The sequence below is a fragment of the Paenibacillus sp. 1001270B_150601_E10 genome, from assembly GCF_015558675.1.
In the GTDB taxonomy this organism is placed as follows: domain Bacteria; phylum Bacillota; class Bacilli; order Paenibacillales; family Paenibacillaceae; genus Paenibacillus_B.
Genome location: NZ_JADMOL010000019.1, coordinates 1 through 57,671 on the forward strand (window position 1 = coordinate 1; position 57,671 = coordinate 57,671).

A 57,671-nucleotide genomic window follows, 5' to 3' on the forward strand; every position below is an offset into this window, starting at 1 on the left:
AAGTAGTAAGTAGTAAGTAGTAAGTAGTAAGTAGTAAGTAGCATCTGAATGATTCCTCATTTCACGTATCATCCGTTGAAAATGAACTTGTATAGGAGAGGATTGTTATGATAGATTTGCCCCTTACACACAGCTTTGCACTGGTAGCACTTAACGCTCAAAGAAGTCTGGAGCTGACAACAGCGAAGAAGGTAGCCCTTCGCTGTATAGCCGCAGCGGCTGTTCTCGAGGTTTATTTAGATAATGGCTTTACTCCAAGCGGACATGAACTCACGTTGAATAAGGAAGCGCTGATCCAAGCTCAACCCTTGCGTTATCGTGACTTTGTCCTTCAAGCCTTGGATCACAAGGGTGGCGGATCTATCGGGGATCTGAAGACATGGCTTAGAAAAGCGTCTATGCTTCCAACTCGAAAGCTAAAGCAGCTTGAAGATGCAATCTTCGATTCTCTTAAGGAAATGGGCCTGCTGGAGGAAATTCCGCACCTGCTTGCATGTGACTTGTATTTCCATACCTCAGGCGTTAAGATCAAAGAATATCGGAGCGAGCTGGAGTCGTATTCACGGATTACTGAGCATCTCCGTGCAGATATCTTGGAGGATGGCCAGGTAACGGATGAGACGATCAGCATGCTTTGGCTGCTTCGTGAGAGCGGCAGTATGCATGATTTGTTTTCACGTAATGAGCTTGAGAAGGTAAGTGCTAGAATGTATGCTCTGTACCAACAGGACCCGCTGGCGCAGTCTTTGTATACGATTCGCATACATCGTGGAACGGAGCTTGCGATAAAGCAATTTTTACGAATGAAAAAAGCGGCCATTAAGACACCTGTAGGCTCGGGATTGAACTTTATTTTTCCGGTGCTTGAACGCTCGCAGGCCATATTTATCGATACGGAAAAGATGTTCCCTAATGCAGAGGCAAGACTTCGTGATGTAGTTGTGCGATTGGAGTCCAATGGTCATAAGGTTATAGTAGTAAGGGATGGCGATGTTCCTGCTCTAAAAATTGATAATAGAGTTTACAATGCGATTCCGCATGCCGAATATGGGAGAGTGCCGATTCATGGTGTCCGACTCATCCCGAGACTGCCATTTTAAAGGAGTCGGGTTATCATGTCCAGACAGCGTTCGATGGAGGCTATTCTTGCCTCTGAGTTCGTATCCATTGGAGAGTTGGTCCGTCTGACCGATTCTCGCTATAGTACGCTTAAATATTACACAGAAGAAGGCATGCTTCCATTTGAGCAGGAAGAGGAGAATCTGACGCGCAGGTATCGGCGTGTAGAGACAGTCGCGCGCATTCAACATATTAAGGAGCTGAAAGCATCGGGGCTATCTATCCCTCAGATCAAGGAAGCCCTTAACCTTTATAAGTCAGCTGAATCATAGAAACGAGCTTGCTTTGCATCACTATTCCCAGACATGACGACATAACACCGGGGGCTTCCTCGGTGTTTTGGCTTTTTAGGGAGAAACGACGAACTTGCTTAAGCAATATGCATAATGAGCGGAGACAGCAAATAAGAAACGCAGAATGCTACTTGAATAATGTTGATGCGATTCATGATAGACTTGAATAACGCGTCATCGTAAAGAGGTTCAGCTATCAAACCTCTTGGTTAAACTTAAGTTCATTGAAGACACCCTAGTTATCAAAAAGTGCTTCAATAGCATCACTTGCTGTCGGTAGCGCCATTCCTTTCTTCCAAACCAAGACACGATCTTCTGGTGTTCCATAGTAAATTTCTTGAATACCCACTTCATTTGTGTGGTTTAAGCTTAATTGTTTAAGATCAATGACATCATAAGTATTGGCAAGTCCTATATCAGCGAATTTTTTGGATTTGATGATAGGACGGAGAGGCGTCATGTAGAAGCTTCCATCATTCTCAAGTTTAAAATGTACTTGATTAACATTGTAACCATCCGTCATTTTGACATGATAAGAAATTCTACCATCTCTAAGCAAACTTACGTCCGATATCTGGATAACACTAGCGGATACCTTCGTGATATTCCATTGGAATAAGCCCAAGTACCCTCCGTATAATACAGCACATATACAAAAAGCGATAATCATCCCTTTGCAAAATGCCTTTATTTTTGAACTTTTCCAAGCTTTATAGATACTTTGTAGGCCGTTGCCCTCGGCTTTATTTCGTTCTATAGTTTCAATCGGCAAATCAATGTCTGCTTTATATTGATCGAGAATTCGTTTACAGTCTGGGCAAGTTATCATGTGTTCATGAATGGTGTCTTTCGTTTCTAAGCTGCATACGTCGTCATAATAAAGCGGAAGTAAATCTTTAACCACATGGCATGAAATGTTGTTCATAGTCCATCCTCCACTAATTTTTCTTGTATTTTTTGTTTAGCTCTAAAAAAGGTAACTCTTGCCCAGCCTTCTGTTTTCTCAAAAATTTGACTGATTTGTTTAAAGGATAATTCTCCAAATACTCTTAAGGTAAATACTTCTTTGTAAGGTTCATCCAAGTGATGTAGCAACTTATGTATCCGCAGTGATTCTGTTTGGTCTACAAACTTCTTTTCCATATTCATTTCGCTCGCTATTTCTTGATGGCGATCTTGTTCATATCGATTATGCTTGTTCCTATAAGTGAAATACGTATTTTTTGCGATTTGGCATAACCAAACATTCATCTTACAATGACCTTTAAAGTGATCAATATTTTTCAATGCTTTAAAAAAGGTCTCCTGTGTGATCTCCTCAGCAATTTGCTCATTTCGGCTTAGTGATAAAGCAAAATAATAAACATCGTGAAAATACTGATTATAAATGGTCTTAATATCGGGCACTTATTCACCTCCTGATAGGAATAAGACTGCGTTAAGGATAATTCGTTACAACGTATGATCAAAATTATTAATACTAATATCATACGGTTCACCGTTCCATCTATGGAAGACTAGATGATAAAAGTTGGAGGGAAAACGTATGAGACCATTAGAGATGATTATCTTGTCCAACTAAAGTTTATCAAGGATGCTCAATCCTTTCGCAGCGAATCTTGAGATAGCGGATGAACAAGCATTACCTGGGATGGTCACTTGTAGATTGCGAAGCGGAAAGGTACAATAAAGGTACATTCACAAGATTAACCTTGTGTCACAACATGAGAACGTATGAACCCACCTTAAGGTTGATTGCCGCAGGTGGGTTTCTTGTTATCTACTGTTTTTCGGATCATCCCAGATCAAGCCAAGTACGATAGTGAATCAACTCAAGCAGGCAAGGTAAACCGAGGGAGGCTAATGAAGATGACTCAGAGATTTCAAAAGATTACACCGAATTTGTGGTTCAACAACCAAGCGGAGGAAGCGGTAGCGCATTATACGTCTATTTTTGAGCATTCCAAGATCGAAGCCATCACCCGATATGGAAAATCACACGATCAGCTTGGGTTTCAAGAAGGCTCCGTCATGACTGTGGAATTCCAACTTGAGGGTCAATCGTTCGTCGCTCTAAACGGCGGTCCTCAATTCCCATTTACCGAAGCCATATCCTTTATTCTTAACTGTGAGTCACAAGATGAGATCGACTACTATTGGGAAAAGCTTGCTGAAGGCGGCGATGAGAAGGCTCAAGTATGCGGATGGCTGAAAGACAAGTTTGGCGTGTCATGGCAGATCGTCCCTATTGCCCTTAACGAGATGCTAAAGGAAGCGGATCCCGAACGATTTGAAAGAGTCATGCAAGCGATGTTCCAGATGAAGAAGCTCGACATTGGTGCACTAAAGGAAGCTTACGAGTCGTAAATGATGACATGTTAACACTTGTTAGGGGGAGAGGTAAGATGAGCATTGATTTTCATGATCAGCGCAATCAAACGACATATGCTTCGCGTACGGCAGAAGAAAAGTGGATGCAGACCATTCAGCAGTTTGTGGACATACAAGGGAAGCAAGTCCTGGACCTTGGATGCGGCGGAGGCATCTACAGCAAAGTATTTGCGATGTCTGGAGCTGCTCATGTGACGGCGATGGATTTTTCCCTAGAGATGCTAAAGGGTGCCCAAGCCAATTGCAAAGAGCTAAGCAACATCGACTATGTGCAAGGAAATGCATGGGATACAGGATTAGTAGACGAGCAAATGGATGTGCTCTTGGAGCGAGCCTTGATTCATCATATTGATGATCTTGACGCTTGCTTTCAAGAAGCCAATCGAATCTTGAAGTCCGAAGGAAGATTCATCATTCAGGACCGCACGCCAGAGGACTGTTCCCTGCCTGGCAGTGAGACGCACATACGGGGCTACTTTTTTGAAAAATATCCACGATTGTTGGACAAAGAAATCAACCGTCGTCATTCCAGTGAGCAAGTTCAGCACGTATTGCAAGACAACGGCTTTGAGCTGATTGCGGAAGTTTCCTTCTGGGAGACGAGGAGAGTGTATGCGGCTGTTAATGAACTTGAGGAGGATCTGCTGAAGCGAACAGGACGCTCCATTCTGCACGACTTGTCTGACGAGGAGCTAGTAGAGTTAGTCTCATATATTAAGAACAAGCTAGGCGATTCACCTTCGATTAAAGAGGAAGACAGATGGACGATCTGGATTGCAAAAAAGAAATGATTCCAAGAGGTTGTACATGGAGGATCCGATTATCACTACTGTTCGTGATGATTGTAATCATTTTATTAGCAGGTTGTACCCTTGATTTACGAAGAGGCTCTGATTGGGGTCTGGGAAGGTGACCAAGCCACTAAATTGGTGGGAACGGAAGATCCTCTGGATCAGTATAATTACCTTGAAATAACCAACACCGAGTTTATCTTAGGTTCGTATAGTATATCAATCCAGCGCGATGGTACGGAAGCAAAGCAAATCATCTCGGAAGGACAGGAGCATATGAACTACAAATGGCTGTCTGCAACACAAATTTTAATAGACAACCATGTGTATGATATTGAACTTAGTCGTAAGGAAATGACATTGAAAAACCAAAGGATCGAACTGCACTTCAACAAGCATCGGAATAAGGAGCAAGCAAAAAATCGTTAAAGGATGGCTGCTGCATGATACTTGAAGTCGCTGTATTGCGGGTGATTCCCGGACAAGCCATAGCATTTGAAGGAGCCTTTAGAAAGGCGTCGGCTATCATTTCTTCGATGCCAGGATACATGGGCCACGAGCTTCAAAAGTGTATCGAGGAGCCGAACCAATACCTATTGCTAGTCAATTGGGAAACACTTGAGGACCATACGTTAGGTTTTAGAGGTTCAGCTCAGTATGGGCGGTGGAAGGAACTTCTGCATCACTTTTATGATCCATTTCCAACTGTTGAGCATTACGAGAAGGTTGAACTGTAAGTAAGGTAAAGGCAAAGAAATGAACCGAGTGCTGTGATGGAGACTCAAATCATTCAAAAAGAAGTCTTATTAATAGTAGGATTGTCGCTAAGCTCATGAACGTAGAGAAGAGGAACAGATATCATGAACATCAACTGGTTATCAGCAGAGGACATTATTACGAAGAGATTACTTTTGCAGTTCTGTTAACGACATACAACAATCGCTATGTGATGATAAAAAATCGGGATCGCGGAGGCTGGGAGATCCCAGGGGGAAGAAGGGAAGCAGGCGAATCCATTGTACAGACTGCTTGTCGGGAATTATATGAAGAGACGGGGGCTGTTCACTTTAAGGCAGCCCCATTCGGTGTATTTCCGTTCAACGATACATACGGTATGGCATTTGCAGTTGAGGTGATCGACATACAAGACACATTGCCCGCAAACGAGATAGAGGATATTCAATATGTTAAAGATCTGCCTGACTTGATTAATTTCCATGATCTCGTCCATAGCATGCTGGATAGATGGAATCAGATGAAGGAAATAACTGAGCCGCATTTCGTTGAATATCGCATCAAGATAAGCTGAGTATGAGAAAAATTTTTATGCGGCCAGAGGGAGAGAAGGTGTGAACATGAATGAACGAGTTCGGTTCGTACAAGAGCATGACTTGCATAGTGTTTTGAATCTATATAAGCATCTCCAGCCCTATGACCCAGAGCTTAACGTAGATCAGCGGCTTACCGATTTATGGAGTGACATCTTACAGGATCCGAATATGCTTATTATCGTATGTGAGAAGGACGGACAGCTTATTTCCACCTGTGTCGTCGCTATCATCAAGAACTTGACTCGAGGGGCAAGGCCGTATGCCGTCATTGAGAACGTAGTCACGCATGAAGAGTATCGACATCAAGGCTACGGTCGGCGCGTGTTGCTGCGTGCACTTGATGTGGCACAAGAGCGAGATTGCTATAAAGTGATGCTTATGACGAGCAGATCCAGCGAAGAGACTCTGCAATTTTATGAAAGAACGGGATTCGAACGAGGAAAGAAAATAGGATTCGTGAAATACTTCTAAATGAATATCGTTGTATTGGAAAATGAGAGGCCTGCATGATCATTCATAACTTAATGGATAAGCAGGCTTTTTTACATAGTCAGGGATACGCGCAGTAAGGATATGTGAGGAGGAGTGCAGGACGTGAAAAACATCTATCTGATACGGCATTGCAAGGCTGAAGGGCAGGAGCCGAATGCAAAGCTGACCCCTTTAGGGCAAGAACAGGCGATTCAGCTCGCGAATGCACTTGGAGCCATTCCACTGGAGGTCGTGGTTTCTAGCCCATTCACTAGAACCATTCAGACCATTCAACCACTTTGTGACCGTCTGGGTCTAGCATTTGTCACAGATCATCGTTTGGAGGAACGAGTGCTAAGTGCACATCAGTTGGACAATTGGATGGAACTGCTTAAGCAGACGTATGAGGATATGGACATGGTGCTTGATGGAGGTGAGTCGTCGAGGGAAGCAATGAGTCGAGGAGTTGCGGTTATTCAGGAGCTGATCGAAGGGCCGCATCACCATGCCGCTGTTGTTACGCATGGCGCATTGCTATCGCTTATCCTCAGGCACTTTGACCCATCTGTAGGGTTCGAAGAGTGGCGTGCTCTAACGAACCCTGATGTCTATGTTCTACGATATCGGCCAGGTGACGTGAAACTTATTCGTTTATGGCAAGAGCAGTCATAGCTGACCTCATAGAAGGACTTGGAATGCGATAGTGGTCTTATTCATAGACTGTTTGATTTACTTATATTGACAACGTGATATGCTTCTACTAATCTATTGTGAAACCAAAAAAAGAGATCGGGGGAATTCAAAGTGGTAGATGATCAGCATATGGCTATCCCAGCAATGGCGACTCGCATTCAAGCGTTGGCAGTAGAACTAGGCTTCACCATGTCTTGCGACAATCTAACAGGAGCCTTGCTTCGTGTCTTGGTCGCTTCAAAACCGCAATCCCGCATTCTTGAGCTCGGAACAGGGGCCGGGTATTCGACGGCATGGATCTTGGAAGGAATGGATGAGAGCTCGACGCTGACGACGGTAGAGTATGACTCGGCACTCGCAGAGATAGCTAGAACCGTGATCCAGGATCTGAGAGTTGAGTTTCACGTATGTGATGGTGCGGAATTTATATCGAGCCATCATCATGAGCAGTACGACATCATTTTTGCAGATACATGGCCAGGAAAGTTTCATTTGCTAGACGAAGTTCTTTCCATGGTAAAGCCGAGCGGGTTGTACATTATCGATGATCTGAACCCGCAACCGAATTGGCCGGAGGGACATCAGTCAAAAGTAGATGAGCTGATCCAGATGCTGGATCAACGCAAGGATTATCATTACGTTAAGCTAAATTGGTCGACGGGATTAATGATTCTGACCAAGAAATAAACAACGGAGGTTGGGTCAGGTGCATACAGCTTCGAAGTCAAATACATTAATCCTCCTTATTCATGAAAAATATGGGATCAACGACCATATGCTGAGCGTTGGTGATCGAATAAAGCAGAATGGAATGAATGTCCTTATCCCCAATCTGCTGCAAAGAGAAGGCTTTGTTTATGAGCAGGAAGCACAGGCTTATCGTTACTTTATGGATTCGGTCGGGTTTGAACGTGGAAAGCAAAGGATTGCGTCTATCGTTACAGAACAGCGAGAACGGTATGAGCGCATTCTTCTCATGGGGTACAGCGTGGGTGCTACCCTTGCATGGATGTGCAGCACCCTGCCGGTTGACGGCATCATCGGGTACTATGGCTCGCGGATTCGAGACGCCCTAGATATCGAGCCAGCTTGCCCAGCGCTGCTCTTTTTCGCTTCAGAGGAGAAATCTTTTCATGTGCCAACTTTACTGGCAGCCCTCAAGGATAAGCCCCATACAATAGTAGAGATTGTCAATGCCAAGCATGGATTTATGAATCCGTTTGACGCCTCATACGATGAGGGCAAGAGTCGCCAGTGTCTAGCGACAAGCTTGGCGTTCATACATAGGATTATTGCACTCTAACCTGCTATACGGCGGAAGAAGTGGATTTATTTTCGAGTGAAGTGAACATGAAGGCTTGAAACCACATGATTTGAGTGGCAGCAGCATGACGTGCATGACTTGCATGAGACAACATGACGTAAATCAGAAGGTGTTTGAACCATCATGATGATGACCCTGCTTATTGCAATCCTATTGACGTTCTCCTATAAAATAACGGAATATCTCGTACATATAAGCCCTCTGAACAAATACAAAGCCTATAGCGTATATCTTTGGGGGCTTGTTGTTGTTCTACTCTTTATCTTTATGAAAAATAGTTTGGTATATACGCTACCTAACCATCTGCTAGAGATCGCCCCAGCTTTTTTCATTATCGGGGGTTTGAACTTTGTGATCGCTCGTTACTCGGGCTATCATCCGATAGGCCGCTACCATACATTAAACTTTATGTTTACATATCCCATCCTTGAAGAGCTGTTGTTCAGAGGCATGATCCTGCCGCTATTGAATCAAGCTTTCCCATCCGCTTCATCCATGACCGTACTTTGGCTGCCGATGACAACTAGTGTTATGATAACGGCAGCATTATTTGCGATCTGCCATCTACAATACTACAAGCTGTCGAAGCAAAGTGCGGGCTACATGCTGTTTGCTTTCGCGGGCGGCATGATCTTTGGCGGGATGACCGAGGCTGCGGGCTCTATCTGGCCTGCCGTGCTGCTGCATATTCAATTCAATGCGATGTGTGTCTACTATAGTCGTAAGAATCATAGGAAGATGAAGGTATAGAGAGAGGTAGTGACGATGGGCAATCCGATAATGATTAGGCGTGCTGCAACAGAAGATGCCGCCGAATTGGCACGCTTGAATGAAGAGTTTAATGGAGTTCAATTAACAAAAGCAGAGGTAATAGAGGGTCTCTCGCAATCGCAAGAGATCGTACTTATTGCCTTCTATATGGGAAGGGCCGTAGGATTCATATGCGGGCAACACTATCGCTCCTTCTGTTACCTGAAGCGTCAGGCTGAGATTACGGAGATGTACGTCATGGAAGAAGCAAGAAGGCAAGGCATTGCAACGCTGCTTATTAAGCAACTGGAAGAAGAGCTGATGAGGCATGATGTGGATGCGATCAAGGTCCTTACAGGTGAGCATAATCAGGCTGGAAGAAAGACATATGAGCATTCCCAATACGAATGGCAAGACGAAATCGTGCTAGAAAAGACATTCAGCCAATGATTCTGTGAGACGATTTATGTGAGCCATAGAGGTGGATATCCTTATGAAAAAGTATGATTTTGATATTCAGGACGGGATGTCAGGCACCATAGGGATGCTTCATGGAATGATTATCTATCATTTCAAGCATTTAAAGCGATTGGTTATAGACTTAGCAATTCAATTCGATATAGCTGTAGTCACATAACAACAACATTGGAGGAAAAGAACATGACCATGCCTACTCATATTGTTGCGGTTGGTGGAGTGGTGGAGAACAAGCAAGGAGAGATTCTGCTCGTAAAAACGGTACATGGTGGCTGGGTGTTTCCAGGCGGACAAGTTGAGGCAGGGGAGAATCTCATCGATGCGTGCTGCCGCGAGATTATGGAGGAGAGCGGCATTGAAGTGACCGTCGATCAACTTATTGGCGTATACTCCAACACGAGTCAATACATATGGCATGACGGGGTAACAGAGATCCCGACCAAGGTTATGCTGGACTATGTGTGCACCTATGTTAGCGGCGAATGCACCACTTCCAACGAGACCACGGAGGTAGAATGGGTAAGGAAGGATGAGGTACTGGATCGAATCACAAGTCAGGCCATTCGTACTCGTTACCAAGCGTATTTGGACTTTCAAGGCTCGGTTCAATATATGGAATACAAGACGAAGCCGGAGTTCCAACTCAAGCTTAGCCGGACGATCTAAGCCCGTATCTTTTACGCAAGCAAGTCTGCTCTATGAAGCCGAACTTGCTTTTTCACATTCTCCAAGCCGATTCTCTCCTATAGAATCGATAGCTCCTCATAAACATCTAAAAAATTCAAACCTCAAACCTATAAATCACACCTTTTAGTGACATCCAAATTCCTCCATAATGAGATTATTCCAAGTGAGGGGGATGAATCAGGTGGTCAAATGGTCCAAAGTGTGGAGTCTGATGCTGGCGCTTGTGCTCGTATTCAGCCTTGCCGCGTGCGGTGCTAGCAATAACAGCACCAATGATAAGCCATCTAATGAAAGCGCCGGCAAGGAAGGGGAGACAAAGAAGCCGGAGGAATCGAAAGAGAAGCAGATTACGATTACCTTTCAAAATATTTACCCCGACCCTACCGATCCCAAAAATATGATCCTGAACAAGCTGGTTAAGCAGTATCAGGATGAGCATCCCCATATCAAGATTGAGCTCGATTCCTTGAATACCGACCAGCAGAAGCTGAAGCTGAAGACGCAAGCTGCCTCGAAGGAAGTGCCGGATATTACGGTTGTGAATCCTGCCGCACAGATGCAGCCGTTCGTCGAAGCGGGCTTGTTCGCTCCACTTAACGATATGCTGGATCAGAACGGATTGAAGGATACCTTCCAAGATGGACTGCTGGAATGGTACAGCTTCAATGACCAGATCTATGCGCTGCCGGATGGCAATAATATTGCAGTTGTGTATTACAACAAGGAAATCTTCGAGCAGGCAGGAGCAAAGGTGCCGGAGACCTTTGAAGAGTTGCTTGCGCTAGTCAGGGACTTGAAGGCGAAAGGCATTCAGCCTTTTGCGATTGGTGAAAAGGATACGTGGACCGGCTCGTTCCTGTTCATGAATATGCTGCTCCGTACCAATGGCGGTCCAGGATTCCTGCAGGATGTGCTGGATAAGAAGAAAACCTTCGAGGACCCTGCCTTTATCGAAGCGGTAGACGCGTTCCAGAATCTTGTGCAGGCGGGCGCATTCCAAGAGGGGGCGACTTCCTTTGACTATAACGCTGGTGAGAACTTGTTCAAGACAGGAAAGTCAGCGATGTACTTTATGGGCTCTTGGGCAACTGGCGGCATCGAGACATCATCGGTGAATGGCAAGGTTGGCGTATTCAAGTTCCCGACCATCAACGGCAAGGGCAATTCGAATGAATTCATGCTCGCTCCGGGAAGTGCATTTGCCATCTCAGCGGACAGCAAGCATTTAGAAGAGACGAAGGCATTCTTGAACTGGTTCATGCTGAACTTCCCTAAAGAAACATTTGCAGCCAAGGGAGCAGTCGGCATCGGCCAAAAGGTGGACGGCGACTTCAAAGCGGCAGGCTACTCGGATATGGCCATGGAGGTGCTAGGCCTGTTCAAGGAAGTGAAGGGGGGCGACCTGGCCTTTGACAACACGATGAACCCAGGAACGGCGCAGGTGCATCTTACGAGCATTCAGAATCTGTTCGTTCAGAAAAAGGATGCGGCAGAAGTCGCGAAGGAGCATCAAGCTGCCTACGAGGCCAACAACAAATAGCATGAGGCTGCGACATCATAGGGGAACTTTGTAGTTCCCCTTCTTTGTTGATGAAAGGTAAGGGCTTATCAACAGGAATAGCAGTTTATGAGAAAGGGGTGTTGTGATGAATGTGCTCAAGGTATCTCGGCTTACCATTGCCGTCTTTGTCCTGCCCTGCGTGCTGCTGTACGTCAGCATCGTCTTCGTCCCGATTCTAGTATCCATCTATAGCGGATTGCTGGATTGGAATGGGATCGGGCAAGCGACATTTATCGGCTTAGGCAACTTTAAGACCTTGTTCTTCGACGATCCGATATTTTGGCCGTCCGTACGAAGAACCTTTATGTTTGCTCTCTTTTCAATGGCGGAGATTCCGCTTGCATTGCTCGTGGCGATCCTGCTGCGCCGATATTTTCGCAAGCCGAATCTGTTCCTATCCATCTATTTCATGCCGGTCATTCTATCTGTCGTCATCATCGGTCAGCTCTGGAAGACGATCTATAACCCAGCCTCCTTAGGCGGGATGCTAAACCAAGTTCTAATGCTTGTCGGCTTGGAATCTTGGACGAGGCCATGGCTGACCGATCCTTCTATCGCGATGTATGCCCTCTATATGGTGGCTCTATGGCAGTATCTCGGGTATCACACGTTGATTCAATTTACCGGCATAAGCAATATCCCGACTGAGATCTATGAGGCTGCTCGGATGGATGGCGCAGAGGGATTCAAGTCCGATATTTACATCACGTTTCCAATGATCATTCCGATCTTCAAAATATCGATTGTGCTCGCCTTTATCGGCTCGTTGCAAGCCTTCGACATGATCATGGTCATGACGGCAGGAGGCCCCGCTCATGCAACAGATGTGATCTCCACCCACATGTACAACATGTCGTTCCTATCCATGAAGTATGGATACGGAAGTGCGATTGCTGCGATTCTCGTCCTGATGTGTCTCATTGTAACGGTGTTGATTAACGCCGTCTTTAATAAGCTTGAGAAGCGTTATTCATAAAAGGAGGGCTGATGCGATGGACTCCCCGCAGCTGCTTCAAGCATCCAAATCCCGTCCGGCGCCTGAGACGAAGCGCTTGACTGTGGCTAAGGTGCTGGTGATTTTATTTTTGTCCCTATTGGTCGTTACGCAGTTATATCCCCTGCTGTGGCTCTTTCTCTATTCGTTAAAAACGAATGAAGAGATCCTAAGCGGAAGCTTCTTTTCCCTGCCTGAAACCCTGCAGTGGAGCAACTATGAGGTGGCCTTCGAGAGCGGCAACTATGTGCGCTACCTAGGAAACAGCTTGTTGGTTACCTCCGTAACGATGTTTGGCGTTATTCTCTTAAGCTCAATGACGGCGTATGCCATAAGCCGATTCCGCTGGCGGTGTGCTTCTGCTGTTATGCTGCTGTTCCTCATCGGGATGATGATTCCCCTTCAGTCAACGCTGCTGCCGCTAATGCTCATTTTCAAGCAAGTCAAGCTTCTGAATACGCATGGCTCGCTGATTCTGCCTTATATGGCCTTTTCGATGCCTATTGCGATCTTTATTCTGAGCGGGTTCATGAAGACCATTCCTCTGGAGCTGGAGGAATCTGCCCTCATGGATGGAGCGGGTGTTTTTCGCATCTTCCGCAGCATGTTGCTGCCCATCTCGGTCCCGCCGATGATGACAGTGTGCATTTTAACTTTTATTACGATATGGAATGAATATATATTGGCGGCGACCTTTATCTCTTCTGAAAGGCTAAAAACGCTGCCCTTTGGCGTCAACAGCTTTGTCAGCCAATACTCGGTCAATTATGGGGCGATTGGAGCCTTTTTGGTGCTTGGGGCATTGCCTGTCATCTTGATGTACTTTCTGTTGGCAGATAAGATCACGCAGGGGATGCTGGCTGGTGCGGTAAAAGGATAGTGATGGGTAGACGGTGATTGTGATACTATGGAAGAAAATGCCGATGTGCCAGGGGAGGGACAGCTTTGACACGGGGATTTCGATCCATTCACAGCCGTCTTTTTTTATTGTTTCTTGGAGGGATGATAGGCATTCTGATCCTCGTCAGCATTCTCCACTATACACGCACATTGGATATTGTCCATTCGAAGGTAAGCGAGCTTGCGGAGAAAAATATTCGCCAGACGTCAGGCCTCTTCAACCTTTTGCTCGAAGGTTATGACAGCGTTACCAAATCGCTCAACAGCAATTATGAGCTGATCCGATTGCTTCAAGAGAAGGCTAGCAATCCGGCGGTGGAGGTACAGAATGAGCGTTCCATCACGAACATCATTGGAGCTGCTTATTTTTCGAGAAAGGAGATCGTGGGCATTCATATCATTACCCATCAAGGAAAGGTATACAGCTACGAAAAGCAGTTTGGTGGCGTCGTGGATGTGAATTACAAGCAGGCGGATTGGTATCAAGCGCTGCAGTCCTCCTCTGGCAATATGGTATGGCTCGGCTTGTATGACCGCTCACCTGTCAATACGATGCAGAACGGAACGGTGTTTGTATTCGGCAGGCAGCTGTTTGATCTGACGAATCACAAATCAATTGGGATTATGGTCATTGAGACGGACCCGGCTCCGATTCAGAAGGCGCTATCGAATGTCAGCCTTAGCCCGCGAAGCAGGGCGTACATTATCGGTCAGGCTCAGCGTGTTATTGCAGCTACGCATCCAGAGGACACCATGCAGCTGGATGTAGATGCACTGCCGAAGCCGACCTCGTCGCAAGAGGTGGTCGTCGAGGATCACCGCGATCAACTGATCGTGGCATCCGGAACCTCTATGGCGGATTGGACCATTTATGGGATGACGCCAGTGAGCGACATCAGTGCGGAGCTGAAGCAGACGAGACAAGAGCTGTTCACGGTGGTGCCGCTACTGATTCTGTTATCGGCCATGCTGGCTTCCCTTGTATCCCGAACATTTGCATCTCCCTTTAAGCTGCTTATTCGCCAGATGAAGCAGGTTGAACAGGGGAACTTTAACGGACGCGTTCAGGTCAATTCCTTCGAGGAAGTCAATCAGCTCGTCTCCTCCTTCAATCGAATGGTGGAGCGAATGGATGAGCTTATTGAACGGATTAAGGCATCTTCGGTGAGCGAGAAAAATGCTCAGCTGCAAGCGCTGCAGTCGCAGATCAATCCTCATTTTTTATACAACACGCTGGATATGATTTATTGGATGTTGGATGAAAAGGGGAATGAACGGCTTAGCCGTGTCATTCTCGCATTGTCGCATATGTTCCGCTACAGCAGTGATTGGGAAGCGGCGAGTCAGACGACGCTTCGTCAGGAGCTTGAGCAAATTCAGCATTACCTGACGATTATTGAGAATCGCCTTGCAGGGAGAGTGCAGGCGATCATTGAGGTTGAAGAGCATTGGCTGGATATTCGTCTGCCGAAGATGACCATTCAGCCTTTAATCGAAAATGCCGTTAAGTATGGGCTGGAGCCTCTTCATCGACCAGGGCATCTGCATGTTTATGCGAAGGAACGAGGCAATCAGCTCCATATCATCATTCAAGATGATGGACTTGGGATGGATGAAAGCACGCTTCAAGCGGCGCGAGACGGATTATTCCAGCATGAAGGGAGTGCTGTATGGGCTCACCGTGCTGCTGCAAGGAAAGGGATTGGGTTGAGAAACGTCGATCAGCGACTTGCCTTTATGTTCGGCACACAGTATGGGCTGCATCTGGATAGCAAGCAAGGCGAAGGAACGACCGTAACGATCGTTCTTCCACTTCCATTGAAGGGAGAAGAGCCCGATGAATCTTCTGATTGTGGATGATGAGGATGTAATCAGAGAAGGCATTAAGCGCACGATTCAGCGTACGTTTCCGAGTATGCAGGTGTCGCTTGCCAATGGTCCGGAGGAAGCGGCTCGGATGCTGCGCAGCCGCCCGATGGATATTGTGCTGACGGATGTTCTCATGCCTGGGATGACGGGCCTGGAGCTGATGCAGCTGTCAAGACATCGCCATCCTCAGGTGAAGTGGGTCGTAATCTCGGCATATTCGGAATTTACCTATGCGCAGGAAGCGGTTCGACTTGGAGCCAAAGACTATATGCTGAAGCCGATTGGCAAAGAACGGCTGATTCAGACGATGGAGAAGCTGATTGCGGAGATTGAGCATGAGAATGAGCAGGCGAAGGAGAGAAATCAGTTCAAGCAGCAGCTGAAATATGTTCGGGAAGCCGTCTTCCAGCGGCTTGCCTCAGGACTGGATCTAGGACGGATGGATCTCACAGCCTGGATGAAGCACCACCCTACCTTCCGACTTATTATGGTGAAGATGGACAGTAATCGCAGTGTTCAGCTGGAGCATTTTATGATCGAGAATGTGCTTGGCGAATGCATTGAGCGGGAAGGAAAGGGATTCACGACAAGCTTGGATGAAAAAAGTCTAGTTGGTCTTATAACGCTGCGAGAAGATCGTATGATTCGAGCAATGGTGGAGTTACTTCGCATCGAGCTGAACAAGGTGCTTAAGGTTCCGTTTCAGGTAATGGTCAGTGAAGTCATGCAGAGCTTTCACGAGGTGCCAAGAGAGGTAGCCCGCATGCGCCAGGAGGCATTAATTCATATTCATGATCAGGAGACGGGCGGACAGTCTATCATTGAGGTTGCTGTTCAATATATGAAAGCGAACTATCATACGGATTTATCCTTGGAAAAAGCAGCAGCTATTGTATACTTAAATCCTGCTTATTTTAGCCAGCTGTTTAAGCAGAAGGTCGGCTATGGCTTCAAGGAGTATATGATCCAGCTTCGAATGGAGCAGGCAAAGCTGCTGCTCTTGAACACTCCGCTTAAGCTTGCAGACATCGCTGAGCGGATCGGCTACCAGGATGTAAAGCATTTTACGCAAGTGTTCCGCAAGAAGCATCAGGCGACGCCGACGGAATATCGCGCGGCCCATCTAGCTCAGCAAAGCTTGAGTCATGAATAAGAGGAGGAAGAGGATGAGATTGTTTCATTTTAGTGAAGAAAGCGATATTGCCATTTTTGAGCCGCGGGTGAAGGAGAACCGGAAGGACATGCCTCCGGTTGTATGGGCGATAGATGAAGAGCATGCATTTACCTTTTACTTTCCAAGGGATTGTCCGCGCATCGTCTATACCAGGCATGACGGAATAATAGATGAAGACGAGGCGCGCTTTTTCGGACAGACCTCTGCAAGCATCGTCGTAACAGTAGAAACAGGCTGGTACCAGCGCATCATGAGCACACCGCTGTATATGTACGAATTGCCAGCGGATACATTTTCGCTGTTTGATGCTTATGCCGGCTATTATATATCAGAGCATACCGTAGCACCTATCGGAAAGACGATGCTCACGAATGCCTTAGAACAGCTTATGGGCATGAATATTGAAGTTCGCTTTACGCCGAATTTGTATCCCTTAAAAGAGGCAATCCTGAATTCTTCGATCAAGGATTTCGGGATGCATCGCTTTGCAAATGCCGTGGCCTTGTAAGTGAAGGTTTTATGAAATGGGGGAATGAGGAATGATCACGAACATTTACATGGTGAGGCATGCAGAATCGCCATTCGTGTTTGGCGAAGAACAGACTAGAGGATTGTCCGAAGAGGGCTTTATGATGGCTAAACATGCAGCAGAACTGCTCAAGGATGTAGAGTTGGCTGCTGTTATATCCAGCAATTATGCGAGAGCTATCCAGACGGTACAAGCTCTCGCTGATCAGAGGGGGTTGTCTGTCCTTGAGCTCGAATCGCTTAGAGAGCGACCGATCAAGGGGCTCGATTACAAAGCGCCTTGGGAGGAGCTTCTCGTCGCTATTGAGCGCTCCTTCACGGATTGGGACTACGCGCTAGACGGCGGGGAAACGACTAGAGCCGTGCAGCAGCGAGCGATCCCGGTGATCGAACAGATCTTAGAGCAGTATAAAGGGAAAAATGTTGCGCTAGGTACACATGGCAATATCATGACAATCATCATGAGCTATTATGATCAGCAATACGACTACGATTTCTGGATGAGCACGTCGAAGCCGGATATCTACCGATTAGCCTTCGAACAGGGCAAGCTGCTCCACGTCGAGAGACTATGGGAATCACCAGTCGCGTTGCCTTAAGATGATAGGCTGCATCATTTTATGGCGAACAAGCCTGCTCAGAGATAAGCAGGCCTGTTTTGTTTTTGATAGCTATTATTTTGTCGACATGCTCTTTGCCCAATTTTCATACCATTCCATTACATCCTCGCTAGGCAGGGCGTCGTATTCTTTTTGGCACATGTTCTTAAGGAGCTGAAATTGCTTTCTTACCTCGGCCGGCTGCTGAAGGCTCGCATGAATGTTCATCAGCATAAAGTATCCTTCCTCTCGCAAGGGGAACTTCTCGATAATCTTGCGGTAGAGGAGGATGGCCTCGGTATATTGGAATTGTGACAGATAGTAACGCGCAATAGCGTCGACATGCTTAAGCCATATCATGCGGATACGATCTCGTTCATATTCTGACCAGAAGAAGCGGTGTTCCTCAAATAAATCTCCTGTGTAAGCTTCCATAAGGGTCAAATGGAGCTTCAACGTATCTAAAGCGATAGGCGGAGCTTCTTTTACCGAACGCTCCCACTCCTCCACATCCAGCTTTAACGAGCCCCATACGATTCGATACCCCTCGTCTTTATATTTAATTTCAAGGTCAAGACCCGCCATCTTGATCATTTTACGAATCTGATAGATGGCCGTATGCAGCTGAGCCGTTGCGCGCTGATTATCCACATGAGGCCAGAGCAAGTCCATGAGTGTTTGCTTGTGGACCGTTTTCTCGCGATAGTAGATTAGGTATGCGAGCAGTTCCTGTGCTTTTAACGTCTTCCAAGGGAAGTGTTGAATGTTACCGTGAGCGTCGCTATAATGCAAGCTTTGCAGGCAGCACAGTGTGGAGGTAGAGGCTTCCGCCTTCGCCTGCAGGAACAAGAAGCGATGGATTCGCTGCAAGGTTGAATGCAACCGTTGAGGATGGACGGGCTTCAGCAAATAATCAAGCGCATTCAGCTCGAACGCCTTCACTGCATATTCCTGATAAGCGGTTAGAAACACAATATGGATATGCGGCTGCAGCTGAAGCAGGCGTTCAGCAAGCACAAATCCGTTCATTTCCGGCATCTCGATATCTAAAAAAGCAACATGAAAAGAAGCATGTTTCGCAATGTCGATCGCTGCCAGTGGGTGATCGCAGCTTTCAATATGATCAAAAAATAAGTCAGGATACGATTGTTTTCGTAATAAACGCTCCATTTTATCCAATGCAAGTCGTTCATCATCTACAAGCATGGCATTTAGCCGCATCTTCCGATGCCCCTCCTTTTTACCAAGCTTTATATAGATCGAATATAAGCATAGAACATTATTTAGAAAGCATAACGAGTATTTTACTCGTTTTCCATTATTTTACCTCATAATCAACATACATAACAAACCTTCATATCAACAATAAACCATAACGGTCTGAACATATTCTCAAAACAGCATCCCAGTTTTCCTTTTTACGCTATCACCATTTCAGAATTTATTTAGAAGCATGGATTAGTATGGTGAGGACGTTGTCGGATTGGGCGATATTCCCAGGTGATGACGGATAACGATAATAGGAAAGGAGAACGGAGTTATTGAGAAGTGTGTTAAAAAGGGCGCAAATATCGATTTGGGCGCTGCTGCTCGTTCTGAATACTATACTCGTGCCTGCTACCGCACAAGCGGAAGCTTCGAACGAGGATGCTCGTGGAATTCAACTTCGATTAAGCAGCAGTGCTGATACCGTACTTACAGGCCAAACGTTAGTTTATACGATCGATTACAGTCTATCCAGCACAACAGAGAATTTTACTGGCGCAACGATTGAACTGCCTTTGCCAAAGGGCGTTGTGTTTGAACAGGCCAAAAATTCAGAGCATGTTGTGAGCAAGCATGAACAGGTAGGCGATATCGACGTCGTTACCTTTACGTTCAAGGATCCAACTGAGTCTGGTGTAACAGGCAGACTGCAGGTAACTGCTCATTATTTGAACGATATAACGCCTGATGGAACCAAAGGATCGACAGCTGCAATCTTCAAGCAGGAGAATGGCAGTCTGAAGGTCGAGTCCAACACCGTGACGGTGACAGGCAACGCGTCAGCTGAGTGGAAGTTGGAAAAAAGCAGAGTTGTTCCTGTAGAGGGTGTGAAGCCGCAGCCAGGCACCAATGTGGTTTACAAGATTACACTGCAAGATGCGAAGAATCCTGCTGACAACTACGGGAATCTCCATATTGATCAGGTTGTAATCACGGATATTCTGCCGGCAGAAGCTGTATTTAAGGAGGCGGTTCCAGCTCCTAGCTCGATATCCGGTCAGACGTTGACCTGGAATATTGATGCGAAAGACTTGAATAAAGACAAAATATCAGAACGTTCGAAGAGCATCCTGGTTACGGTAACGTACCCAAAGGAAAATGTCGTTCTAGCAAATGGGAAAACGAAAGAGGTTATTAACAAAGCAGAAGCTTCTTATCAACCGCTAGGCTCGGAAGAGACAGTTTCTTTAGAAGATGATACAAAGCACGCCTTTATCGAAGAGCCGTCCGGTGGCATCTGGATGTATAAGCAGATGTGGAACGGCGAGGAGAAGGAACTGTCACAAGGACAGGAAGCATCCTTCTATATTGGCGGATTGAGCAATGCGGCAAATGTCCAACTGGATGATGTCGTGGTGACGGATATGACGCCGAAGGGCTTGACCTTGCGATCCATCAAGATTCCTTCCTTCTCGGGAACGGATATCCAAAGCTACAACCTGGAGTACACCTCCACGGATACTCCTAATGGAGATGCGGATTGGAAGCTGTGGAAGACCCTTCCATTCTCCACAGGTACTCAAGTTCAAGCTGCTGAGATCTCGGAACCGATTAAAGGCGTTCGTCTTGTTTTAGGGGACGTACCCGTCGATTTCAGTCAGCACGCTGCTTTGGAGCTGCGTTATCGTTTGGATTCCTATGAAGCAGTGAAAGACGATGACTATGTCTATGGAAAGTTTCCAAAATTGGAAGAGAAGTATCCGGATGAAAAGTTTGAAAGTCTAGACGAGCGCAATGGGTTGCCAACCAATGAAGAGGTTATCACCATTGCTAAGCCATGGAAGCAAACGATCAATTATGCGGCTTTACATTATGAACTCGCAGGGAATAAGCATGATCGTTTGACTGGCGTCAAGGTGCTTGTTGTTCAAGATCGTCCATTGCTTGAAGTGGATAAGCGGGTTGTATCGGGCAGTACAACTTCACCAGGCGGTACGGTTACGTACAAGCTTGATGTTAGCAATTCAGGTTTGACCAATGTCCCATTCCAGAATCCAATCGTTACCGATTGGCTGCCGAAGGATTTGGAATTTGCGCCTGAAAGTGTGACAGTTCGTCTCTCAAATGGCGAAAAAGCGCCAGCTCCTGTTTTTACAAAGGAGGATACAGAGGGAAAAACGCAGCTCATCTGGTCATGGGGGACAGATAGCAGCAATCAACTGACGTTGCAGCCAAAAGAGACGCTTTCCATTACCTTTGAAGCAAAGGTGCTTCCAAATGCAAAGACAGGAAAGATTACGAATGAGGTTGAAGTAACGTCTAAGGATCACCAATACTTAAATGGTCTTACGAACTTTAAAAACCAACGCTACAAAGAAGGCAAGTGGTATGTGTACAACAATGCCGACATTTATGTCAATGGCATGGATAGTCTTGTATCGGAAAAATGGGTTCAAGGTGATCTAGATAACGGGCAATGGTCGAGGTATCCAGATACCGGCAATGTAACGCCGGGAGGAGAGATCCAATACAAGCTTGCGGTTACAAACAAGGGCTCTATCGGCATGAAGGATATCGTGATTGTCGATGTACTTCCGAGGGGTGGTGATAAGGGGGTTATCGATCCTTCGCCAAGAGGAAGCAAGTGGAGTCCGATTCTAACCGCACCAATAACAACTCCTAGCGGAGTGAGCGTGTCCTATAGCACAGATGAGCATGTCACCATGACAGAGGGGAACTGGACGAGCGAGCCTCCGCAGGATATTACACGAGTGCGTGCTTTGAAGTTCGCGTTTACAAGTGATGTCGTCTTATCGCCTGGTCAATCGAAGGAACTGATCTGGACGATGCGGGCTCCTGTGGGAACACCGACTGGAGACGATCAGATTGCGTGGAATTCCTTCGGCTATACCGCGACCTCTGTGATCAGCAACGTTCCGATGCTTCCTGCTGAGCCGCTTAAGGTGGGGATCAAGGTCAAAGAGAATCCAAAGGCTGAGCTTGGGGATTATGTCTGGTTTGATCAAAACCGCAATGGCATTCAGGACGAAGACGTGGAGCACGGGATCAATGGTGTTCGAGTCGATTTGTACCGCGCGAGCGATAGCAAGCTGCTGCAAAGCACGGTAACTGGGGACAGCCACGACGGCAAGCCTGGCTACTATTTATTTAGCGGCTTGGATGCGGATGAATATTACGTTCGATTCCACCTGCCAGGTGAGTATGATGGCTTTACTCCGCAGAATGTCATTACGGATCCTGCAAAAAACTCAAAGCCTAATGCGGAAGGACGGACAGGTGTCATCGCTCTTCGTGAAGGGGAGAAGCATCATGATGTCGATGCAGGGGTAATCAAGCAGGATACTCCGCCTATATTAGGCAAAGGGGCTATCGGCAAATATGTATGGCTGGATACGAACGGAGACGGCATTCAAGATGGCCATGAAGCGGGGCTGAATGGCGTCGTTGTGGAGCTTTATAACCAGCATAATGAAAAGCTGGCAACCACCGTTACGCATTCGGTATACTACAGCTCGGTTACCAATTCCGTATATGATCCTACCGTCACAGGTTCGGTCTATGACCCAACTGTAACGGATTATGTATACAAACCAGGCTACTACGTATTCGAGCAGTTGGACACTGGTACTTATAAAGTTCGTTTTATCGCCCCTGAGGGGTACACATTCACAAAAGCTTATCAAGGAGGGAACCTGGTCCTTGACTCCAATGCGGATGCGAATGGATGGTCAGAATCTATTGCACTTACCTCTGAAGCGCTTCGTAATCTAACACTTGATACTGGGTTCATTGTGCGCATGGGCCCAGGGCCTGATCCTGAGCCGGTTAAGGGCTCAATAGGCAAGTTTGTATGGATCGATAAGAACGGCAATGGTGTTCAAGACGATGGGGAAGAAGGATTGAATGGTATTACGGTAGAGCTGTATGATGCTTATGGTAATCTGTTGAAATCCACGTTGACCAAGCCGATGTACTATCATACGGCGACCAATAAGGTCTATGACCATCAAGTAGAGGGAACCGAGTATCGCTCCGGGTATTACCTATTTGATCAATTGGACAGCAATCATTATCGTATCAAGTTCGTGTTGTCCAATGAACAGAAGCAAAAGTATGACTTCACGAAGCGAAATCAAGGCGTAGATCGAGTTCTAGATTCCGATGCGGATCTAGATGGCTGGTCCGCTGCAATTGCACTTGCTGAAGGTCAGCATCTGCTTATGATCGATGCTGGTGTGGTGGAGAAAGCATCTCCGCCAGGACCAGGTCCAGGACCGAATCCAGGTACTGAAGGTCCGGGGCCAGGTGGACCGGGAGGTCCTGTTGATCCAGGCAAGCCGACAGAACCGGATGAACCAACGGATCCAGACGGTGGTACCAATCCGGAACAGCCAGGTCAGCCTACTGACCCGGACGACGATGAGCAACAGCCTGGGGATGATACTGCTCCAGATCAAGATCAAGGCTCGGATGGCGGCAATCCAGATGACGAAGCTGTAGATGGCGACGCCAATGTAGGCGGGGAGACAGATGAAGAACAGCCTTCTGCTCAACCGGACGGCATGCTTCCGCAAACGGGGGAAAAACCATCAATCGCACCGATCGTAGGATTCTTCTTTATGGCGGCTGCACTTGTCCTATGGATTATTCGCAGAAGAGTGTTGTCAGGATCTAAAGAGATGTAAAAAAAGTGTTCGGCAATCGTTCAAGGCTATGTTTCTTGACGATTGCCGCTACTTTATATGTACAACCTTATGATTATCATGATACTATGAATTAAAGCACTTCATAGATTTGGATAATGGCAAACCCTAGCGAAAGCAGGGGACGCAAAGCCACGGGTCTAATGCATGACAGTATGCGATGACAGCCGGGTTGCCCTAATTGCGACTATTTTCGCTTTTATTAGCGCTGCCATTAGGGTGGCGCTTTTTTTCATCATTGGGCTCCCTGATGTTCATCTCATCTAGGCGTACACCGTTATAGAATGGGAGATGGAGATTATGCGGAAAAGCAGATACAGGCTTCGTCCTGTAACATTATTAGTGAGTGCAGCACTTATTATAGGAATAGGGCTGCCAACCTATAGCGCTCATGCGCTGGTGGATCATACGAGATTTGCTCCACCTACAGCATCGACAATCAAGAACGCAACCTCGGTGGAATTCAAGCTGCAGGGCGTATTTATTGGAATGGACAAGCAGCAGCTGATCAAGCAATTGGGAGAGCCCGCACGAAAGGATATTAGCGAATATGGTTTTGAATGGTATATATACAATCAAGACTATAAGCAATACCTTCAAGTAGGCGTCAGCGACAACAAGGTAGTGGGTCTCTACACGAATTCGAGAGATTGGAAATCGGCTAGCGGCATTCACGCTGGATCTACGAAAAAAGAAGTAGCAGCTGCCTATGGGCCGTCACTTACCGAGATTAAGAAAGGCCGCACCGTCTACAAATACAATAATAGTAAAGGGAATTACAGCCTCCATCAGATCGGAGACGTATTTGCAACCGTCTTCTACGATACCCACCGTCAAAACACCGTCTCTTCCATTCAACTTATTGCACAAGATACAGAGCTATCGTTCCTGGGGTACTATGGTAAACCTAGTGAACGCTTGCGTTCAAGCTTCGAGCAGCAAGTATTTGATCTAACCAATGCGGCTCGCGCACAAAACGGCAAGAAGCCGTTCGTATGGAATGATACGATTGCAAGCACCGCTCGAAAGCATAGTGCGGATATGGCTAAACGAAGCTTCTTTGATCACCGCAATCCTGACGGAAAGACCCCCTTTGACCGCATGAAAGCAGACGGCGTCGGTTATAAGCAAGCGGGTGAAAATATTGCGGCTGGACAAGCTAGCGCGATATTGGTCTATGAAAGCTGGATGAATTCTAAGGGGCATCGAGACAATATTCTAGGAGACTTTGCTAGGTTAGGAGTAGGCGTAGCCTTCGGTGGAAAAATGAATGTGTATTACACGCAAAACTTCTACACACCTAAGAGCTAAAAAAGCTAAACGCTTGCCGTTGAATTAGCCATTAGATCATCCCTTTCTATGAACAAAAAAGTGACAGTTCCCCTGGCATGCACATGTCGGATACGAACTGTCACCTTTTTTATTATCATAGCCATTACCCTTGTGTTGATGTGATCCAGCTTCACTCATTCTCCAATAAATAATAGAGCCGCTTCTTCAAAATGCCATTCCTCATTCAAGCCTATCATTATAACTTATCAGTTTCCTGCATCGTCGCCTTTACGATCAGACGATGCGTGGCCGTATCAATAGGCTCGCACGTAATCAACGTGAGCTCCTTCTCGGACTCATTCTGATCCAGCACCGACAAATCATCAGGCGTCACGATAAATTTGGATTCAACCGTATACGTGAAGGCTTGGTCCATGGATACAAGCTTAATCGTATCTCCAACCTCCAGCTCATCGAGCCGATTATAATGTCTGCCAAAGGACTGGCTGCGATGACTCGCCAAAACGAAATTCCCGATCTCTCCAGGCATTCGTTCTGGTACAACGATCCCGCTTCCTACCTTTAACGACTCTTGAGTCGCCCCTTCGACCATTGGTTCCCTCAGATCAATCTTCTCAATATGAATAGTGCCATATACACGAAGGCCATCTATAACTTTGGGCTTGAACGCCAACGTTCCCGACTTATGCTCCTGATCAGCTGGAGTATGGGAAGTTTGCTCTGCCGAAGCTGTCGTCATGGTAGATAGAGAGTCCCATTCCGTGAGCAGTTGGAGTTCTCTTTGATACTCCTTATACTGATTCCATTTCGGATAGAGAATGAGCAGCACACCTACAATCAGGAATAAAAGGGCGGCTAATCCCCATAGCTTGGATTTTACAACCTTTGATTTCGAGATCATAAACAACCCCTTTCTACATCAGCATCGCTCCTTCCATTGTAACGGATTGAGGTTGAAACTTCCATCTTCTCGCCTAGGATTGACCCCTCAGTTCAGCATAGGTACCGACTTGTCAGACCTTTATCTATAGCCGCATAAATGTTCATTTGCTCGCATGATAACGGATGATCTGGGGAATAATCCCCTTAACGGATGAAGGGGTGTAGGTTGCCAATGTCAACACTTGCAAAGAAGGTCAAAGACGAACTGAAGGCTATGTTCAACAATAGTGCAGATTGTGTGACGCGTGAACTGGGACCGAGGGTTGCTGTGAGCTATATATCCGGTGTAGCAGATATGGTCAAGCTTCAGAAAGGCATATTGGAGCCACTGGCTTACGGAATGGAGAACTTGACACTGCAAGAGATTAAAGATCATCTGCCTATTGGTGAGATCGAGGTCGCAGATAATCTTGAGGATACGGTTATTCGTATGCTAAGGGGTTGGGTTTGGATTGCAGTAGCAGACGAAGCCGGCACGAAGATTGAAGGCTTGCTGTGTAATGTGTGCAATCCGCCGTCAAGGGAACCGAACGTTTCATTAGTGGAAACTCATGTATTAGGGCCTAGCATCAGCTTTACGGAGTCGCTGTCTATTAATACGGGACTGGTGCGCTCTTATATTACAGATCCGAATTTAACAAATGAAGAGCTGCAGATCGGAGAGAAGACAAGAACGAGAATCAGCTTGATCTACATTAACCATACAGTGGATGAAGAGCATCTCAGAATCGTCCGTGATCGCATTAAGGAGATCAAGGTAGACGGGATGTACAGCAGCGCTCTCTTATTAACGATGCTGCAAGACAACAAATGGACGCTCTTTCCTCTTATGACGTTAACAGAGAAGCCGGATAGAACCGTACAAGCCTTACTGGAAGGAAAGACGGCTATCTTGCTTGATGGGGACTCTCAAGCATTGCTTTGTCCGAGCACCTTTGCTGACATGTTCTTTTCCGTGGAGGATCGTTATTCAGGGTGGGGAATCGGCCTCTTTCTTCGCAGTCTTCGCTTGTTTGCGCTCTTTATTTCATTGTTCTTTACTCCTTTCTATGTCGCAGCGTTAACTTTTCATTACGAGGTTATCCCGACACAATTGCTGCTTCCGCTGATTGAATCCAGATCAAAGGTTCCATTTCCGCCAGTCATTGAGGCTGTTCTTCTTGAAATTATTATGGAATTGGTGCGGGAAGCGGGGGTTCGACTTCCGACAAAGGTAGGCCAGACCATGGGTATTGTGGGGGGGATCGTAATCGGGCAAGCAGCGGTTCAAGCTGGATTTACGAGCAATATTTTGATAATGATCGTCGCATTGGCAGCCCTAGGCTCCTTTACGGTACCGAATTATTTAATGAGTTCCAGCATTCGATTGTTTCGATTTCCAATGATCATTATAGCAAGCATATGGGGATTTGTTGGAATTGTCGTGGTGATGGTGCTGTTTACGATTCATTTAATGAAGCTCACCAGCTTGGGCAAGCCGTATCTTTTTCCGCTGTTTCCGTTACGGCTGAAGGACATCTTGACTGACTTTCTTATTACGCCCAAGTCGTACCATACGTCTAATAATGGTTTCACGAAGCATAAGCAGTCGCAGGAAAAACGCGTATTCACTCGATCAGTAAAACCAGACATTGATGAATAATACGATCTATATATGGAGGAGGGTATGGTATGAAAGCAAATGTGATGCCGCGGCCAAAGAGCATGTTTCAAGCTTATATGCTTCTGTTCTTGGTTACCAACGGTCAGATTGGCGTCGGTATATTTGGGTTTCAACGAGTCGTCGCCCTCTATGCGGATCATGACTCCTGGATTTCGGTCATTGTCGCAGGAATTGTAGCGCATATCGTCGTATGGATCATGTACTACATCTTATCTCAGTATGAATCTGCAGATTTGTATGAGATCCATATTGACGTGTTTGGGCGTTGGTTTGGCAACGCCCTGAATATGTTGTTCATGATTTATTACTTGGCTATATCAGTTGTCATTGTTCGCACCTACATTGAGCTCCTGCAGTCTTGGATATTCCCACTGTTTCCTACGTGGATATTGGCTTTGACGCTGTTGGCTTTAACGTGGTACGGCATAAGCGGAGGGATTCGAATCATTGCTGGGATGAGCACTGTCGGTTTTTTTATTATCATTTTTTTTACGTTAACTCTTTATTATTCCCCTTTAAAGTATAGTACATGGACGCATCTGCTTCCTGTTGGGGAAACGCCCATTCCAAACATTCTGCTTGGAGCGATAGCTATGGGGTTAACCATCAGTGGATTTGAAAATTGCCTTTTTTTCTATCCCTTTGTAAAGGACAAATGCAATGCCCATCGATTTACGCAATACAGCATTCTTTTCTCCAATTTGATTTATCTCTTTATGATGATTCTTGCCATCATCTTTTTTAGTAAGGGACAGCTCGAAAGATCCATTTGGAGCTCGATCAATATGCTTAAGATTGTGAAGTTCCCTTTTCTGGAGCGGTTGGAGTATATCTCAACTTCTGTTTGGATGTTTGTTGTTATTCCTGGAATGATGATCTACATTTGGATCATTGGACGAGGACTAAAGAGACTTGGCTGTAATCAGCGGAAAGTAACGCCAATCCTTTGTGTGATTATCCTGCTTGCTTCGTTGATATGGCAGGATCGAGAACAAATTCATACGCTGAGCACGATGATGGGAAGGCTGTCTTTATTTTTCGTCTTTCTATACCCCTTCGTATTGGGTTTGGTGCTGCTTGTGACAAAACGCTTTCGCAAGCGAACCGAGAAAAAGGAGGCGTATGAATGAAAGCTTGTTACCGTCCGTGCCTTCTGCTTCTCTTATGCTGCAGTTTGATATTGAGCGGATGCTTCAATAGTCAGGTTATTCTTGAAAATTTATCTATAAGCGTGGCCTACGGCTTTGATAAGAAGAGTAATGACGAAATGCTGATTACAACGGTGCTTCTGTCAGCACTCCCCCAGGCTACCGAAACCTCACAGGTGATCACCGTCAGTGCGAAGTCAAGCAAGGAAGCACGAAATAAAATGAATATGGAAGTGTCCCGTCAGCTTGTAAGCGGTCAGATTCGTAGCATCCTGTTCGACCGTGCCCTCGCTAAAGACGGCATTATGAACAATGCCGATACTCTGAGTCGAGATCCATCCTTTGGTGATATGGTATATCTTGTCGTTAGTGACGATGCTACTCGGGATTTGCTCCATTACAAGTACAAGCACTTTCCGAACATCGGCATCTATATTGGCGAGATGATCGAGCAGAATCTGGATCGAGGGTGGATTATGCCTTGCACCATACATGATTTTCGAAAGCGATTCTACGATTCAGGCATTGACCCCGTTTTGCCAATTGTAGAAAGAAAGGAAGAACTTGTAAATTTAAAGGGTTCTGCTATCTTTCAAAATGATAAGATGGTTGGTGAAGTAAGCAACATTGAGACTGCTTATATGAGCATGTTAAGCAACCATCACAACCCGCAGACGCTGCAATTCAATTTGATAAAGGATGGAATGGCGAAGTTCATCAAATTCAGTGAGAAGAATACGAATGAGATTCATGTCGATATTCGAAATCTGATCACATTGTCCACCATAGAATTGGTGTCCGAGAAAGATTTGCAATTTCAAGTGAAGGTGTACTTAAAGAGCGAGCTGCAGGAAATATCTGAGGACTATGACTTTCTAGCACCTGGAGCTATAACGACGCTTGAAAATGAAATATGCAAGCAAATGGAAAAAGAACTGCAGACCTTAATTAACAAGCTTCAAAAAATGCGTTCAGACCCAATTGGGTTCGGTGAGGTATACCGCAGCTCCATTCGGCACTCTGGATTGACTAAAGAACAGTGGCATGATCGGTTTCCGAAGGCCAAGATTCAAATCAAAACGAAGGTTAATTTGGTTCGAACAGGAACCATTGAATAAACATTAAAAAAATTCCAATTCCTCCAAGAATGATTGTATAATCTATTCTTGGAGGGGTGATGATGCTAAAACCTATTTTAACTTTCAGTTCATCCATCGTACTTATCATCCATATTGGTATCCTATATTTTTGGATCTTCGCTTGGGAGAAGCTTGTCACGCCGATTGGGATCATCTGCTGGCTCACCTCAATTGTTGCAGGAATTGTTCTATATACTGCATACCGTAAATATGATGCTCCCGGCAAGTTAAGCATGCTTAGTCGAAGGAGTGTACTAAGTTCAACACTATTTACGATTGTACTGGCGGCTTTTGCCATTATTATTGAGTACATTACCGCTTCAATGACCTGACGTATGCCGTCAATTTGCACAGCACAGCAATCAATTGATTTTAAAGGGGAGGACGTCCTTGAAGAGATACAAATCTACTGAAGGACAGCTTAGCATCTACACATCCTATGATCGATTGCTTCAATCTTGGCAGGTGCAATACAAAGAACGTGATATTCCAACCTCTTATGGAGATACACATATCATTACAGCAGGCTCTCCAACTCAACCTCCGCTACTGCTTCTTCACGGAACTGGCGATCATTCTGCCATGATGTGGATTTATAATGCGAAGCAGCTAGCCGAGCACTTCTATATCATTGCCGTGGATGCAATTGGAGGTTCCGGCAAGAGTGAACCTAATAAGAACTACGGGCGTGCTTTTGACCAAACCTTGTGGCTGGACGAGCTTCTTGAGGCGCTAAAGATGAAGGAGACCTTTATTGCAGGTGTTTCCTATGGTGCATACTTGGCCTACCACTATGCCACGATGAGACCATCGAGAGTTATTAGAATCGTTTGCATGGCTGGTCGTATTCCAAGCAGCTCCTTTGAAGTCATGAGCAAAATGATAAAGGCGTTCATGCCTGAGGCATTATTCCCATCAGAGAAGAATGGCAGGAGACTGCTGCGAAAGCTAGGCGGACCGAAGCCCTCGCCCTTCGAACAGGATGCAGAGCTGATGCATCACTGGCTTCTACTGTTGAAGCACTTCAACAATCGATCCATGATGAAGCATAAAATCACGCTATTCAGCGATGAGGAACTTCAGCCTTTACAAGAAAGAGCACTCTTTCTGATTGGTGACCAAGACCCCTTAAGCTATTACCCCAAAGCCATACAGAAGCTCGATCGACTTCAACTCCCTTACATCATCTTGAAATCCGCAGGACATGCCATTAATCATGAACAACCGAAGCTTGTAAATGATCAGATCATTTCGTTTTTTAAAGGTGAAAACCCCACTCATTTATTGTTGGAAGAGGAAGACTATAGAAGTATCTTATAAACTATCGTTTCTCCTTGCTAGGAGTGTCGATGAGATCATGATCTTGAAATCCTATAGCATCATTTGGGCAATCGAGGTTTGTCTGTGAATGAGTTTTCAGAGGGTGGTAAAGGTGCAGCAAAGGGCATTACGCCCTTTTTTTGTCTAGGCATCACGGCGATAAGTCTAATAGGATATCGAAATGCTTAACCGAGGAGGCGGTTGATTGGAAATGATAATGATGATCGGATAAATCCTTGTCGTAACGGCTTATGTCCATGAAGTCAGGCAATATGATCATTAAGGACGAGTACCAGCGTAATGACTATTTCATTAAGGCTTATCTTTTGGAAAAACCAAGTCAATTCTCAATCATACCGCTGGGCTAAGAAATAGATAAGTTGAACTGAAATCCGCATCAACATTACAGCATATACAAACTTTAATTTATGGGAGATCATCAGGATGACTTACACAGAGGAGCTTACACGATTTGTAGCCATTATGAAAGAAGAATTGATGGATAGCCTAACAGGCATTTATTTGCATGGATCGCTGGCTATGGGCTGCTTCCATGCATCAAGCAGCGATATGGATCTGCTTATCATTGTGGAGGAGCCTATTGCAAAACACACAGCTCGAAAGATCATTTCACGCGTTGTGGAACTGGAAAAGAATCAGTCAAGTAAGCGGGGCTATGAGTTTAGTATTGTAAAGGGACAGGTGCTTAAGCCGTTTCAATATCCAACCCCCTTTGAACTGCATTATTCAGAGTCTCATCGTGATCGATACGAATATGATCCAGAGTATGTATGCGGTGGTGGAGAGGATAAAGATCTAGCTGCGCATTTTGTCGTTGCCCTTGAGCGTGGACTTTGTATGTATGGCGATCCGCTAAGCGATGTGTGTGATCCTGTTCCGCGAGAGGCTTATGTGGATGCCATCTATTACGATATTCAAGATGCAAAGAACGGTATCCTTGACGAGCCTGTCTATAAGGTGCTTAACCTCTGCAGGGTGCTGATGTTTCTGCAAGATGGCGTTGTTGCCTCCAAGCAAGAAGGAGGGGAATGGGGCATTCATCATGTTCCAAACGACTATCAGGCTATGATCGAGGGCTGTCTTTATGCTTATAAGCATGGAACTTCCATCACTCATGTGAATGAGAATGCTGCCTTGTCATTTGCAGACCACATGCTTAAGGAGATCGAACGTTTAAGATCATCTTGAAGATCTAGAGTAATATGGAGTGGAATATCTTACCAAATATCGTGGGGATGTGGGGGACTTGTATATGGCTGTAAAAGGCGTTTTATTTGATTTGGATGGTACTTTGCTTGATCGAGATACTTCGCTGCTGTCCTTTGTTCGAGATCAATATGATCGCATCACGGATCTGCATGGGATAGACAAGGAGATGTATGTCACTCGATTTGTTCAACTAGACCAACGCGGATACGTATGGAAGGATAAGGTGTATCAGCAGCTTATTCAAGAATTTGATTTGTCCTTGTTGTGGCAGGACCTGCTGGAAGATTACATGAATGGCTTCGGACGGCATTGTATTGGATTTCCCCATCTGCATGAGATGCTTCAAGCATTAAAGAGCCTGGAGATCAAACTCGGCATGATTACCAACGGGTATGGTACATTCCAACTGAACAATATTCATGCGCTTGGCATTCACGAATACTGTGATGTAATTCTTATTTCCGAAGTAGAAGGCTTGCGCAAGCCTGATCCAGCCATATTCGAACGGGCTCTGACTAGACTTGGCTTAGCGCCTCATGAGGCCGTATTTGTAGGGGATCATCCAGACCATGACGTGGCGGCAAGCCGGGCTGTGGGGATGAAGGGATTATGGAAAGCAGATCTTCAGATTACTAAACCTGTTGAATGCGATGCCGTGATACGAGATCTACTCGATATCTGTTCGTTTGTAGAACAGAAGCAATTGCGTGTATAAGGAATGTGTGCATCATGTTGAAAAAGTGGCGGGGAGATGATGGATTTCAACGAAAAAAATAGGCTTATGCTGGTTCTCCTTATCGTAGCAGGCGGTCTAAGTTTATTGATCGATGTTGCACACCCCACCCTGCATCTTCTTGTCATCACCATACTGGTCCTGACAGCAGTCGTTAAGGGATGGAACGTTACCGCTGAGGAGGAAGAAACGCGGTTTATGGTCAAATGGGATCGAAGAAGAAGTAAAGGGTTATGGAGATATGTAATGCTCAAAGGGGTGAAGACGAGCTTATATTTGATCGTCCTTAGCCTATACGGACAGTACGTAGGCAATGATACGAATCCAACTGATATCGCACGTCTTATACCCAAGGGCTTTATGTCAATAACCGTTATTATCATTGCTATTCTAGGGCTTGGCCTTTTCACAGGATGGATGGATTGGAAACATAGTGAAAAGAAATATGCTCGCATCAAGGGAACCTCTCTACCGAGATCCACGAATACGAGAAATGAGGGTCTGAAATGAGAATACTAGTCGCTCAACCCAAGCATGAGTCGAATCTAGAGCAGCTTTGTACGGAAATGGTGGAACACGTGGCCGCAGAAACAGGAGGCTTGGATATGATAGCGCACCCTATCGGGGTAGGGATGTTCAGTGAAGAGCAAGGGAGGTCCTTTATTTAGAACCCAAAACTGCAATAGAATTGTAATAAGCCAAGGAGAATCTGCGAAAATGAATCTCAAGATACGACCTGTAGATCGCGATATCTGGTATGAATGCACGGCGCTTAAGGTCAGCCAAGAGAATGGCGTATCCTATGTGCTACCCGTTGTATATTCGTTAGCAGAGTGCTGCTTCGAAACACATCTGAGGCCGCTCGCCATAATGGAAGAGGAGCAGATTGTTGGATTCTCGATGTATGCAAAGGATCTGGATGATGGACGATTCTGGATCTATGTGTTTATGATAGACGAGCAGCATCAAGGCAAGGGTTATGGTAGAGAGGGCCTAAGGCAAGTGCTGCAATATATTCATGATCAGGAAGGAACTTCTGAGGTCATCATTGGCCATAAGCCTGATAACCTTCGTGCTGCTCACCTATATGAAGCGGTAGGGTGCAAGAGGACGGGTGAATGTATCAATGGCGAGGTTATTAGACGCTATCGGTTTGGAGAGCAGCAAGCTGGGTCCCATTGATCGACTGAAACGTTCAGGCTTCTATATAAGGGAGCATGTTGATTCATTCTAGTCTTTCTTGAAGAAAAGCATCATGAGCTAATATCCATTCTCAATAACAACATCAATGAGGGGGAGGACAGGATGGTACACATTCAACGAAACCCAGATCTAGATTCAGCCTTTCAAGCCATGTCAGAAGGCTTTCAGGATTATATCATTCCGTTCAACTTGACAAGAGAGAAATTTGAGGCGCGATTTTTAGGACAGGACGGAAATGCTCTTGAGCATTCTGTTGTTGCATATGATCATGAGCGCCCAGTCGCCCTTTGGCTCAATGGAGTGAAGATGGTGGATGGCATGCGGACGATGCGCTGCGGTGGGCTGGCTGTCGTTCCCGAATATCGCAAGCAGGGAATCGCAACTTCACTTTATGAAGCCCAATTGGCGTATGCCAAGGCGCTGCAGGTAAAGAAGCTGCAACTGGAAGTCATACAGGGCAATATGCCGGCCATACAACTGTATGAACGTCTGGGCTATCAGGCATTTAGAGAGATAGGTTATTTTTCTATCCAACCAACTAGCAATGAGTCCCATCAATTTACATCATTGGAAGCTTCCTTGTTTTTCGAGCAGTATCAACGACTTGTCCCTCGCCCGATCTGGCAGCAGGATCAGCATGTGATGGAGTGGGTCAACGCTGAATACTATGAGCATGAGTTGGGTTTTGTTGCAGTCAAGCAAGGGGTTGTATATGCCGTTCTCGCAGCGAAGAATGATATCGCACAGCTTGCCACGGTTGCCGCTTCTACCCTTGAAGGGGAGCAATTCCATATGCAGTCAACCGAAGTAGACGTCTGGGCTGACCTCATCCAGGCAGGTTGGACGCAAGGGAGCATCAAGCAATTTGAAATGGAACTGCTTCTGTAGCAGAACGTAGACTGTGGAACACATCGTTTGAACGGGGAGTTGGGAGCAATCGTATATCATAAAGGAGCCGGTAAACATGTTGGATAAGCGCGGCAGAAAGATTGCAGAAGGCGGATGTGCGGAAATATTTGAGTGGGAAGAGGGGTCAAAGATACTAAAGCTGGCAAGGCCCAATATTTATTATGGAGATGCAGCCGTTGAATATCAAAAAAATCTAACGGTCTGGGAAAGTGGAATTCCGTCTGCGAGGCCGTTCGAGCTTGTGGACATCGAGGGAAGGCCGGGCATTGTGTTTGAACGAATTATTGGTGATACGCTTACCGAGCGATTTATTCGCCAAGGGCTCCAGCAAGCGGACATTCATGGAGATGGGGAATTAGTAAGAGTGACTGCTCAATTGCTGTATGATATTCATCAGCGTAATGATGTTCCGCTTCCGCCCTCACAGAGAGAGCAGCTTATCTATGCGATCCAGCATGCTGTCCAATTAAGCGAAGCTGAAAGGGAGCATATTGTGAACAGCCTGAGACCCCTTCCGCAGAAGGCACAGCTGTGCCATGGTGACCCGAACCCCCACAACATTTTGATTCAAAAGGACAATAAGCCTCTCCTCATCGATTGGATGAATGCTGCAATCGGGAATCCCGAAGCAGACTTAGCGGAGTATATCATCATGATACGCTATGCGGTGCTTCCAGCTGATATGCCAGAACCGATCTTGAAGATGTTCGATCAGGTACGGGAGCTGATGATTGAGCGTTTCATGGAGGAATATACGAGAAAATCAGGTATTACACATGCAGAGGTGGAGCCATGGCTCGTCCCGATTGCCGCTCGAAAACTGACAGTAGACAGCATTCCTGATGCGGAAAAAGAACGATTGCTTCATTTTATCCGAGAGAATCTGTCTATGCATGATCTTGGAGAGATTCAGACTGAGGAGGTAAACCCTTGAGCTTATCGATAGAAGTTCTTCATATTGATGCGTTCACGACGATTCCGAATATGGGCAATCCTGCCGGAGTTGTGCTGCATGCAGAAGTCTTAACCCCAGCGCAGATGCAGGAGATTGCGAAAAGGGTTGGTTTTAACGAGACGGTATTTGTCCTGCCTTCAAGTGAAGCGGATGTGAAGCTTAAATATTATACGCCTGGTCATGAAATGAACCTTTGCGGCCATGCGACGATGGCGGCGATCTATGCTTTGGCGAACCATGATCCAGAACGTGAGAGCAAGGAAAGACTCGATCAATTGACGGTGGAGACAAATGTGGGCATTCTGCCTATAACGGTTCGCGCTGACGAGCACTCCGACATGCTGATTCAAATGCAGCAAGCGAGGCCTCAGTTTATTCCGTTTGAAGGAGATAAGGAGAGACTGATGTGGTCCATGGGTCTAAACCAAAGTGTGCTTCACTCAGAGCTGCCGATTGTGTATGGAAGCACGGGAATCTGGACGCTGCTTATTCCGCTTGCGAATTTGGATTGTTTTTCGAGGATGGAGCCGAAAAATGAGCATTTCCCTGAGCTGCTGACGGAAATGCCGCGCGCTTCTTTGCATCCATTCTGCATGGGGGCACATGATGTGAAGGCCTTCATGCATGCGAGACATTTCTCTTCACCGTATTCAGGAACGATTGAAGATCCTGCGACAGGCACGGCATCAGGAGTCATGGGTGCCTATTATATGCAGTATGCTGCACCTGAGCTGACGAATCTGTCCTTTACCGTCGAACAAGGTACAGAGATTGGGAAGGACGGTCGTGTTCATGTAGAAGCGAAGCGAAATGGCGGGCATGTCGATATTTATGTGGCAGGAACTGCAGCTTACGTAAGCACAATGACTATTGAACTAGAGGGTAGTGAGATTACACGTTAACCTACGCATTTGTAGGGATAGGTGGGCCTTGGAAAGACGTGAACGAAATGATGGACACTTTCCATCAAAATAGATCGAACTTCTTGCTACTTCAAAATGACATGAGGCCTGAACATGTAATCAACAGAAAGGGGGATTATGATGGATGATAACTTTTCCCGCTCATTCCGATTGGAGCAGCTTCTACAGCAGCAGCGTAAGAAGCATAGGCTTCATGAGCCAATCCTGTTTCAAGAATGTGTGGCGGCGTTGGGTGAAGGCGTTATCGTCTACAGTGAAGATAAAACGACGGAAATGTATGAGTGGTTTGAAGAATTATTCGACTTCACCTCCTCGGGGCGAATGATCTGGGACCGTCTTTTCCATTCCCACATCACGTTGCCCCAACTTCAAGAGCGATGTTCTTCCATTGAGGAAGAGGTCTATGTCCTCTGGAGTCATGATCCAAACCCATTAATTCGCTGCCGTTTAGCAACGATTCTTGAGCACATCGAGGATGTATTGGCGGTATCTGGTGATACTTGGCTTTGGAAGCCTGATCATGTATTAATCGAATTTTCTCGTGATGAGGATATACGTATTCATATGACATCGTGAATTGCGTTTCGGTAAAACAATAGTAGTACGTTCGGACCTTTACATGTGAAGGTCCTATTTTGTGTTCTTGCTGCTGGACGATTATTGCTAACTCCTCACACTATTATAATGAAGAAACACGAATAGAAATCAAACTTCATCTTGGAGCGCTCATCACATTTTTGGTAAGGAAGTCCTGAATCAGGTTTGTTTTATTATGGAAGGAAGTGATTGAAACTTGAGATGGGCATTGAACATATTTCGCAACGAGATTAATCTTGTCGAGCTGATTATGGTAAGAGATAGGGCAACAGATCGTACGACTGGACTATACCGTCATGACAGGATAGAGCCATGTTCCTACTTTATGAACCACTGGTTTCATGGAAGGATACCTAAGGATACAAACTTCGTTCAGGATTAGGTGCTATAACGAGGGAGCACATGAGTGGGCTGTACAAGTTAAATAAAGGGAATATCATGCAATCTGCATCACAAGTCAATATGCATGTTTATTCATATGGTGTACAAGGACATGGGAGATGAGAACAAAAAGAAAGAACGAGACGAGAGGAGGAAACGTGATAACGAAAGGGATGTAAGCGCAAACAATAATTGAGAAAGTACTGAAAATTTGCAGTGGCTTTCGTATATTTTGTGTAAAACCGGAAACAATGTGACGCGATTACACATATTATAAGCTCAGTGCCATATATTAGGACTGTAATATTCCCCACTGAATATTTTCTGATAGCGGACCTAGCACGTTAGTTTGATGCTTTATTGCATTAACCAGATGTATGTCCTTGGTATTTAACAGCATTCCATCGAAGCTCCATATCGAACAGTTAATCTGTCATAGCCCTGGCACATCATAAAATCATGTCTCAGGATGCATGACTTTACTTATGTTGTAATACTCATTAGATCTATGGGGATAGTTTGAAATTTACAGGCGGGGGAGCTTGATGATTGACATTCATACACATATTTTACCTGAACTGGACGATGGCTCGGCTTCACTGGAGATGTCTTTAAGTATGGCTCGAATGGCAAGTTCGCAAGGAATCCGTCATATGATCGCAACGCCACATCACCGAAACGGTCGTTATGTGAACGATGCTGCACACATTCGAGATGCTGCCTCAAGGTTGAATGCGGAGCTGGAGCTAAGAGAGATTCCGCTTAGAATCCATGAAGGACAGGAGATCAGAGTTTATAAGGAACTGCTGGATGATATCGTTCAAGCCCAGACATTAGCGATGCTAAATCACTCTAGATATATACTGCTCGAACTACCCTCTACATCCGTCCCCCCCAATATCTTGGATCTGATTTATGAACTCCGACTATTAGGCAAAGTCCCGGTCCTTGCGCATCCGGAACGCAATGCAGAATTATTGGAAGCTCCCGATAAGCTTGTTCGAATCATCGAGGCAGGAATGCTATGTCAGATTACCTCTCAATCGCTTCAAGGCACCTTTGGAAAAAAAATAAAGGCTATGGCATGGCAGCTGTGCAAGCAACAGCATGTTCATGTTATTGCCTCCGATTGCCACAATGATGGGAATCGACCCCCGGACTTGCATCTTGCCTATCAGCTCATCGAATCAAAGCTCGGACTCAATTATGTTGAGTACCTTCTTAGCAATGCTAGTCGTGTGCTTCATAACCTGGAGGTGACAGGTTATCATACGACAAGCAGCAAACGATTGTGGAAGTTGTGGTGGAGAAAAGGCTAATTCATGCTTTCAAACTGTGTGATGAGGTGAAATCAGGATGACAAGAAAGAAGCTGTTATTATCGATCTTAGCTTTTAATCTTGCATTTGGCACGTTAACACTATTTCCTTCAAGCTTTAGCTCGTTAGGATCATCTGTTAACACAGCGCATGCTGCGGAGTCTCAAGAAAAAACGGAATCTGCCTATTCTCAGCTGCTAGCTAAAAAAAGTAAGATATACATTGAGTTAAATGAAAGTGAATTGAAACTTCTCGAAAACGTTCGACGCAATATTTCAAAGATTCGAAGCAAGGATATCGAGTCGGTGTGGAACCGTATTGCACAGCTGAAGAAGCAGCATGGACCAGGTTATGAGGATGTAACCGAACCACGGGTTCGCAAGCTTATTCAAGTGCTATTAACCTTTGTGTACAGCAAGGACAACAAGGTCATTGACCAGATCAATCAGGATCCTGAACTGAAAAATCTGCTTAACAAGCTGGCTAAGCTCACGGGTATACCCAATGGACTCCAGGGTATAAGCATGAACGATGCGTTGGCTTTCTTCGAAGAAATTGAAGCCCAGCTGCGCAAGAAAATCAAATCCATGGAGCTGGAAGATTTCTTAGAGCTGGCGACGGATAGTAAAGCCGCTAAAGAAACCATCAGCAACATTCTTTATGCTGTAAAGGTGACATCTAAAAATCCAATTGCCGGCATTATACAAAAATTGGACTTGAATGATGAAGATATTACAAACATCATTGAGCGCATTGATCCGGGCAATAAAGCCTCTCTCGCCATCATTTTTGCCTATGCGAAGTCGAAAACCGTTGTCAGCTATACCATTCAATATCAAGGCAGAGTAGAGATACCGCACCTTAGTGTATTGGGAAAAAGCATTCCGCCAGCGGTTCTGAATTGGAAAAAGATTAGCGGCTCCGATAAGATCAGGGTTGAAAATGGGAAGATCATATTGGATAGCTCCGTCAATACCGCAACAGCCGTTATCGCTGCAACTGATAAGCTGTTCGGTCGTGAGCTGTACCGAACTGCGATCACCCTTACCTACAAAGCAAAGCCTGATCCTATCATTATTCCTACACCCGCTCAGATTCAAGGTATCGTAGGAAGGACCCTGTTAGAGTTTGCGGATCTTGATATAAAGCTTGAACATGCAAATGGCTGGTACCGCCGATCCTTGTTAAAGCAGGCGCAATCGACATTGGAGCGTTCGGTATCACGAATCGCGAGATTCAATCTGTCTAGTTTCGTGAAGGTAGAAGGCAATCGCGCTTCGCTTGAGCTTGACGTACCGCAGGTAACCGAGGCCCTTAAGAAGATTACGGTGGATGTGAAGACCTTAAAAGATAACTATGAGAAGCTGGATCGTAAAGTAAATACGCCGAAGATTGAATATAGCTTTGACTTCGGCGAAGTGAACGCTAGCCGTATCGATTTGAGCTTGCCTAAGCCAGTGCTTGCTGAAGCGAAGGCATTAGGCGTCACTCATCTTGCACTTCGTGTGAATGGGATTACGGTATCCCTTCCATTGAAAGCCTTCGAGGGAGATGCCGTGCTGCAACTTACGAAGCAATCCTCGATACCAGGTCTTGTACATCCACTTCGTTCGGAAGCCTACCAATTGGATTGGCTGCATGACGGCAAGACGATTGGTCTAAAGCAGCCGATTGAGGCAAGATTCCATGTCTTGAACGTGAGCGATCCCGCTCTGCTTACATTGGCAGAACACAGCCGGGGCCACACGGTTCTGCAAGGTGGAACTTACGATGCAGAACAGAAGACACTGAATATTACGGCGTATGCAGGCTCTACCGTAGGAGCAGCCGAGTATCAGAATCAATATACAGACATTGCGCCTGTTCAAAGCTGGGCTGGTCATGCAATAGATGTGACATCTGCCAAGGGGATATTCGAAGGAAAGGGAAAAGGACTGTTCAAGCCCTATGACAAGCTGACGCATGCTGAATTCATCAAGCTTCTTGTGAAGACCTTGGATCATAAGCTTGATAAGGGTGTAGTTCCCTACCAAGAGGCGAGCGGGAAGGATTGGTATGCGCCATATCTTCAATCGGCTGTTCAGTCTGGCTTAATCGAGGAGAAGGCAAAGGCTTCATTCCTTCCGAATGTGGCGATTACAAGAGCCGAGTTGGCGGCTATAGCAGCGCAGGCCATTCACCTGTTGGATGTGAAGCCGATCGAGGGCAATCCGCTTGATGAGCTGCGCAAGTATAAGGACGCGAATCAAATTCCGATTCACCTGCGTGCGAGTGCTGCGATTGCGATTCAATATGGACTTATTACCGGCAAGACCAAGGATCGATTCGAGCCAAATGCGACAACAACTAGAGCTGAGGCGGCGGTAATCCTATATCGCATCTTGACATTGAAATAGTCATGAGGAGGTTATCATGGACATTGACATCAAGGGTCTCTTGCTCATTCTCCGTAAAAAGTGGTGGTGGATCGTAAGTATTGTATCCATCGCCACGATTGCTGCGGGGGTAACCAGCTACTACTTGGTGAAGCCAACCTATGAAGCATCGAGCCAAATTATCGTGAATTCCACCAAGGGTGCGGGAGAAGGCGCGATTAGCATTAACGAAGTAAACATGGATCTTCGTCTTATTGAAACGTATAAGGAGATTGTAAAAAATGTGTCCATGATGGAAAAGGTGACGACGGCGTATCCTGAACTTGGCTTTACGGCGAGTCAGCTCGCAAGCAAAGCAAAGGTCAATTCCGTAAACAACACGCAGGTGATCACCATCTCTTTCCAAGATGCCTCCTACCTCAAAGCTGCGAACACGGTAAACGCAATCTCTATCGTTTTTCAAAAAGAAATTCCGAAGCTTATGAAGACAGATAATGTATCAATTCTGGGCATAGCAGATGTGAATGCATCGCCATCGCCAGTTAGTCCGAAGACGCTGTTCAATATCACCATCACTTTTATGATCTCATTCCTCGTATCCATTGGATGGATTCTATTGATTGAATATTTGGACGATACGGTAAAGAGCGAAGAGGAGATCCAGAAGATATTAGAGCTGCCGAATCTCGCCACCGTAGGGGTTATCCATGATTCCGATTATGAGGTCATCCAAAACCAAACCTTACAGAAGAAAGGAAAAATAAAGAATGTCTCAATCGGACACGAAGCTTAATATCATTACGGCTCAGAATCCGCTGTCTCCTATCTCGGAGATTTATCGAACCCTGCGCACGAATATTCAATTTTCATCCATCGATTGTCCGCTGAAGACGATCATGGTGACCTCGGCGGCGCCGGGGGAAGGAAAGACAACGACACTTACGAATTTGGCGGTTGCCTATGCGCAGGCAGAATTGCGTGTCATCATCGTGGATGCCGATCTTAGGAAGCCGTCCATTCATGAGATGTTTCACTTATCTAACCGAGTGGGAGTGACCAACGTGCTCGCGCATCAGGCACCCTTGGAGACGTCCATTTTGCAAAGCAGCATCCCGAATCTGGATATTCTACCGGCGGGGACGCTCCCGCCGAATCCTTCAGAGCTGCTGGCATCCAAGCATATGGAGAAGCTCATACAGGAGCTCTCCGTCACCTACGACATTGTATTTGTGGATACGCCGCCTGTTCTGTTGGTCACAGATGCGCAGCTTATGGCTGCAAAGTGCGATGGCGTCTTGCTAGTGGTCCATTACGGCAAGGTCAAGCGTGAAGAATTGAAGAAAGCAAAGAAGAATCTAGAGCGTGTGAACGCCAAACTATTAGGCACGGTACTGAACAAGCATGCACAGAAAAAGTCGACTCCCTATCACTATTACTCAAGTATGCAGTAGCTTTCATGCGAGCGTGCAAAGCTCAAGATCAGATGATGGAGGTCGATCATGAATCAGTTGAGAGAGAGGGCAAGTAGAGAGAACCATACTGATGTGGTGTATGCAAGGCAGGTAGAGCTGTCGAATCCCTTTTATGTGGTAAAAAGAATGATCGATATGCTATTCGCGGGTGCGCTTCTGACCATCACCTCGCCTATTCTCGTGCTGCTGATGGTGCTGATCAGACTGGAGTCCAAAGGCCCTGCCATTTATGTGCAGGAGAGAGTCGGATATATGGGCAAGTCCTTCTATATCTACAAGCTTCGCTCCATGGTGTCTGACGCCGAGAAGAACGGCCCGCAGTGGGCAAGCCGCAACGATGCAAGGGTAACGCGTATTGGCGGCTTTATTCGCAGGACACGTCTCGACGAGCTGCCGCAGCTCATTAATGTACTGCGAGGCGAGATGAGCCTGATTGGGCCAAGGCCTGAGCGAGAGCCGTTCGTGAAGCAGTTCAACGAACGAATTCCTGGATTCTACATGAGAGTGTATATGAAGCCAGGGTTGACTGGACTGGCGCAGGTAAACGGAGGCTATGAGCTTACGCCTGAAGAGAAATTCAAGATGGATATGGAGTATATCAACCATCATAGTCCCAAGATGGAAACGCAAATTTTTTTCAAAACGATCATGGTCGTACTCACTGGAAGCGGTGCTCGATGAATGCTGATACAGCAATAAAAGAAGCCATCAACACATCCTCACAAGAGGTGCAAGCATGAAAGTATGTGTCATTTCCAGCAGCGCTCCGTCCCTGATGACCTTCCGTATCGATATGATGAGAGCCTTTCGCAAGCAGGGGCATCAAGTCATGGCGATCGCACCTGAGCCTGGTTGTGATTGGGAGGCCCCATTCTTAGCAGAAGGCATCCAATATCATTCCATCCCCATTTCCCGCAACGGACTTAATCCTATTCAAGATCTCCTCACACTCTCTCGATTAACGCGCAAGCTGAAGCGAGAGCAGCCAGATGTCGTATTCGCTTATCAAGCCAAAACTATTGTTTACGGTTGTATCGCTTCGAAGCTGTCAGGAATAACGTCCATTTATGCGATGGTAGCAGGATTAGGCTCCATCTTTCGAAGCGGCGGCAAGCCGAATATGAAGTCTTCTCTTTTAAAATTCATTCTCACTTTACAGTACCGTGTTGCATTAAGCTGCTGCCAGCGCGTATTTTTTCAAAATCAGGATGACATCGATGTGTTTGCTTCGCAGTCGATCGTTCGTCCGACTCAGCCATGCCTTGTTAATGGCTCTGGTGTCAATCTAGATGATTATACAGCTCAGCCGATCCCGGCGTCACCGGTGTTCCTCTTTGTCGGCCGCCTTATCCGAGACAAAGGCCTGATGGAATACATGGAGGCAGCTAGACTCGTGAAAAGAAAGCATCCCAAGGCGCGCTTTCAGCTTGTGGGTCCCTTTGATACGAACCCGACAGCCCTTAGCCCAAAGGATCTTGAGCCTTATATCGAGGATGGCTCGATCGAATATCAGGGAGAGGCACAGGATGTTCGTCCCTATCTCACGGCCTGCTCCGTGTTTGTTCTGCCTTCCTATCACGAAGGTACGCCAAAAAGCATCTTAGAAGCGATGGCAACAGGCAGACCGATACTCACGACAGATGCCCCAGGCTGCAGGGAAACGGTGGTTCATGGTCATAACGGGTATCTCGTTCCTGTTCAAGATGTTCAAGCCTTGGCTGAACGGATGGAGGAATTGCTAGAGAACCACGATGACCTATCGGTCATGGCGGATGCAAGCCTTCGCATCTGCAAGGAAAAGTATGATGTGAACAAGGTCAATCACATTCTTCTTAAGACGATGCAATTAAATCAAGTGGAGGTTGCTCCTATGCTGGAAGAGATCAAGGATCGAAAGCAAGCAATTGCGGTGGTGGGGCTGGGTTATGTTGGGCTTCCGCTTGCGGTTGCATTCTCGAAGCAAGCCAAGGTCATTGGCTATGACAGCAATGACAAGAAGATTGCCAAATATCAAGAAGGCATTGACCCTACCAATGAGGTGGGTCATGAAGCGATAAAGAACTGTACGGTACAGTTTACAAGCAATCCGGAGCGAATAACAGAAGCCTCCTTCATTGTTGTTGCAGTCCCAACGCCTGTGGATCGGCACAATAAGCCGGATCTTGGCGCCATTCAGGGTGCAAGCCAGATTGTCGGACGTCATCTAAGGCAAGGTGCAATCGTCGTCTATGAATCTACCGTTTATCCCGGCGTCACGGAGGAGATCTGCGTCCCTATTCTTGAAAAAGAGTCGGGCTTAACCTATGGAATCGACTTCAAGGTAGGGTACTCTCCAGAGCGTATTAACCCTGGCGACAAGGTGCACCGCTTGGAATCGATCATCAAGATCGTAGCAGGCAGCGATCAGGAAAGCCTTGATACGATTGCAGCGGTATATGAGCTCATCATCGAGGCAGGGGTCTATCGCGCTTCATCGATCAAGGTGGCGGAAGCTGCCAAGGTGATTGAGAATGCACAGCGCGATATTAATATTGCCTTTGTCAATGAGCTGTCGATCATCTTCAATCGGCTCGGCATCGATACGCTCGATGTGCTGAAGACAGCGGGAACGAAGTGGAACTTCTTGAACTTCCGGCCAGGACTTGTAGGAGGCCACTGCATTGGTGTGGACCCTTACTACTTAACGTATAAGGCTGAAGAGATCGGCTACCATCCTGAGGTTATTCAGGCAGGCAGGCGCATCAATGATTCGATGGGCAAATATGTGGCGGAAAGTGTCGTCAAGCAGCTCATCCGAGACAATTGCCCAGTTAAGGGCGCCAATGTGCTGATGATGGGCGTTACGTTCAAAGAGAATGTGCCCGATGTGAGAAATTCGAAGGTCATTGATATTATTCGAGAGCTGCAGGACTATGAAGTGAATGTCTTCGCTGTGGATCCTTATGCGGATCAGGAAGAGATTGAGCATGAATACGGCATTCATTTGGAAACAGAAATACCGCTGGTAGATGCCATTGTCGTTGCCGTCAATCATCAGGAATTCATCAATATGAATCTGGACCGCCTGCGTGAGCATTATGCAGCTGGAAGAAGCGTTCTGATTGATGTGAAGGGTGTCTTCGATCGAACGGAAGCCGAAGCAGGAGGATTCAAATACTGGAGGTTATAAATGGGCTACGAACATGTCATATTTCCTGAAGGAACCGTCGTCTTGGTTACAGGAGCTGCGGGCTTCATTGGTTCCAATATTGCAGAGGCTTTGCTGAATAAGGGCGTCAAGGTTCGAGCGCTTGATAACCTCTCTCTTGGGAAAATGGAGAATATCTCTTCGTTTCTAACTCATCCCAAGTTTGAATTTATTAAAGGCGATATTCGCAGCTTCGAGATCTGCCAGCTCGCCTGTGACGGCGTGGATTATGTCATCCACCAAGCAGCCTTAGGCTCCGTGCCGCGCTCCATTGAAGATCCATTGCTTTACGAGGAGAACAATATCAAAGGCACGCATCATATGCTGGAAGCGGCAAGGCTTGCCGGCACCGTGAAACGATTTGTGTATGCCTCCTCTTCTTCCGTCTATGGAGATTCTCTGGACCTTCCGAAGGAAGAAGGATATGAAGGCAAGCTGCTTTCTCCTTATGCGGTAACGAAGGCAGTGAACGAGTATTACGGCTCCCTTTATACTCGCTTGTACGGCTTGCCTTGTATAGGACTTCGCTACTTTAACGTGTTCGGTCCTAAGCAGGACCCGGACTCGCAGTACGCAGCTGTAATACCGATCTTCTCGAAAAAGCTGCTCTCTGGCGAACGGCCGATCATCAACGGCAACGGATCGCAAACCCGTGATTTCACCTTCATCGACAACGTCGTTGAAGCGAATCTCAAGGCTTGCTTCGCTGATGAGGATGCGTGCGGTGAAGTTTACAATATCGCCTATGGCGAACGATTCAGCGTCGAAGAGATGCTTCAGAAGATGTGCGAGCGCTATAATGTTCCCTTTGCCCCCATTTATGGCCCGAGTCGTACCGGTGATATTCAGCATAGTCTAGCGAACATAGCAAAGGCGAAGCAGAAGCTTCAATATGATGCCGAATGGAGCTTTAACGAAGGCTTCGATCAAGCGGCAGAGTGGTATCGGCAGTACTTCACCTAATGGAATCCATTCAGATTCGCCCAACTATAAATACTGGAGGAAAGCTATGCACGCCGTATGCAGATGGCACCAACGGGCAAAGCGGCTGAAGCAGCTTCGAGTTCCGTTTTTGCCCAAGCTTATCACGATATTTATTCGCATCGTCTTTGCATGTGATCTCCCGATCGATGCTGATCTTGGCAAGGATGTGAAGCTCTTTCATAACGGCCTAGGCGTCGTTATTCACCGACGTGCTCGAATTGGGAGAGGCACCAGCATTTATCAGAACGTTACCATTGGCGGCAACGGCCGGACAGGAGACGCGAATGGGGTGCCGATCATCGGCGAGCATGTCTTCATAGGAGCAGGCGCTGTCATTATGGGCCCCATTATGATTGGCGATCACGCCAAGATCGGTGCTAATTCGGTCGTGACAAGATCGGTGCCAGCCTATGGTGTTGCTTATGGCGCTCCAGCTCAGCTGGTTCGCACCGAGCAGCCTGGTAAAGAGGTGGTTCTTTCATGAGCATATCTCCAAAGCGTATTCTGCATGTCTTTTCCCGCATGGATCGAGGCGGCGCAGAGACGAGAATCATGGATGTGTACCGGCATATTGACCGCTCGCTCGTTCAATTTGACTTTCTCGTTATGGAGCCTGGACAGCATCATTATGATACGGAGATTGAAGAGCTGGGCGGAAGAAAATTCAAGGTTCGTCACCCGCGGGATGGCGGTACACTGCTTCACCTTTTCGATCTCGTGCGGTTGTTTAAAAGGAAAGGGCCCTTCCAAGCCATTCATGCGCATACGGCTCATCATGAGGGAATCGTTGCGCTTGCTGCACGCCTTGCTGGGCTCGGGCGCGTCATCTGCCATGCTCGAACGACAGGTTCATCCTGCTCAAGCTCCAAACTGAAGCGTGCTGCGATATGGTTCGGAAGGCAGCTTATTCTGATCTTCGCTACTCGGTTGCTCGCGATCAGTAAAGAAGCAGGACGGTATTTATTTGGCGAGCGCGCCGTTAAGCGGCAGAAGGTCGAAGTTGTGCCGAATGCGATTGATTTATCCTCCTACGAGCAGCTTCCTGAACCGAACAAGGAAAGCCTGCGCCATGAGCTCCTTATTCCGCCATGTCAGCTGCTGCTCGGGCACGTGGGGAGATTCAATCCCGTAAAGAATCATCAATTTCTCATCTCGCTGCTTCACCATCTTCGCAGCCAAGGCGTGGATGCTCGTCTAGTGCTTGTTGGAGGCGGTGTGCTGCAAGCTCAAATCAAGCAGCAAGCCGCAGGCTCAGGCATCGATTCCTTTGTTCATTTTCTTGGTGTAAGACAGGATATTCCGAAGCTTCTGCAAATGTTCGATGTGTTTGTCATGCCTTCGCTGTATGAAGGGCTCGGAGGGGCCGCGATTGAGGCTCAAGCCGCAGGAATCCCCTGTGTTGTTGCCTCTTCTCTTCCAGAATCGGTCGACATGGGCTTAGGCCTTGTTCAATTCTTATCCTTGGACCTTCCTATGGAAGAGTGGGCGGATTATGTCTGTCGGCAGGCAGCGAGAGCTCGGCCTACCTATGACTGCATTCGTGAGGCGTTCAGACAAAAAGGATTCCTGCTGGAGTGCGAGCTTGACAGCCTGCAGCGGGCTTATGAACTGCCTTTAACCAAGGAACAACAAACTGCGCAATGGAGGCTCAATGAAGCATGAATACATTACCGGCACGAATTCTGCAGGTTATTCCTTCTACTGGATATGGAGGCATCTCTTCGATGCTGATGAATCTTTATCGAGCACTTCCTACAGAGCAGGTGCAGTTTGATTTTGCGGCGTTTAACCGCGGTCCTCTTCATAATGAGATCGAGGCAAGGGGAGGGCGCGTGTTTTATTTTGAATATATGAAGAAGCAAGGGCTGCTTCGCTACATGAAGGCACTTAAGCGGCTTATTCATGACCACGGGCCGTACCAAGCGATTCATGTTCACAATGGATATAAAGGAGGCTTTGCGCTGCTTGCGGCACGCATGGCTGGCATCCCCACTCGAGTGTGCCACATTCATACAAGCAATGTGGAAGAGAAGTGGCAGAGGTCGATCATGCCGCTGCTGCGCGCAGTTTCGGTCGCTAATGCCACGAAGCGGTTGGCCTGCGGTGAAGAAGCAGGGAGGTTCATGTACGGCCAGCGCGACTTTGAGGTGCTGACCAATGCAATCCAGACCTCGGCTTACCAAGCGGGCACCCTTCAGGACCGATACCGGATACGCAAGGAGTGGGGCATTCCGAAGGATTGCTTTGTCATCGGTCATATTGGCCGATTATCGGCAGTAAAGAATCACGCCTTTATGCTCGATATTGCAGAGGAACTTCGCCGTCGCATAGACGGAGCGGCGTATCGAATGGTGTGCATCGGAGAGGGACCGTTAAGAGAGGAGCTTGAACGGGAGATTAGGGAAAGGAAGCTTCAGTCGCATATTCTGCTTGTAGGGACACGGGCTGATATTCCGTCCTGTCTGAACGCAGTAGATATGTATCTTTTCCCATCCCTCTTTGAAGGGCTTCCCGTCTCTTTGCTAGAGGCCCAGGCCGCGGCTCTGCCTTGCCTTGTATCATCGGGTGTTCCTCGCGAGTCCGATATTGAAGCGGGCCTTGTGCGATTTATGGACTTGAAAGAAGGCCCTGCTGCTTGGAGCGAAGCCATTGTAGAACGGTCCCGCATGGGGCTTGGCGATACGCTGCTGGCTGGCAAAAAGCTGGAGGAGAGGGGCTATGATGTCGCTCAGAATGTAAAGCGACTTACGCATATATATAATCTTGGAACCTAGTGCGAGTGCGTCGTAATGTACAGGAAACGTAAGATCATGGAGATTGCTCACAAAAGGGAGAGGAACCTATGCAGCAGCTGTACGAATCGAAGAGCCAAGGCTTCTCTTGGAGCAGCTTGGGCAGCGGGATAGGATGGAAAAACGGCCTCTTCTACATGGCGCTGATTGTGCTGCTGCTTCTATACGCCTGGCTTCAGCAGCCAATCTATCTAAAGGCTGGTATAGGGATTATGATCCTGTACGTAGCGGTGTCCCATGTATACGCCAATTTTTATCTGCTCTTGTTCTTGCTTCCCTCGCTCCCTCTATTCGTGACGGAGGAATCAAACTTCTCATTAGCTACGGTGCTGTATCTCGCTGCTTTAGCCAAGCATATTGTGGCACGAGCCAGCAAGATGAGACTCCATCGCATAGGTCTTGTTATGGTGCTGTTGCTGATTGCTTACGAATTCACTCATTTGTACGGATACAGCAGCAGCTTGCTGATCCCAACGATCCGATGGGGGGCTCTTTTGCTTTATGCAGCGCTAATGATTATCGATCTGAATATAAAGCTCAGCTTCAAGACCGCGGTTCATGCCTTTGTTGCAGGAATCGTGCTGTCCAGTCTATTTGGCTATGTGATGGAGTGGGGGAATCCCGCTGCTGCGATTGGCTATACGCGATTCGAAGGTGCCGGAGGCGATCCGAACGGCTTCGGGATGCTGATCCTGATGGCAGTATTTTTCTTACTCCATCTATACAAGCAATCAAGCTCTCGTTATATCTATATCGTACTGGCAATCGGACTCGCGATATTAGGCTTAACGACCTTATCTCGAGCCTATTTTCTCACAGCAGGGATTACGCTTGGAATTCTGCTCGTGTATATGCTGTTTACAAGGCATCACATTCTATTGAAGCTTCGTAAACGGCTCTTGCTCCTTATCGTGACGGTTGGAGCGCTCTTCGCAGTCCCGATAGGGTCGCTGATTCAATCCACCTTAGCTCGCATGTCAGTGGGGGAAACGCTGCAGGATCTAACCGGCCAACGCTCCTTCTTATTGATGAAGTACTGGGAAGGGTTTATGAGTTCTTCGTTATCGGAAATGCTTTGGGGGCATGGCGTTATCGGATACCTGGCAGACAGCGGAGTTGCGATTCGAGGCGTGCTGACGGGGCCGCACAATACGTATGTGGAGTCGTTAGTGGCATGGGGTTGGCTTGGAAGCTTTTTACTCGCTGTCGTGGTGCTTGTGCTAGCCTACTGTGTACGGTTAAAGTTCAAGGTTCGTGCGGCGCCAGGCTTTATTGCATGGCTTCCCATCTTGTCTACTTTCATCTTTTTACTTTCCCTTCAATCCTTAGCCAAGTACAACACCTACTTTTTTATGGTTATGCTGCTGATGAATTTGTACTATCGCGGCGAAGAGCAGCCTGAAGATGAGGAGTATGTTGAAAAAAACATGACGGTCAGCAGGTATGAGCATGAGAAGTAAAAAGGCGCTGTTTAACTTGTCTGCCAACCTGCTGCTTCAATTTGTGACTGCGCTAGTAGGCATCCTGCTGCCGCGTTTAATGATAGAAGCGTACGGCTCTTCTGTAAATGGAATGGTTTCCTCCATTAATCAATTTTTGCGTTATTTATCGTTGATCGAAGCAGGCTTGGGGGCGGCCTCAATCGCGGCATTGTATGCTCCGCTTGCCTCGCAGCAGTGGGGGCGGCTAAATGCGATTCTGTCCGCCTCCCATCATTTTTACCGTCGTGTTGGCTATGGCTTCGCAGGTCTTGTTGTCCTTTCCTCTCTACTATATCCTCTGCTTGTGCATGGACAGGTGCCGGCTATTACAGCGAGTATGATGGTGCTTATCTTAGCGGGAAGCGGGCTTGTTGAGTATTTTGTGATTGGCAAATATCGCGTGCTGCTTGTGGCGGATCAAAAGAGCTATATCCTATCGCTCATACAGACGCTTGGCGTCATCTTGAATGCGGCGGTATCGATCCTCTTGATACAGGCAGGCTTTGATGTGCTGATTACGCAATCTGCGGCAATGCTGATCTTCGTCTCTCGCGTCATTCTCGTTAGAGGGTATGTATTGCGCAAATATCGAGAGGTCAGTTATCAAGCAACGCCTGATTATCAGGCACTGGACCGAAGATGGGATGCGTTTATCCACCAGTTGAACAACTTGATTGTAAATGCGGCGCCGATCCTCGTGATCACGATCTTTTGCAGCTTAAAGGAAGTGAGTGTTTATGCCGTATACAACATGATTTTTGTTGCGGTTAACATGTTTATTGCCGCATTTTCGACTGGACTGATTGCTTCCTTCGGTCAACTGATTGCAAATAACGATCAGGAGACGCTGCACCGAAGCTTCGGCCTTTATGAATATTTGTACTATGGCGTGCTGACTTGGGGATATATCACGGCTGGAGTATTGATCCTGCCGTTCATCTCTATCTATACCGCGGGCATTCAGGATGCCCAATATATTCGTCCTGAGCTTGCGCTTCTTTTTGTGATTTGCGGCATTGTCGGGAATATTCGCCAGCCGCACTACATGCTCATTCAAGCCGCAGGCCACTTTAGGGAGACCAAGCGCCAATCCTTGATGGAATCGATCATCCATCTGGCAGCATCCATTGCCCTTGTGCAGTGGCTTGGAGTGACAGGCGTGCTGCTGGGCTCATTGTGCGCTCATTTATATCGCACCCCATTATTGCTTTATTACGCTGCAAAGCAAATTCTTCAGGGCACACTTAGACACAGTTTGTATCGGGTCATAAGAATTGCGGTTGTGAGCGTTATGGGAATGGCTCCATTTATCCTGCTGCCGCTCCTTCAACCAACGAGCTGGCTGGAGTGGACCCTGGCAGCCTGCGGCATCTCGCTCGGGATGCTTCTCGTCGTAATCAGCATGAACCTCATATCCGAGCGAAGAACAGCGGTCGCCGCATGGAGACAGATTATGGCGATGTATAGGAGTGTTCTGGGACGATTGAAGAGGAATGACCAGACAGATGGAACGTAGGGCCATTTCCAAATAGACAAGGAGGCTGAACCTCATGTGGAAAAGAATTGGCATCATTACGGCGCTCGTGCTGCTTATTGCAGGCGGAGCAGTCTGGTGGGGGATCGATTATTTTACCAATCGTGAAGTCACGACAACAGAGCTAGGAGTAGACAGCGATTTTTTTAATTTTGAATTTGCTATGGATGAAGAAGAGCTTGAGAGCGGGGGAGTAGCGGCACCTGGGGATCCAGCAAGTGAAACAGATGAATCTCCTGTTGAGAAGAGTGTTCCTCCGAAGGGAGATCATAATCAAACGCTTAATCCGCAAGCAGGTCAGAAGGGGCAATCGACGTCCGTCCCTTCGTCTTCCCATGAACAGGAGGAGTTCGGAAAGACTTCGAGAATGAATGAACCGCCTAAGAAGTCGGAGGGCAATCCTCCAAGCCGCACATCCCATACGCAGACCGAAGAACAGATTCGAACGAAATATATGAAGCTGTTTAAAAGGCTGGAGTCTACTGCCATTCGGCGATTAGAGACGCTTGGCGACAAGGCGAAGGTGGAATATATCCGTTACAAGCAGGGTGAAAGTGAAAGAAGCCTGTCCGACCTTTCCTCCCTTTACTTAAGTGCTGCCAAAAAGCTGGAGTCAAATGTGAATACCGCCTTTGATGGGCTGCTTGAGCGAATGAGCTCAGAATTAAAGGCCAACCATCACGGATTAAGTCTTGTAAAGGAAGCTGAGCAAACCTTCCGCGAGGCTGTTGAACAGAAGAAGTCGGATATGCTTGCGAAAGCTGCGAATATGACCGAATAGCTTTATTCAGACTATTGACGATGAAGAGACTAGTTATAGTCTCTTTTTGTATGTCAACATATATCGATAAAACGTGATAAGATGGGGAAAGCAGATTAGGCTCGAAGCTCCGCATGAGACATAGGAACAAACTCATTAGAAAGAAGGAATGATTGTGCCGTATTCTCATCTATTGTTTGATTTGGATGGAACATTAACCGACCCGAAGCTAGGCATCACGAAGTCGGTTCAGTACGCTTTGAAGCGATTGGGCATTGAGATAGAAGATCTGGATCAGCTAGATCCCTTTATCGGGCCGCCGCTTATGCAGTCATTTACTGAAATCTACTCTTTTTCAGAGGAACAGGCGTCACAAGCGATCACGTATTATCGGGAATACTTTAGTGAGCAAGGCATTTTTGAAAATGAGCTGTTCAGCGGCATGATCGAACTCTTAGAGCAGCTTATCCATGAAGGGCGTTCCCTCTATGTCGCCACTTCGAAGCCAACGCTCTTTGCCGAACGGATCTTGCGTTACTTTAAACTGGATTCTTATTTTACCTATGTGAGCGGAAGCCACTTGGATGGCACAAGATCAGCAAAGGGAGACATCATCCAGCATGTTTTGGAAGAAAAGCGGCTATCTGCGGCGGATTGTGTCATGATCGGAGACCGCAAGCATGATATGATTGGCGCCAATCTCAATCACATGGATTCCATTGGGGTTGAGTATGGCTATGGCAGCAGGGAAGAGCTTGAAGGTGCGGGTGCTACTGTTGTTGTTGCTACCGTAAATGATCTTCGTCGTCAACTGTGCGGTGCTTCGTTCTCTGCGAGGTAGGATCGTTGTGGAAGTTCGGAATCGGCTTTGTAGATGAGGCTCATATCGACTCTATCCTATCTGTTCAATCCATCCATAGTCGTTTAAGTAGAATGATTTTTCAACGTTTGTTTCAAGGAGGTCGTCAATTATGATTCCAAAAGGCAATTCAGAGAGCAACATTCAGCGTTTTACTGGTTATAGTCATCTCTACGATCAATATCGCCCTGAGCCGCCTGCTATCGTGCCGGACATTCTGAGTTCGTACCGGGGTGAACGTCCATCGCTTGTCGTTGATGTTGGCTGTGGAACGGGCTTGTCCACATACATATGGAGAGATCATGCCGATCGAGTCATTGGTGTTGAGCCCAATGACGATATGAGAAATACAGCTTCATCCAAGCTGGCATTAGTCGATCAAGACGCTCCTATTACATTCGTGCCGGGCTATTCGAATGAACTTCCGGTGGAGTCTGAGTGCGCAGATATCATTACCTGCTCTCAATCCTTCCACTGGATGGAGCCTGTTAGCACGCTGAAGGAATTCCACCGCGTATTGAAGGACGGCGGAATATTCGCCGCTTATGATTGCGATTGGCCTCCAAGCTTGGATTGGCGGTTGGAAGAGAAGTATTTGCATATTACGAGCAAGGCTGATCGCCTTATCGATTCGTTCGTGGCCCGTGAAGAACAGGCGATGAAGAGAGATAAAGAGCAGCATCTCGACCAGATGAGACAAAGCGGGGCATTTCGCTTCACGAAGGAAATCGTGTTCCATCATTCGGAGCAATGTGATGCAGATCGATATGTTGGCTTGGCATTCAGCCAAGGGGGCGTGCAGACCGTGTTGAAGCATAGCTCAACAGACCTTGATGAAGACATCGCGGATTTCCGTGCACTCGCAGAAGATTATTTTAATGGCAGAACCTTGGAAGTCTTGTTCAGCTATAGGATGCGCATAGGCGTAAAATAAGACAACAGCTCCTCGGATTCTAAATAAACGTAAGTTGTCCTCTAATGGCTTAACCGCTGTTAGGGGACTTTTATTTTCTATTGCCTTGAAATAAAGAAGGCTATAAGGTTGCCCTTTAGCCTTGTCGTGTGTTGATTTATGGAATAAATCTAGGTCATTTGACTCCTAACCACGATTAACTCCTTAGTGAACTTTAAACTGAGACAGCACTTTATCTATCCATTATCCATTAAGAAATAGGGTATGTGTAGTCATCCGATGTAGGTCTAACGCCAATCAACCCACGGCGTATCCGATTGGCCTCCGTAGTAGGTTCGCCCCAGCACCGCTTGAAGTAATAATCTAACCCATTTGAAAATTCCGGTTGCCCTAATGGCAGAACAACTTGATATTCATTTCCTTCCCATTTCCTCGTTTCGTTTAAGTCCCTAGCAAAGAAATAAACATCACTGTACGTAGCTGGCCCAGGCCACAACGTTACGGTCTGTCCAGGGGTCATTTGAAACCATCCTTCTTTTACCCATTTTTGAGCGCAGCTTGGTTCATAGTAGGCGGCGGCTAACCACACGGTTGAATTTGTTTGATTCCTAAACTTAAACGGCATTGCTTTTTCTCCTTTCGTTGTTGCTTGAAGATGTATCATGCTTCTTCAATAATTTACCTGTTATTATATTTATCTGGATAACTTTAGGTGATTGTCTATGCGGAATTGGGCAAACATAAGAACAAAAGGGACAGGGAAAATGCCTTGAACATACTCCTAACGCAACATGACAAAAATGTCACTTTAGATTATGTTATCGCTATGGTTGGCTGGTGAATGAGTAAGTATAGTAGGGGGGGGAGGAGGAAGAGATATGACGAAGATTATCGAAACGAAGAACTTATCAAAAACATATGGAAAAACACAGGTATTAAAAAATATTGATATGACTATTGAGCAAGGGGAGTTCACTGCAATAATGGGACCTTCCGGCTCTGGGAAAACGACATTAATGAATACTCTCTCATCGATAGATAGCTTCAATGGAGGAGATGTTTGGATTGAAGGGAAATCGCTGTTGGATCTGAAAAAGAAGGATCTTCGAGAATTCCGTCGCAAACGCATCGGGTTTATTTTTCAAGACTACAACCTACTTGACACATTAACGGTCAAAGAAAATATTTTGCTTCCGCTCTCTTTGCAAAGAACAGCTGCTGAGGACATGGAGGAGCGTCTGGAAAAATTGGTAGAAGCGTTAAATATAGAATCGATCCTGCATCAATATCCTTCTGAGATATCCGGCGGACAGAAGCAGCGAACAGCTGCAGCGCGGGCAATCATTACGAATCCAGCGATTGTATTTGCCGATGAGCCGACAGGGGCACTGGATTCCCGCTCTGCCACCCAACTGCTCGAACATATTCAGTTGCTCAACAGCACGTTTAAGACAACGGTCCTGATGATTACGCATGACCCTTATGCAGCGAGCTATTGTCAGCGCGTTATTTTCCTGAGAGACGGAAAGATCGTCAATGAAATGTTTAGAGGTGAGCAGACTGAAAAAGAGTTTTTTGATCGGATTCTAACGATTCAAAGTGTCATAGGGGGAAATCGTGGATGAGCTTGCTTGATCTATCATGGCGCAGCATGAAGCGAAGCTTTCGCCTATATTCG

At 46.6% G+C, this 57,671-nt stretch carries 60 protein-coding genes and 1 riboswitch (1 of these 61 running past the window's edge); of the genes, 55 read left to right on the forward strand and 5 right to left on the reverse strand.

From position 1 onward, the window contains the following. The first annotated feature begins 107 nt into the window (after nt 1-107). The gene (locus I2H74_RS22970; protein WP_195576581.1) at nt 108-1,100 is read left to right on the forward strand and encodes a hypothetical protein; all 993 of its coding nucleotides are present in this window, start codon (nt 108-110) and stop codon (nt 1,098-1,100) included. 15 nt (nt 1,101-1,115) lie between these two features. Next, nucleotides 1,116-1,391: a helix-turn-helix domain-containing protein gene (locus tag I2H74_RS22975; RefSeq protein WP_195576582.1), complete on the forward strand. Its 276-nt coding sequence runs from the start codon at nt 1,116-1,118 to the stop codon at nt 1,389-1,391. Nucleotides 1,392-1,647: 256 nt separating this feature from the next. On the opposite strand, the gene I2H74_RS22980 is transcribed toward I2H74_RS22975, so the two are convergent. Together I2H74_RS22980 and I2H74_RS22985 are read right to left on the reverse strand one after the other, a co-directional pair. After that, a complete protein-coding gene (locus tag I2H74_RS22980) occupies nt 1,648-2,337 on the reverse strand; it encodes a zf-HC2 domain-containing protein (RefSeq protein WP_195576583.1) in 690 nt (229 codons plus the stop codon). Continuing rightward, nucleotides 2,334-2,819 carry an RNA polymerase sigma factor gene (locus I2H74_RS22985; protein WP_195576584.1) on the reverse strand — a complete coding sequence of 162 codons (486 nt, stop codon included), beginning with the start codon at nt 2,817-2,819 and terminating at the stop codon, nt 2,334-2,336. The genes I2H74_RS22980 and I2H74_RS22985 overlap by 4 nt, the downstream gene beginning before the upstream one ends. A 462-nt stretch (nt 2,820-3,281) precedes the next feature. On the opposite strand from I2H74_RS22985, the gene I2H74_RS22990 reads away from it, so the two are divergent. The 20 genes from I2H74_RS22990 (at nt 3,282) to I2H74_RS23085 (ending at nt 17,952) form a co-directional block, all read left to right on the forward strand. Continuing rightward, on the forward strand, nt 3,282-3,779 hold the full coding sequence (locus I2H74_RS22990; RefSeq protein WP_195576585.1) for a VOC family protein: 498 nt from the start codon (nt 3,282-3,284) through the stop codon (nt 3,777-3,779). 38 nt (nt 3,780-3,817) lie between these two features. After that, nucleotides 3,818-4,594: a class I SAM-dependent methyltransferase gene (locus I2H74_RS22995; RefSeq protein ID WP_195576586.1), complete on the forward strand. Its 777-nt coding sequence runs from the start codon at nt 3,818-3,820 to the stop codon at nt 4,592-4,594. A gap of 81 nt (nt 4,595-4,675) precedes the next feature. Then, entirely contained in the window at nt 4,676-5,023 is a 348-nt protein-coding gene (locus I2H74_RS23000) for a hypothetical protein (protein ID WP_195576587.1), read from the forward strand. Between the two features lie 14 nt (nt 5,024-5,037). Beyond that, nucleotides 5,038-5,331, forward strand: a complete 294-nt coding sequence (locus I2H74_RS23005; protein WP_195576588.1) for an antibiotic biosynthesis monooxygenase family protein — start codon at nt 5,038-5,040, stop codon at nt 5,329-5,331. A 95-nt stretch (nt 5,332-5,426) separates the two neighbouring features. Then, nucleotides 5,427-5,903, forward strand: coding sequence for an NUDIX domain-containing protein (locus I2H74_RS23010; RefSeq protein ID WP_195576589.1), 477 nt, complete (start codon nt 5,427-5,429; stop codon nt 5,901-5,903). Between the two features lie 46 nt (nt 5,904-5,949). Further along, nucleotides 5,950-6,396 carry a GNAT family N-acetyltransferase gene (locus I2H74_RS23015; RefSeq protein WP_195576590.1) on the forward strand — a complete coding sequence of 149 codons (447 nt, stop codon included), beginning with the start codon at nt 5,950-5,952 and terminating at the stop codon, nt 6,394-6,396. Between the two features lie 123 nt (nt 6,397-6,519). Then, entirely contained in the window at nt 6,520-7,068 is a 549-nt protein-coding gene (locus tag I2H74_RS23020) for a histidine phosphatase family protein (RefSeq protein ID WP_195576591.1), read from the forward strand. Between the two features lie 132 nt (nt 7,069-7,200). Then, entirely contained in the window at nt 7,201-7,776 is a 576-nt protein-coding gene (locus I2H74_RS23025; RefSeq protein ID WP_324254144.1) for an O-methyltransferase, read from the forward strand. 19 nt (nt 7,777-7,795) lie between these two features. Continuing rightward, the gene (locus I2H74_RS23030) at nt 7,796-8,392 is read left to right on the forward strand and encodes a dienelactone hydrolase family protein (protein WP_195576592.1); all 597 of its coding nucleotides are present in this window, start codon (nt 7,796-7,798) and stop codon (nt 8,390-8,392) included. Nucleotides 8,393-8,536: 144 nt separating this feature from the next. Next, the gene (locus tag I2H74_RS23035) at nt 8,537-9,163 is read left to right on the forward strand and encodes a CPBP family intramembrane glutamic endopeptidase (protein ID WP_195576593.1); all 627 of its coding nucleotides are present in this window, start codon (nt 8,537-8,539) and stop codon (nt 9,161-9,163) included. A 15-nt stretch (nt 9,164-9,178) separates the two neighbouring features. Then, nucleotides 9,179-9,613 carry a GNAT family N-acetyltransferase gene (locus I2H74_RS23040; RefSeq protein ID WP_195576594.1) on the forward strand — a complete coding sequence of 145 codons (435 nt, stop codon included), beginning with the start codon at nt 9,179-9,181 and terminating at the stop codon, nt 9,611-9,613. Nucleotides 9,614-9,656: 43 nt separating this feature from the next. Next, a complete protein-coding gene (locus I2H74_RS23045; RefSeq protein WP_195576595.1) occupies nt 9,657-9,800 on the forward strand; it encodes a hypothetical protein in 144 nt (47 codons plus the stop codon). 23 nt (nt 9,801-9,823) lie between these two features. Then, entirely contained in the window at nt 9,824-10,306 is a 483-nt protein-coding gene (locus tag I2H74_RS23050; protein ID WP_195576596.1) for an NUDIX hydrolase, read from the forward strand. A gap of 193 nt (nt 10,307-10,499) precedes the next feature. Beyond that, the gene (locus I2H74_RS23055) at nt 10,500-11,867 is read left to right on the forward strand and encodes an extracellular solute-binding protein (protein WP_195576597.1); all 1,368 of its coding nucleotides are present in this window, start codon (nt 10,500-10,502) and stop codon (nt 11,865-11,867) included. A 106-nt stretch (nt 11,868-11,973) separates the two neighbouring features. Next, complete coding sequence (locus I2H74_RS23060; RefSeq protein WP_195576598.1) at nt 11,974-12,864, forward strand: carbohydrate ABC transporter permease; 891 nt, start codon at nt 11,974-11,976, stop codon at nt 12,862-12,864. A gap of 16 nt (nt 12,865-12,880) precedes the next feature. Beyond that, nucleotides 12,881-13,762 carry a carbohydrate ABC transporter permease gene (locus I2H74_RS23065; RefSeq protein WP_195576599.1) on the forward strand — a complete coding sequence of 294 codons (882 nt, stop codon included), beginning with the start codon at nt 12,881-12,883 and terminating at the stop codon, nt 13,760-13,762. A gap of 65 nt (nt 13,763-13,827) precedes the next feature. Beyond that, nucleotides 13,828-15,642, forward strand: coding sequence for a sensor histidine kinase (locus I2H74_RS23070; protein ID WP_195576600.1), 1,815 nt, complete (start codon nt 13,828-13,830; stop codon nt 15,640-15,642). Beyond that, complete coding sequence (locus I2H74_RS23075; protein WP_195576601.1) at nt 15,620-16,804, forward strand: response regulator transcription factor; 1,185 nt, start codon at nt 15,620-15,622, stop codon at nt 16,802-16,804. Before I2H74_RS23070 ends, I2H74_RS23075 begins: the two co-directional genes overlap by 23 nt. Before the next feature lie 13 nt (nt 16,805-16,817). Further along, nucleotides 16,818-17,333 carry a DUF6886 family protein gene (locus I2H74_RS23080; protein ID WP_195576602.1) on the forward strand — a complete coding sequence of 172 codons (516 nt, stop codon included), beginning with the start codon at nt 16,818-16,820 and terminating at the stop codon, nt 17,331-17,333. Between the two features lie 31 nt (nt 17,334-17,364). Next, on the forward strand, nt 17,365-17,952 hold the full coding sequence (locus I2H74_RS23085) for a histidine phosphatase family protein (protein WP_195576603.1): 588 nt from the start codon (nt 17,365-17,367) through the stop codon (nt 17,950-17,952). Nucleotides 17,953-18,027: 75 nt separating this feature from the next. On the opposite strand, the gene I2H74_RS23090 is transcribed toward I2H74_RS23085, so the two are convergent. Next, nucleotides 18,028-19,173 (reverse strand): response regulator, encoded by a 1,146-nt coding sequence (locus tag I2H74_RS23090; RefSeq protein WP_195576604.1) that lies wholly within the window; start codon nt 19,171-19,173, stop codon nt 18,028-18,030. A 329-nt stretch (nt 19,174-19,502) separates the two neighbouring features. Between I2H74_RS23090 and I2H74_RS23095 the strand changes: the two genes are divergently transcribed. After that, nucleotides 19,503-23,864 (forward strand): SdrD B-like domain-containing protein, encoded by a 4,362-nt coding sequence (locus I2H74_RS23095; protein WP_324254146.1) that lies wholly within the window; start codon nt 19,503-19,505, stop codon nt 23,862-23,864. 108 nt (nt 23,865-23,972) lie between these two features. Further along, nucleotides 23,973-24,062: riboswitch (cyclic di-GMP riboswitch) on the forward strand. Between the two features lie 120 nt (nt 24,063-24,182). Continuing rightward, entirely contained in the window at nt 24,183-25,193 is a 1,011-nt protein-coding gene (locus I2H74_RS23100) for a CAP domain-containing protein (protein WP_229506144.1), read from the forward strand. A 217-nt stretch (nt 25,194-25,410) separates the two neighbouring features. On the opposite strand, the gene I2H74_RS23105 is transcribed toward I2H74_RS23100, so the two are convergent. Next, nucleotides 25,411-26,076, reverse strand: a complete 666-nt coding sequence (locus I2H74_RS23105) for a class D sortase (RefSeq protein ID WP_229506145.1) — start codon at nt 26,074-26,076, stop codon at nt 25,411-25,413. A gap of 213 nt (nt 26,077-26,289) precedes the next feature. Between I2H74_RS23105 and I2H74_RS23110 the strand changes: the two genes are divergently transcribed. From I2H74_RS23110 to I2H74_RS23250, 29 genes are all read left to right on the forward strand, one after another. Beyond that, nucleotides 26,290-27,759, forward strand: a complete 1,470-nt coding sequence (locus tag I2H74_RS23110) for a spore germination protein (RefSeq protein ID WP_195576608.1) — start codon at nt 26,290-26,292, stop codon at nt 27,757-27,759. A 29-nt stretch (nt 27,760-27,788) separates the two neighbouring features. Then, the gene (locus tag I2H74_RS23115) at nt 27,789-28,910 is read left to right on the forward strand and encodes a GerAB/ArcD/ProY family transporter (RefSeq protein ID WP_195576609.1); all 1,122 of its coding nucleotides are present in this window, start codon (nt 27,789-27,791) and stop codon (nt 28,908-28,910) included. Next, nucleotides 28,907-30,046 carry a Ger(x)C family spore germination protein gene (locus I2H74_RS23120; protein WP_195576610.1) on the forward strand — a complete coding sequence of 380 codons (1,140 nt, stop codon included), beginning with the start codon at nt 28,907-28,909 and terminating at the stop codon, nt 30,044-30,046. The genes I2H74_RS23115 and I2H74_RS23120 overlap by 4 nt, the downstream gene beginning before the upstream one ends. A gap of 59 nt (nt 30,047-30,105) precedes the next feature. Beyond that, nucleotides 30,106-30,399, forward strand: coding sequence for a hypothetical protein (locus I2H74_RS23125; protein WP_195576611.1), 294 nt, complete (start codon nt 30,106-30,108; stop codon nt 30,397-30,399). A 58-nt stretch (nt 30,400-30,457) separates the two neighbouring features. Continuing rightward, entirely contained in the window at nt 30,458-31,387 is a 930-nt protein-coding gene (locus tag I2H74_RS23130) for an alpha/beta fold hydrolase (RefSeq protein ID WP_195576612.1), read from the forward strand. A gap of 444 nt (nt 31,388-31,831) precedes the next feature. Continuing rightward, complete coding sequence (locus tag I2H74_RS23135; protein ID WP_195576613.1) at nt 31,832-32,596, forward strand: aminoglycoside adenylyltransferase domain-containing protein; 765 nt, start codon at nt 31,832-31,834, stop codon at nt 32,594-32,596. Nucleotides 32,597-32,660: 64 nt separating this feature from the next. Next, nucleotides 32,661-33,332: an HAD family hydrolase gene (locus tag I2H74_RS23140; protein WP_195576614.1), complete on the forward strand. Its 672-nt coding sequence runs from the start codon at nt 32,661-32,663 to the stop codon at nt 33,330-33,332. 36 nt (nt 33,333-33,368) lie between these two features. After that, nucleotides 33,369-33,860, forward strand: a complete 492-nt coding sequence (locus tag I2H74_RS23145) for a hypothetical protein (protein ID WP_195576615.1) — start codon at nt 33,369-33,371, stop codon at nt 33,858-33,860. Next, the gene (locus I2H74_RS23150; RefSeq protein ID WP_195576616.1) at nt 33,857-34,018 is read left to right on the forward strand and encodes a hypothetical protein; all 162 of its coding nucleotides are present in this window, start codon (nt 33,857-33,859) and stop codon (nt 34,016-34,018) included. Before I2H74_RS23145 ends, I2H74_RS23150 begins: the two co-directional genes overlap by 4 nt. Nucleotides 34,019-34,067: 49 nt before the next feature. Continuing rightward, nucleotides 34,068-34,532, forward strand: coding sequence for a GNAT family N-acetyltransferase (locus I2H74_RS23155; protein WP_195576617.1), 465 nt, complete (start codon nt 34,068-34,070; stop codon nt 34,530-34,532). A gap of 123 nt (nt 34,533-34,655) precedes the next feature. Continuing rightward, complete coding sequence (locus I2H74_RS23160) at nt 34,656-35,441, forward strand: GNAT family N-acetyltransferase (protein ID WP_195576618.1); 786 nt, start codon at nt 34,656-34,658, stop codon at nt 35,439-35,441. Nucleotides 35,442-35,517: 76 nt separating this feature from the next. Next, nucleotides 35,518-36,396, forward strand: a complete 879-nt coding sequence (locus I2H74_RS23165) for an aminoglycoside phosphotransferase family protein (protein ID WP_195576619.1) — start codon at nt 35,518-35,520, stop codon at nt 36,394-36,396. Continuing rightward, complete coding sequence (locus tag I2H74_RS23170; RefSeq protein WP_267490765.1) at nt 36,393-37,319, forward strand: PhzF family phenazine biosynthesis protein; 927 nt, start codon at nt 36,393-36,395, stop codon at nt 37,317-37,319. The genes I2H74_RS23165 and I2H74_RS23170 overlap by 4 nt, the downstream gene beginning before the upstream one ends. A gap of 141 nt (nt 37,320-37,460) precedes the next feature. Continuing rightward, nucleotides 37,461-37,916, forward strand: coding sequence for a hypothetical protein (locus tag I2H74_RS23175; RefSeq protein WP_229506146.1), 456 nt, complete (start codon nt 37,461-37,463; stop codon nt 37,914-37,916). 947 nt (nt 37,917-38,863) lie between these two features. Continuing rightward, nucleotides 38,864-39,637: a tyrosine-protein phosphatase gene (locus I2H74_RS23180; protein ID WP_229506147.1), complete on the forward strand. Its 774-nt coding sequence runs from the start codon at nt 38,864-38,866 to the stop codon at nt 39,635-39,637. A 37-nt stretch (nt 39,638-39,674) separates the two neighbouring features. Further along, nucleotides 39,675-42,032, forward strand: a complete 2,358-nt coding sequence (locus tag I2H74_RS23185; RefSeq protein WP_195576622.1) for an S-layer homology domain-containing protein — start codon at nt 39,675-39,677, stop codon at nt 42,030-42,032. Between the two features lie 16 nt (nt 42,033-42,048). Further along, a complete protein-coding gene (locus tag I2H74_RS23190; RefSeq protein ID WP_195576623.1) occupies nt 42,049-42,804 on the forward strand; it encodes a YveK family protein in 756 nt (251 codons plus the stop codon). Beyond that, nucleotides 42,779-43,462 carry a CpsD/CapB family tyrosine-protein kinase gene (locus tag I2H74_RS23195; protein WP_195576624.1) on the forward strand — a complete coding sequence of 228 codons (684 nt, stop codon included), beginning with the start codon at nt 42,779-42,781 and terminating at the stop codon, nt 43,460-43,462. Before I2H74_RS23190 ends, I2H74_RS23195 begins: the two co-directional genes overlap by 26 nt. 48 nt (nt 43,463-43,510) lie before the next feature. Next, nucleotides 43,511-44,164, forward strand: coding sequence for a sugar transferase (locus I2H74_RS23200; protein ID WP_195576625.1), 654 nt, complete (start codon nt 43,511-43,513; stop codon nt 44,162-44,164). A 55-nt stretch (nt 44,165-44,219) separates the two neighbouring features. Further along, nucleotides 44,220-46,652: a nucleotide sugar dehydrogenase gene (locus I2H74_RS25225; protein WP_195576626.1), complete on the forward strand. Its 2,433-nt coding sequence runs from the start codon at nt 44,220-44,222 to the stop codon at nt 46,650-46,652. Then, a complete protein-coding gene (locus I2H74_RS23210; RefSeq protein ID WP_195576627.1) occupies nt 46,653-47,633 on the forward strand; it encodes an SDR family oxidoreductase in 981 nt (326 codons plus the stop codon). A gap of 46 nt (nt 47,634-47,679) precedes the next feature. Continuing rightward, the gene (locus I2H74_RS23215) at nt 47,680-48,138 is read left to right on the forward strand and encodes a serine O-acetyltransferase (protein ID WP_195576628.1); all 459 of its coding nucleotides are present in this window, start codon (nt 47,680-47,682) and stop codon (nt 48,136-48,138) included. Beyond that, nucleotides 48,135-49,316, forward strand: a complete 1,182-nt coding sequence (locus I2H74_RS23220; protein ID WP_195576629.1) for a glycosyltransferase family 1 protein — start codon at nt 48,135-48,137, stop codon at nt 49,314-49,316. The genes I2H74_RS23215 and I2H74_RS23220 overlap by 4 nt, the downstream gene beginning before the upstream one ends. Further along, complete coding sequence (locus I2H74_RS23225) at nt 49,313-50,428, forward strand: glycosyltransferase (protein ID WP_195576630.1); 1,116 nt, start codon at nt 49,313-49,315, stop codon at nt 50,426-50,428. Before I2H74_RS23220 ends, I2H74_RS23225 begins: the two co-directional genes overlap by 4 nt. Nucleotides 50,429-50,496: 68 nt before the next feature. Continuing rightward, nucleotides 50,497-51,906: a hypothetical protein gene (locus I2H74_RS23230; protein WP_195576631.1), complete on the forward strand. Its 1,410-nt coding sequence runs from the start codon at nt 50,497-50,499 to the stop codon at nt 51,904-51,906. After that, nucleotides 51,896-53,443 carry a lipopolysaccharide biosynthesis protein gene (locus I2H74_RS23235; protein WP_195576632.1) on the forward strand — a complete coding sequence of 516 codons (1,548 nt, stop codon included), beginning with the start codon at nt 51,896-51,898 and terminating at the stop codon, nt 53,441-53,443. The genes I2H74_RS23230 and I2H74_RS23235 overlap by 11 nt, the downstream gene beginning before the upstream one ends. A 34-nt stretch (nt 53,444-53,477) precedes the next feature. Further along, nucleotides 53,478-54,242 carry a hypothetical protein gene (locus tag I2H74_RS23240; protein ID WP_195576633.1) on the forward strand — a complete coding sequence of 255 codons (765 nt, stop codon included), beginning with the start codon at nt 53,478-53,480 and terminating at the stop codon, nt 54,240-54,242. Between the two features lie 148 nt (nt 54,243-54,390). Next, the gene (locus I2H74_RS23245; RefSeq protein ID WP_195576634.1) at nt 54,391-55,062 is read left to right on the forward strand and encodes an HAD family hydrolase; all 672 of its coding nucleotides are present in this window, start codon (nt 54,391-54,393) and stop codon (nt 55,060-55,062) included. Between the two features lie 130 nt (nt 55,063-55,192). Then, on the forward strand, nt 55,193-56,014 hold the full coding sequence (locus I2H74_RS23250) for a class I SAM-dependent methyltransferase (protein WP_195576635.1): 822 nt from the start codon (nt 55,193-55,195) through the stop codon (nt 56,012-56,014). A gap of 229 nt (nt 56,015-56,243) precedes the next feature. Here I2H74_RS23250 and I2H74_RS23255 read toward each other — a convergent pair whose 3' ends face one another. After that, complete coding sequence (locus I2H74_RS23255) at nt 56,244-56,657, reverse strand: DUF1036 domain-containing protein (RefSeq protein ID WP_324254145.1); 414 nt, start codon at nt 56,655-56,657, stop codon at nt 56,244-56,246. 214 nt (nt 56,658-56,871) lie between these two features. Between I2H74_RS23255 and I2H74_RS23260 the strand changes: the two genes are divergently transcribed. Further along, entirely contained in the window at nt 56,872-57,618 is a 747-nt protein-coding gene (locus I2H74_RS23260) for an ABC transporter ATP-binding protein (RefSeq protein ID WP_195576637.1), read from the forward strand. After that, nucleotides 57,615-57,671, forward strand: the beginning of a protein-coding gene (locus I2H74_RS23265; RefSeq protein WP_195576638.1) for an ABC transporter permease. The gene runs 1,917 nt beyond the window's last position; 57 of the gene's 1,974 nt are visible here — the first part of the coding sequence; it begins with the start codon at nt 57,615-57,617; its stop codon lies off the right edge, out of view. Before I2H74_RS23260 ends, I2H74_RS23265 begins: the two co-directional genes overlap by 4 nt.

What these genes read in the sequence shown, in the direction of transcription:
- I2H74_RS23200 (WP_195576625.1), top strand. Translation starts at nt 43,511, where the DNA reads ATGAATCAGTTGAGAGAGAGGGCAAGTAGAGAGAACCATACTGATGTG.
- I2H74_RS23090 (WP_195576604.1), bottom strand. Translation starts at nt 19,173, where the DNA reads ATGCGGCTAAATGCCATGCTTGTAGATGATGAACGACTTGCATTGGAT.
- I2H74_RS22980 (WP_195576583.1), bottom strand. Translation starts at nt 2,337, where the DNA reads ATGAACAACATTTCATGCCATGTGGTTAAAGATTTACTTCCGCTTTAT.
- I2H74_RS23065 (WP_195576599.1), top strand. Translation starts at nt 12,881, where the DNA reads ATGGACTCCCCGCAGCTGCTTCAAGCATCCAAATCCCGTCCGGCGCCT.
- I2H74_RS23125 (WP_195576611.1), top strand. Translation starts at nt 30,106, where the DNA reads ATGATGCTAAAACCTATTTTAACTTTCAGTTCATCCATCGTACTTATC.
- I2H74_RS23240 (WP_195576633.1), top strand. Translation starts at nt 53,478, where the DNA reads ATGTGGAAAAGAATTGGCATCATTACGGCGCTCGTGCTGCTTATTGCA.
- I2H74_RS23225 (WP_195576630.1), top strand. Translation starts at nt 49,313, where the DNA reads ATGAATACATTACCGGCACGAATTCTGCAGGTTATTCCTTCTACTGGA.
- I2H74_RS23055 (WP_195576597.1), top strand. Translation starts at nt 10,500, where the DNA reads ATGAATCAGGTGGTCAAATGGTCCAAAGTGTGGAGTCTGATGCTGGCG.
- I2H74_RS23045 (WP_195576595.1), top strand. Translation starts at nt 9,657, where the DNA reads ATGAAAAAGTATGATTTTGATATTCAGGACGGGATGTCAGGCACCATA.
- I2H74_RS23140 (WP_195576614.1), top strand. Translation starts at nt 32,661, where the DNA reads ATGGCTGTAAAAGGCGTTTTATTTGATTTGGATGGTACTTTGCTTGAT.
- I2H74_RS23260 (WP_195576637.1), top strand. Translation starts at nt 56,872, where the DNA reads ATGACGAAGATTATCGAAACGAAGAACTTATCAAAAACATATGGAAAA.
- I2H74_RS23040 (WP_195576594.1), top strand. Translation starts at nt 9,179, where the DNA reads ATGGGCAATCCGATAATGATTAGGCGTGCTGCAACAGAAGATGCCGCC.
- I2H74_RS23080 (WP_195576602.1), top strand. Translation starts at nt 16,818, where the DNA reads ATGAGATTGTTTCATTTTAGTGAAGAAAGCGATATTGCCATTTTTGAG.
- I2H74_RS23235 (WP_195576632.1), top strand. Translation starts at nt 51,896, where the DNA reads ATGAGAAGTAAAAAGGCGCTGTTTAACTTGTCTGCCAACCTGCTGCTT.
- I2H74_RS23220 (WP_195576629.1), top strand. Translation starts at nt 48,135, where the DNA reads ATGAGCATATCTCCAAAGCGTATTCTGCATGTCTTTTCCCGCATGGAT.
- I2H74_RS23105 (WP_229506145.1), bottom strand. Translation starts at nt 26,076, where the DNA reads ATGATCTCGAAATCAAAGGTTGTAAAATCCAAGCTATGGGGATTAGCC.
- I2H74_RS23230 (WP_195576631.1), top strand. Translation starts at nt 50,497, where the DNA reads ATGCAGCAGCTGTACGAATCGAAGAGCCAAGGCTTCTCTTGGAGCAGC.
- I2H74_RS23245 (WP_195576634.1), top strand. Translation starts at nt 54,391, where the DNA reads ATGATTGTGCCGTATTCTCATCTATTGTTTGATTTGGATGGAACATTA.
- I2H74_RS23145 (WP_195576615.1), top strand. Translation starts at nt 33,369, where the DNA reads ATGATGGATTTCAACGAAAAAAATAGGCTTATGCTGGTTCTCCTTATC.
- I2H74_RS23085 (WP_195576603.1), top strand. Translation starts at nt 17,365, where the DNA reads ATGATCACGAACATTTACATGGTGAGGCATGCAGAATCGCCATTCGTG.
- I2H74_RS23060 (WP_195576598.1), top strand. Translation starts at nt 11,974, where the DNA reads ATGAATGTGCTCAAGGTATCTCGGCTTACCATTGCCGTCTTTGTCCTG.
- I2H74_RS23185 (WP_195576622.1), top strand. Translation starts at nt 39,675, where the DNA reads ATGACAAGAAAGAAGCTGTTATTATCGATCTTAGCTTTTAATCTTGCA.
- I2H74_RS23110 (WP_195576608.1), top strand. Translation starts at nt 26,290, where the DNA reads ATGTCAACACTTGCAAAGAAGGTCAAAGACGAACTGAAGGCTATGTTC.
- I2H74_RS22995 (WP_195576586.1), top strand. Translation starts at nt 3,818, where the DNA reads ATGAGCATTGATTTTCATGATCAGCGCAATCAAACGACATATGCTTCG.
- I2H74_RS22970 (WP_195576581.1), top strand. Translation starts at nt 108, where the DNA reads ATGATAGATTTGCCCCTTACACACAGCTTTGCACTGGTAGCACTTAAC.
- I2H74_RS23010 (WP_195576589.1), top strand. Translation starts at nt 5,427, where the DNA reads ATGAACGTAGAGAAGAGGAACAGATATCATGAACATCAACTGGTTATC.
- I2H74_RS23160 (WP_195576618.1), top strand. Translation starts at nt 34,656, where the DNA reads ATGGTACACATTCAACGAAACCCAGATCTAGATTCAGCCTTTCAAGCC.
- I2H74_RS23115 (WP_195576609.1), top strand. Translation starts at nt 27,789, where the DNA reads ATGAAAGCAAATGTGATGCCGCGGCCAAAGAGCATGTTTCAAGCTTAT.
- I2H74_RS22975 (WP_195576582.1), top strand. Translation starts at nt 1,116, where the DNA reads ATGTCCAGACAGCGTTCGATGGAGGCTATTCTTGCCTCTGAGTTCGTA.
- I2H74_RS23255 (WP_324254145.1), bottom strand. Translation starts at nt 56,657, where the DNA reads ATGATACATCTTCAAGCAACAACGAAAGGAGAAAAAGCAATGCCGTTT.
- I2H74_RS23215 (WP_195576628.1), top strand. Translation starts at nt 47,680, where the DNA reads ATGCACGCCGTATGCAGATGGCACCAACGGGCAAAGCGGCTGAAGCAG.
- I2H74_RS23135 (WP_195576613.1), top strand. Translation starts at nt 31,832, where the DNA reads ATGACTTACACAGAGGAGCTTACACGATTTGTAGCCATTATGAAAGAA.
- I2H74_RS23075 (WP_195576601.1), top strand. Translation starts at nt 15,620, where the DNA reads ATGAATCTTCTGATTGTGGATGATGAGGATGTAATCAGAGAAGGCATT.
- I2H74_RS23120 (WP_195576610.1), top strand. Translation starts at nt 28,907, where the DNA reads ATGAAAGCTTGTTACCGTCCGTGCCTTCTGCTTCTCTTATGCTGCAGT.
- I2H74_RS23015 (WP_195576590.1), top strand. Translation starts at nt 5,950, where the DNA reads ATGAATGAACGAGTTCGGTTCGTACAAGAGCATGACTTGCATAGTGTT.
- I2H74_RS23100 (WP_229506144.1), top strand. Translation starts at nt 24,183, where the DNA reads ATGCGGAAAAGCAGATACAGGCTTCGTCCTGTAACATTATTAGTGAGT.
- I2H74_RS23175 (WP_229506146.1), top strand. Translation starts at nt 37,461, where the DNA reads ATGGATGATAACTTTTCCCGCTCATTCCGATTGGAGCAGCTTCTACAG.
- I2H74_RS23250 (WP_195576635.1), top strand. Translation starts at nt 55,193, where the DNA reads ATGATTCCAAAAGGCAATTCAGAGAGCAACATTCAGCGTTTTACTGGT.
- I2H74_RS23005 (WP_195576588.1), top strand. Translation starts at nt 5,038, where the DNA reads ATGATACTTGAAGTCGCTGTATTGCGGGTGATTCCCGGACAAGCCATA.
- I2H74_RS25225 (WP_195576626.1), top strand. Translation starts at nt 44,220, where the DNA reads ATGAAAGTATGTGTCATTTCCAGCAGCGCTCCGTCCCTGATGACCTTC.
- I2H74_RS23210 (WP_195576627.1), top strand. Translation starts at nt 46,653, where the DNA reads ATGGGCTACGAACATGTCATATTTCCTGAAGGAACCGTCGTCTTGGTT.
- I2H74_RS23165 (WP_195576619.1), top strand. Translation starts at nt 35,518, where the DNA reads ATGTTGGATAAGCGCGGCAGAAAGATTGCAGAAGGCGGATGTGCGGAA.
- I2H74_RS23050 (WP_195576596.1), top strand. Translation starts at nt 9,824, where the DNA reads ATGACCATGCCTACTCATATTGTTGCGGTTGGTGGAGTGGTGGAGAAC.
- I2H74_RS23035 (WP_195576593.1), top strand. Translation starts at nt 8,537, where the DNA reads ATGATGATGACCCTGCTTATTGCAATCCTATTGACGTTCTCCTATAAA.
- I2H74_RS23150 (WP_195576616.1), top strand. Translation starts at nt 33,857, where the DNA reads ATGAGAATACTAGTCGCTCAACCCAAGCATGAGTCGAATCTAGAGCAG.
- I2H74_RS23195 (WP_195576624.1), top strand. Translation starts at nt 42,779, where the DNA reads ATGTCTCAATCGGACACGAAGCTTAATATCATTACGGCTCAGAATCCG.
- I2H74_RS22990 (WP_195576585.1), top strand. Translation starts at nt 3,282, where the DNA reads ATGACTCAGAGATTTCAAAAGATTACACCGAATTTGTGGTTCAACAAC.
- I2H74_RS23180 (WP_229506147.1), top strand. Translation starts at nt 38,864, where the DNA reads ATGATTGACATTCATACACATATTTTACCTGAACTGGACGATGGCTCG.
- I2H74_RS23155 (WP_195576617.1), top strand. Translation starts at nt 34,068, where the DNA reads ATGAATCTCAAGATACGACCTGTAGATCGCGATATCTGGTATGAATGC.
- I2H74_RS23190 (WP_195576623.1), top strand. Translation starts at nt 42,049, where the DNA reads ATGGACATTGACATCAAGGGTCTCTTGCTCATTCTCCGTAAAAAGTGG.